Origin of the sequence: Alteromonas sp. McT4-15, from assembly GCF_020515205.1 — a bacterium.
Lineage (GTDB): Bacteria > Pseudomonadota > Gammaproteobacteria > Enterobacterales > Alteromonadaceae > Alteromonas.
The window spans coordinates 1-57671 of record NZ_JAJALG010000011.1; the positions used below are offsets into that span (position 1 = coordinate 1).

General features: G+C 44.6%; 56 protein-coding genes and 1 tRNA gene (1 of these 57 running past the window's edge). 26 read left to right on the top strand and 31 right to left on the bottom strand.

The genetic code is table 11. The features are described 5' to 3' along the window. The first annotated feature begins 22 nt into the window (after positions 1-22). From LHL20_RS10060 to LHL20_RS10090, 7 genes are all read left to right on the top strand, one after another. Positions 23-98 (top strand) — tRNA-Glu (locus LHL20_RS10060). Between the two features lie 396 nt (positions 99-494). After that, the gene (locus tag LHL20_RS10065; protein ID WP_226433213.1) at positions 495-1400 is read left to right on the top strand and encodes a M14 family metallopeptidase; all 906 of its coding nucleotides are present in this window, start codon (positions 495-497) and stop codon (positions 1398-1400) included. 60 nt (positions 1401-1460) lie between these two features. Then, the gene (locus LHL20_RS10070) at positions 1461-1682 is read left to right on the top strand and encodes a hypothetical protein (protein WP_159627950.1); all 222 of its coding nucleotides are present in this window, start codon (positions 1461-1463) and stop codon (positions 1680-1682) included. Further along, positions 1679-1858 (top strand): DUF1289 domain-containing protein, encoded by a 180-nt coding sequence (locus tag LHL20_RS10075; protein ID WP_226433214.1) that lies wholly within the window; start codon positions 1679-1681, stop codon positions 1856-1858. The genes LHL20_RS10070 and LHL20_RS10075 overlap by 4 nt, the downstream gene beginning before the upstream one ends. A gap of 217 nt (positions 1859-2075) precedes the next feature. Next, the gene (gene dusC / locus LHL20_RS10080; protein ID WP_226433215.1) at positions 2076-3014 is read left to right on the top strand and encodes a tRNA dihydrouridine(16) synthase DusC; all 939 of its coding nucleotides are present in this window, start codon (positions 2076-2078) and stop codon (positions 3012-3014) included. A gap of 125 nt (positions 3015-3139) precedes the next feature. Continuing rightward, complete coding sequence (locus tag LHL20_RS10085) at positions 3140-4567, top strand: amidohydrolase (protein ID WP_413228890.1); 1428 nt, start codon at positions 3140-3142, stop codon at positions 4565-4567. Beyond that, positions 4564-5844 carry an amidohydrolase family protein gene (locus LHL20_RS10090; RefSeq protein ID WP_226433216.1) on the top strand — a complete coding sequence of 427 codons (1281 nt, stop codon included), beginning with the start codon at positions 4564-4566 and terminating at the stop codon, positions 5842-5844. Before LHL20_RS10085 ends, LHL20_RS10090 begins: the two co-directional genes overlap by 4 nt. A gap of 40 nt (positions 5845-5884) precedes the next feature. On the opposite strand, the gene LHL20_RS10095 is transcribed toward LHL20_RS10090, so the two are convergent. From LHL20_RS10095 to LHL20_RS10105, 3 genes are all read right to left on the bottom strand, one after another. Further along, on the bottom strand, positions 5885-6868 hold the full coding sequence (locus LHL20_RS10095; RefSeq protein ID WP_226433217.1) for a transposase: 984 nt from the start codon (positions 6866-6868) through the stop codon (positions 5885-5887). A 265-nt stretch (positions 6869-7133) separates the two neighbouring features. Next, a complete protein-coding gene (locus tag LHL20_RS10100) occupies positions 7134-7319 on the bottom strand; it encodes a hypothetical protein (RefSeq protein ID WP_226433218.1) in 186 nt (61 codons plus the stop codon). Between the two features lie 46 nt (positions 7320-7365). Continuing rightward, positions 7366-8022 carry an arylesterase gene (locus tag LHL20_RS10105; protein ID WP_202264712.1) on the bottom strand — a complete coding sequence of 219 codons (657 nt, stop codon included), beginning with the start codon at positions 8020-8022 and terminating at the stop codon, positions 7366-7368. Positions 8023-8038: 16 nt separating this feature from the next. On the opposite strand from LHL20_RS10105, the gene LHL20_RS10110 reads away from it, so the two are divergent. Together LHL20_RS10110 and LHL20_RS10115 are read left to right on the top strand one after the other, a co-directional pair. Next, positions 8039-8740 (top strand): ABC transporter ATP-binding protein, encoded by a 702-nt coding sequence (locus LHL20_RS10110; RefSeq protein WP_202264714.1) that lies wholly within the window; start codon positions 8039-8041, stop codon positions 8738-8740. Then, complete coding sequence (locus LHL20_RS10115; protein ID WP_226433219.1) at positions 8741-11263, top strand: ABC transporter permease; 2523 nt, start codon at positions 8741-8743, stop codon at positions 11261-11263. Positions 11264-11393: 130 nt separating this feature from the next. Here the strand turns inward: LHL20_RS10115 and LHL20_RS10120 are convergent, their stop codons facing one another. Together LHL20_RS10120 and folX are read right to left on the bottom strand one after the other, a co-directional pair. Continuing rightward, the gene (locus LHL20_RS10120) at positions 11394-12287 is read right to left on the bottom strand and encodes a TIGR01777 family oxidoreductase (protein WP_226433220.1); all 894 of its coding nucleotides are present in this window, start codon (positions 12285-12287) and stop codon (positions 11394-11396) included. A gap of 11 nt (positions 12288-12298) precedes the next feature. Further along, positions 12299-12667, bottom strand: a complete 369-nt coding sequence (gene folX / locus LHL20_RS10125; protein WP_159627972.1) for a dihydroneopterin triphosphate 2'-epimerase — start codon at positions 12665-12667, stop codon at positions 12299-12301. 73 nt (positions 12668-12740) lie between these two features. On the opposite strand from folX, the gene LHL20_RS10130 reads away from it, so the two are divergent. Next, positions 12741-13781, top strand: a complete 1041-nt coding sequence (locus tag LHL20_RS10130) for an AI-2E family transporter (protein WP_226433221.1) — start codon at positions 12741-12743, stop codon at positions 13779-13781. A 140-nt stretch (positions 13782-13921) separates the two neighbouring features. Here LHL20_RS10130 and LHL20_RS10135 read toward each other — a convergent pair whose 3' ends face one another. The 10 genes from LHL20_RS10135 to LHL20_RS10180 all read right to left on the bottom strand — a co-directional run bounded on the left by LHL20_RS10135 (position 13922) and on the right by LHL20_RS10180 (position 23640). Beyond that, positions 13922-15262 (bottom strand): ATP-binding protein, encoded by a 1341-nt coding sequence (locus LHL20_RS10135; RefSeq protein ID WP_226433222.1) that lies wholly within the window; start codon positions 15260-15262, stop codon positions 13922-13924. Next, positions 15259-15933 (bottom strand): response regulator transcription factor, encoded by a 675-nt coding sequence (locus tag LHL20_RS10140; RefSeq protein WP_159627979.1) that lies wholly within the window; start codon positions 15931-15933, stop codon positions 15259-15261. Before LHL20_RS10140 ends, LHL20_RS10135 begins: the two co-directional genes overlap by 4 nt. A gap of 1 nt (position 15934) precedes the next feature. Continuing rightward, positions 15935-16204: a PepSY domain-containing protein gene (locus tag LHL20_RS10145; RefSeq protein ID WP_226433223.1), complete on the bottom strand. Its 270-nt coding sequence runs from the start codon at positions 16202-16204 to the stop codon at positions 15935-15937. A 410-nt stretch (positions 16205-16614) separates the two neighbouring features. Continuing rightward, positions 16615-16914 carry a YciI family protein gene (locus tag LHL20_RS10150; protein WP_159627983.1) on the bottom strand — a complete coding sequence of 100 codons (300 nt, stop codon included), beginning with the start codon at positions 16912-16914 and terminating at the stop codon, positions 16615-16617. A 6-nt stretch (positions 16915-16920) separates the two neighbouring features. After that, a complete protein-coding gene (gene trpA, locus LHL20_RS10155; protein ID WP_226433224.1) occupies positions 16921-17730 on the bottom strand; it encodes a tryptophan synthase subunit alpha in 810 nt (269 codons plus the stop codon). Next, a complete protein-coding gene (gene trpB, locus LHL20_RS10160) occupies positions 17730-18911 on the bottom strand; it encodes a tryptophan synthase subunit beta (RefSeq protein ID WP_159627987.1) in 1182 nt (393 codons plus the stop codon). The genes trpA and trpB overlap by 1 nt, the downstream gene beginning before the upstream one ends. Before the next feature lie 21 nt (positions 18912-18932). Continuing rightward, a complete protein-coding gene (gene trpCF, locus LHL20_RS10165) occupies positions 18933-20342 on the bottom strand; it encodes a bifunctional indole-3-glycerol-phosphate synthase TrpC/phosphoribosylanthranilate isomerase TrpF (RefSeq protein WP_226433225.1) in 1410 nt (469 codons plus the stop codon). Further along, the gene (gene trpD / locus LHL20_RS10170; protein WP_226433226.1) at positions 20335-21366 is read right to left on the bottom strand and encodes an anthranilate phosphoribosyltransferase; all 1032 of its coding nucleotides are present in this window, start codon (positions 21364-21366) and stop codon (positions 20335-20337) included. The genes trpCF and trpD overlap by 8 nt, the downstream gene beginning before the upstream one ends. Continuing rightward, positions 21359-21991: an aminodeoxychorismate/anthranilate synthase component II gene (locus LHL20_RS10175; protein WP_226433227.1), complete on the bottom strand. Its 633-nt coding sequence runs from the start codon at positions 21989-21991 to the stop codon at positions 21359-21361. The genes trpD and LHL20_RS10175 overlap by 8 nt, the downstream gene beginning before the upstream one ends. Next, entirely contained in the window at positions 21988-23640 is a 1653-nt protein-coding gene (locus LHL20_RS10180; protein WP_226433228.1) for an anthranilate synthase component 1, read from the bottom strand. Before LHL20_RS10180 ends, LHL20_RS10175 begins: the two co-directional genes overlap by 4 nt. Before the next feature lie 278 nt (positions 23641-23918). On the opposite strand from LHL20_RS10180, the gene LHL20_RS10185 reads away from it, so the two are divergent. From LHL20_RS10185 to rluB, 5 genes are all read left to right on the top strand, one after another. Next, entirely contained in the window at positions 23919-24776 is an 858-nt protein-coding gene (locus tag LHL20_RS10185) for a PHP domain-containing protein (RefSeq protein ID WP_226433229.1), read from the top strand. Between the two features lie 85 nt (positions 24777-24861). Then, a complete protein-coding gene (locus tag LHL20_RS10190; RefSeq protein ID WP_159627999.1) occupies positions 24862-25482 on the top strand; it encodes an L-threonylcarbamoyladenylate synthase in 621 nt (206 codons plus the stop codon). A gap of 216 nt (positions 25483-25698) precedes the next feature. Continuing rightward, complete coding sequence (locus tag LHL20_RS10195; RefSeq protein ID WP_226433288.1) at positions 25699-26544, top strand: segregation and condensation protein A; 846 nt, start codon at positions 25699-25701, stop codon at positions 26542-26544. Further along, positions 26531-27124 carry an SMC-Scp complex subunit ScpB gene (gene scpB / locus LHL20_RS10200; protein WP_159628001.1) on the top strand — a complete coding sequence of 198 codons (594 nt, stop codon included), beginning with the start codon at positions 26531-26533 and terminating at the stop codon, positions 27122-27124. The genes LHL20_RS10195 and scpB overlap by 14 nt, the downstream gene beginning before the upstream one ends. A gap of 38 nt (positions 27125-27162) precedes the next feature. Beyond that, entirely contained in the window at positions 27163-28059 is an 897-nt protein-coding gene (rluB, locus tag LHL20_RS10205) for a 23S rRNA pseudouridine(2605) synthase RluB (protein WP_159628003.1), read from the top strand. A 101-nt stretch (positions 28060-28160) separates the two neighbouring features. Here the strand turns inward: rluB and LHL20_RS10210 are convergent, their stop codons facing one another. Further along, positions 28161-28904: a hypothetical protein gene (locus LHL20_RS10210; RefSeq protein ID WP_226433230.1), complete on the bottom strand. Its 744-nt coding sequence runs from the start codon at positions 28902-28904 to the stop codon at positions 28161-28163. Between the two features lie 233 nt (positions 28905-29137). Here LHL20_RS10210 and dkgB point away from each other — a divergent pair, with 233 nt between their 5' ends. The 6 genes from dkgB to LHL20_RS10240 all read left to right on the top strand — a co-directional run bounded on the left by dkgB (position 29138) and on the right by LHL20_RS10240 (position 35522). Further along, the gene (gene dkgB, locus LHL20_RS10215; protein ID WP_226433231.1) at positions 29138-29941 is read left to right on the top strand and encodes a 2,5-didehydrogluconate reductase DkgB; all 804 of its coding nucleotides are present in this window, start codon (positions 29138-29140) and stop codon (positions 29939-29941) included. A gap of 166 nt (positions 29942-30107) precedes the next feature. Next, positions 30108-30536 (top strand): GntR family transcriptional regulator, encoded by a 429-nt coding sequence (locus tag LHL20_RS10220; RefSeq protein WP_226433232.1) that lies wholly within the window; start codon positions 30108-30110, stop codon positions 30534-30536. Between the two features lies 1 nt (position 30537). Beyond that, the gene (locus tag LHL20_RS10225) at positions 30538-31452 is read left to right on the top strand and encodes an ABC transporter ATP-binding protein (RefSeq protein WP_226433233.1); all 915 of its coding nucleotides are present in this window, start codon (positions 30538-30540) and stop codon (positions 31450-31452) included. Beyond that, positions 31452-31691: a hypothetical protein gene (locus tag LHL20_RS10230; RefSeq protein ID WP_226433234.1), complete on the top strand. Its 240-nt coding sequence runs from the start codon at positions 31452-31454 to the stop codon at positions 31689-31691. The genes LHL20_RS10225 and LHL20_RS10230 overlap by 1 nt, the downstream gene beginning before the upstream one ends. Then, on the top strand, positions 31646-33274 hold the full coding sequence (locus LHL20_RS10235; RefSeq protein ID WP_226433235.1) for a hypothetical protein: 1629 nt from the start codon (positions 31646-31648) through the stop codon (positions 33272-33274). Before LHL20_RS10230 ends, LHL20_RS10235 begins: the two co-directional genes overlap by 46 nt. Before the next feature lie 136 nt (positions 33275-33410). Beyond that, entirely contained in the window at positions 33411-35522 is a 2112-nt protein-coding gene (locus LHL20_RS10240; RefSeq protein WP_226433236.1) for an alpha/beta hydrolase family protein, read from the top strand. A gap of 5 nt (positions 35523-35527) precedes the next feature. On the opposite strand, the gene LHL20_RS10245 is transcribed toward LHL20_RS10240, so the two are convergent. Continuing rightward, on the bottom strand, positions 35528-36109 hold the full coding sequence (locus LHL20_RS10245; protein WP_226433237.1) for a sugar O-acetyltransferase: 582 nt from the start codon (positions 36107-36109) through the stop codon (positions 35528-35530). A 33-nt stretch (positions 36110-36142) separates the two neighbouring features. Beyond that, a complete protein-coding gene (locus LHL20_RS10250) occupies positions 36143-36814 on the bottom strand; it encodes a hypothetical protein (RefSeq protein WP_226433238.1) in 672 nt (223 codons plus the stop codon). A 595-nt stretch (positions 36815-37409) separates the two neighbouring features. On the opposite strand from LHL20_RS10250, the gene LHL20_RS10255 reads away from it, so the two are divergent. Then, positions 37410-38696 (top strand): DUF445 domain-containing protein, encoded by a 1287-nt coding sequence (locus LHL20_RS10255; RefSeq protein ID WP_226433239.1) that lies wholly within the window; start codon positions 37410-37412, stop codon positions 38694-38696. A gap of 8 nt (positions 38697-38704) precedes the next feature. On the opposite strand, the gene LHL20_RS10260 is transcribed toward LHL20_RS10255, so the two are convergent. From LHL20_RS10260 to LHL20_RS10300, 9 genes are all read right to left on the bottom strand, one after another. Further along, positions 38705-39307, bottom strand: coding sequence for a DUF998 domain-containing protein (locus LHL20_RS10260; protein WP_226433240.1), 603 nt, complete (start codon positions 39305-39307; stop codon positions 38705-38707). Positions 39308-39396: 89 nt separating this feature from the next. Continuing rightward, positions 39397-39942: a TlpA family protein disulfide reductase gene (locus tag LHL20_RS10265; protein ID WP_226433241.1), complete on the bottom strand. Its 546-nt coding sequence runs from the start codon at positions 39940-39942 to the stop codon at positions 39397-39399. Between the two features lie 121 nt (positions 39943-40063). Beyond that, positions 40064-40414, bottom strand: coding sequence for a hypothetical protein (locus LHL20_RS10270; protein ID WP_226433242.1), 351 nt, complete (start codon positions 40412-40414; stop codon positions 40064-40066). A 123-nt stretch (positions 40415-40537) separates the two neighbouring features. Beyond that, entirely contained in the window at positions 40538-41191 is a 654-nt protein-coding gene (gene tmpT / locus LHL20_RS10275) for a thiopurine S-methyltransferase (protein WP_226433243.1), read from the bottom strand. 104 nt (positions 41192-41295) lie between these two features. Further along, positions 41296-41652 carry an outer membrane protein assembly factor BamE gene (locus LHL20_RS10280; RefSeq protein ID WP_202264764.1) on the bottom strand — a complete coding sequence of 119 codons (357 nt, stop codon included), beginning with the start codon at positions 41650-41652 and terminating at the stop codon, positions 41296-41298. A 120-nt stretch (positions 41653-41772) separates the two neighbouring features. Then, on the bottom strand, positions 41773-43458 hold the full coding sequence (recN, locus tag LHL20_RS10285; protein WP_226433244.1) for a DNA repair protein RecN: 1686 nt from the start codon (positions 43456-43458) through the stop codon (positions 41773-41775). 235 nt (positions 43459-43693) lie between these two features. Then, positions 43694-44200, bottom strand: a complete 507-nt coding sequence (dps, locus tag LHL20_RS10290; RefSeq protein WP_202264768.1) for a DNA starvation/stationary phase protection protein Dps — start codon at positions 44198-44200, stop codon at positions 43694-43696. A gap of 244 nt (positions 44201-44444) precedes the next feature. Continuing rightward, positions 44445-45320 (bottom strand): NAD(+) kinase, encoded by an 876-nt coding sequence (nadK, locus tag LHL20_RS10295; RefSeq protein WP_226433245.1) that lies wholly within the window; start codon positions 45318-45320, stop codon positions 44445-44447. Between the two features lie 102 nt (positions 45321-45422). Continuing rightward, on the bottom strand, positions 45423-47789 hold the full coding sequence (locus tag LHL20_RS10300) for a fatty acid cis/trans isomerase (RefSeq protein WP_226433246.1): 2367 nt from the start codon (positions 47787-47789) through the stop codon (positions 45423-45425). A 181-nt stretch (positions 47790-47970) separates the two neighbouring features. On the opposite strand from LHL20_RS10300, the gene LHL20_RS10305 reads away from it, so the two are divergent. After that, positions 47971-49131, top strand: a complete 1161-nt coding sequence (locus LHL20_RS10305) for an iron-containing alcohol dehydrogenase (RefSeq protein ID WP_226433247.1) — start codon at positions 47971-47973, stop codon at positions 49129-49131. 24 nt (positions 49132-49155) lie between these two features. Here LHL20_RS10305 and LHL20_RS10310 read toward each other — a convergent pair whose 3' ends face one another. From LHL20_RS10310 to LHL20_RS10325, 4 genes are all read right to left on the bottom strand, one after another. Next, on the bottom strand, positions 49156-49935 hold the full coding sequence (locus tag LHL20_RS10310; RefSeq protein WP_226433248.1) for a 3-hydroxybutyrate dehydrogenase: 780 nt from the start codon (positions 49933-49935) through the stop codon (positions 49156-49158). Continuing rightward, positions 49928-50995 carry an extracellular catalytic domain type 2 short-chain-length polyhydroxyalkanoate depolymerase gene (locus tag LHL20_RS10315; RefSeq protein WP_413228893.1) on the bottom strand — a complete coding sequence of 356 codons (1068 nt, stop codon included), beginning with the start codon at positions 50993-50995 and terminating at the stop codon, positions 49928-49930. Before LHL20_RS10315 ends, LHL20_RS10310 begins: the two co-directional genes overlap by 8 nt. Beyond that, positions 50992-52182: an E22 family MetX-like putative esterase gene (locus tag LHL20_RS10320; RefSeq protein WP_226433289.1), complete on the bottom strand. Its 1191-nt coding sequence runs from the start codon at positions 52180-52182 to the stop codon at positions 50992-50994. Before LHL20_RS10320 ends, LHL20_RS10315 begins: the two co-directional genes overlap by 4 nt. An 81-nt stretch (positions 52183-52263) precedes the next feature. Next, on the bottom strand, positions 52264-53559 hold the full coding sequence (locus tag LHL20_RS10325) for a GntP family permease (protein ID WP_159628046.1): 1296 nt from the start codon (positions 53557-53559) through the stop codon (positions 52264-52266). Between the two features lie 282 nt (positions 53560-53841). On the opposite strand from LHL20_RS10325, the gene LHL20_RS10330 reads away from it, so the two are divergent. The 3 genes from LHL20_RS10330 to LHL20_RS10340 form a co-directional block, all read left to right on the top strand. Beyond that, positions 53842-56187 carry a TonB-dependent receptor gene (locus LHL20_RS10330; protein WP_226433250.1) on the top strand — a complete coding sequence of 782 codons (2346 nt, stop codon included), beginning with the start codon at positions 53842-53844 and terminating at the stop codon, positions 56185-56187. A 138-nt stretch (positions 56188-56325) separates the two neighbouring features. Then, entirely contained in the window at positions 56326-56955 is a 630-nt protein-coding gene (locus LHL20_RS10335; RefSeq protein WP_226433251.1) for a response regulator, read from the top strand. A 110-nt stretch (positions 56956-57065) separates the two neighbouring features. Next, positions 57066-57671 carry the 5' end (the start) of an ATP-binding protein gene (locus LHL20_RS10340; protein ID WP_226433252.1) on the top strand. 1128 nt of this gene lie beyond the right edge of the window, so only the first 606 of its 1734 coding nucleotides appear in the window; its start codon is at positions 57066-57068; its stop codon lies beyond the right edge, outside the window.

Sequence of the window (57671 nt, forward strand, 5' to 3'; positions counted from 1 at the left end):
TTGCTTCACTAGCAAAATTTCTGTCCCCTTCGTCTAGAGGCCTAGGACACCGCCCTTTCACGGCGGTAACAGGGGTTCGAATCCCCTAGGGGACGCCATATCGAAAAAACCAGCCATACTGCTGGTTTTTTTGTTTTTACCTCTCTCAAATCGCGTTTCTTCAAGTCACCAAACCAAAGCGCTTTAAAAGTATGATGAAAGTGGACAGTCACTTTTTATTTGAATCAAAAGTGGACACACACTTATTCTCTGTTGCTGGTAAAGTTCACCGCAAATTCTAAAGCAACGAGGTTAGACGAATGCGCAAAGTGGACAGTCACTTTCTAAGTCGAGTTGGTTGAACAAATCTTTGCGTGTTTCAAAATCACTCGTCGCCTTAATGGTGTAATTGCACCTATACACCTACGGCGTTGAAAAATACGAGTTTAGAGTTATCAGCACATACTATGGATTAAATGACTGTTATTATTACTTTCCAAACTACGAGGTGTTATATGCAGAATTATCCAATAGGAACCCCGGGTAAGCCGTGGGGAGACGAAGAAAAAGCACAATGGAAAGCACAGCAACGTATTCAGCGAAGCTACAAAGAAGAAGTGCTTGATAAGCTAAATAATATTATTCCTGACGGGTTTTCACTTAAGCAATATGGTGCACTACCGTACGATGAAGTTCGTTACCCGCTGTTTGCCGTACTCCCTACAAGTTTTGATCCAAATAAGCCTTCAGCACTAGTAACAGGCGGTGTTCATGGTTACGAAACCAGTGGCGTCCAGGGAGCGCTTCAATTTATTGCAACTAAACTCTCTAAGTATTCAAAAGATTGCAACATTGTGGTGGTGCCATGTGTAAGCCCTTGGGGATATGAGACAATAAATCGCTGGAATCCTCTTGCGCTAGATCCGAATCGTTCATTTTTTGAAAACTCGCCAGCGCCTGAAGCGGCGCAACTGATGACGTTAATAGATGAATTAAACATACCGCTTTCACTTCACATAGACCTGCACGAAACCACTGACACAGACAACTCTGAGTTTAGGCCCGCCCTTGCTGCAAGAGACGGCACTACGCATGATAATTGGAATATCCCAGATGGATTTTACACTGTAGCAAATACGCCGAACCCACAAATAGCCTTTCAAGAGTCGGTGATTAACGCGGTCAAGCAAGTTACTCATATCGCACCGCCTGATGAGAATGGGAAAATTATTGGCGCAGATGTAGTGAGCGATGGGGTTATTTGCTACGACAAGAAAGCACTGTTTCTATGTGGTGGAATGACTGACGCAGAATTTGTTACTACTACAGAGGTTTACCCCGATAGTGCCAACGCTACACCTCAGAACTGCAATGACGCACAAGTGGCAGCAATTTGCGCAGCATTAGAATTTATTAAATAGACGCTTGAACGTTTAGACGTCTAGATGTATATTTGGGCCTTCAATGAAGGGGGCTCAATTGTGTTTATCTATTCGGCAGTAATTTACGACGGCAACAAACAAAATCTTATTCGTCACGAATGTAGGACAGACACTGAGTTTTCCGCATTCTTGGAAGATAAGTTTGGTTGCTTTGTTTGCCTGTGGTCGAATAAAGAGTTGTCAGAGAGCACACTTAACGCCATTGCGGCTTCTCGTGTTTCTCACCAATCGCAAGAAGAAATAGGTAACATTTCACTATGAATCTCGCTTCACCGTGCGTGGCATTATGTAAGCTTGACGAACAAGATATTTGTATTGGCTGTCAGCGCACAATCGATGAAATTACGAACTGGCAACATTACACTGAGTCGCAAAAACAAGTTGTGTTCGAGCGGCTTTTTAAAAAATCGGACACACACTCAAGTTCGATTAAGTAATATCAAGTTCTAAACTCAAGGTGGACATACACTTTATTTAAATAAGTGTCTGTCCATTTGAGCCCTCATATTTCACTCATCAAGTGTCTGTCCATTTCCATACTTTTTTTGCAAAGTTAATTCTTTAGCAATCCATGTTTATTCCATAGCGACCTCTAATGCTTTTTGATAAAATCTCGCGCCGTTTTTTAATATAGCTTGAAAGAGACTTTACCTGATGAAAGTAATGCTAGCCCCGATGGAAGGGGTTGTTGACCACTTAATGAGAGACATGTTGACTCGTGTGGGCGGTTTCGACCAATGCGTTACAGAATTCGTCAGGGTAGTCGACCAAAAGTTGCCGAAAAAATCCTTCTATCGTCTCTGCCCTGAACTTCACAATGGTGGCAAAACTCCAGCAGGCGTTCCCGTGCGTGTCCAATTGCTTGGCCAACATCCTCAATGGCTGGCTGAGAATGCAGAAACCGCTATTGAGCTAGGCTCTCCAGGTGTAGATCTCAACTTTGGATGCCCAGCAAAAACGGTTAACAAAAGCAAAGGCGGTGCTGTGTTGCTTAAAGAAACACAAACGCTATACGATATTGTAAAAGCAGTTAGAGAGGCTGTTCCTAGTCACATTCCTGTTTCTGCGAAAATTCGACTGGGTTTTGAAGATAAGTCTTTAGCAATCGATAACGCTATAGCTATTACCGAAGCAGGCGCTTCAGAGCTTGTGGTGCACGCAAGAACTAAAACGGAAGGGTACAAGCCACCTGCTTATTGGGATTGGATTGCAAAAATTAAACAGCATACACAAATTCCTTTGGTTGCTAATGGCGAGATTTGGAGTAGTGGGGATGCCAAGCGCTGCCAACAGCAATCTGATTGTGAAAATCTAATGATAGGACGAGGTGCGTTAGCCCTTCCAAACTTAGCGCTGTGTATCAAAAATGGTGAGGACCCCATGCCATGGCCTGAACTAGCATCGCTTTTGATACAGTACTCAGGTTATGAAATATTCGGGGATAAGGGCAAATACTATCCGAACAGAATTAAGCAGTGGTGTGGGTATTTAAAAAGACAGTATCCAGAAGCTGAAATTTTATTCAATGATATTAGGCGCTTGACCAATTCTCAAGATATCGTTGATGTGCTAGCTCGCCAGTCCTCGCATTAATATAACGCTTTACCCCAGTGCAACTTGGCAAGTGCACATTCCTTAGCTAGGCTATTTTGTACTGGGGCAAACTGAATCAATAACCCCCAGTATCCACAAATAATAAGAATAGCTCTGGGGAACACATGAAAATTATACCTTCGAAGCTGGCACTATCGATGGCTTGCATCGCATCATTTTGTTTGATGGGATGTGGCCAAGATGCCACCGTTGATAGCACACAAGCACCTAAAGTATCGATAAATCCTGATCCTTATCCAAGTACGTACAAACCAATCCTAGGTGAACCTACCCTCATTACGAACGTAACCATTTTTGATGGCATTGGCGGCAAAATTGAAAACGGTAGTGTTTATTTCGCTGAAGGAGAGATTCAAGCTGTTGCCAAAAGTGGACAGTCACTCGATACCGCGAACAACACAACAATAATCGACGGCACTGGTAAGTGGGTAACACCAGGTATTATCGATAACCATAGTCACTTAGGCGTGTATCCGTCACCGTCTACTCGTTCCCATTCCGATGGCAATGAAATGACCAATCCAGTTACTGCACAGGTTTGGGCCGAGCACTCTGTTTGGCCGCAAGACCCTGGTTTTGGACGTGCTTTAGCCGGCGGGGTGACAACGCTACAAATTTTACCAGGCTCGGCTAATTTATTTGGTGGCCGCTCGGTGGTGCTTAAAAATGTGCCTAGTCGTACTATGCAGGATATGAAGTTTCCACAAGCTCCTTATGGCATGAAAATGGCTTGTGGTGAGAACCCGAAACGCGTCTACGGTGAAAAAGGTGGGCCAATGACAAGGATGGGTAACGTAGCGGGCTATCGTCAAGCATGGTCAGATGCTCAAGATTACCTTCGAAAATGGGAAGCCTACGAACGTGATTATGAGGCCGGTAAAAATGCAACACCACCTAAAAGAGATTTGAAGCTAGAGACGCTTGCAGGCGTTTTGAAAGGTGATATTCGCGTTCATATGCATTGTTATCGAGCGGATGAAATGACCGTGATGATGGATGTGATGAAAGAGTTCGACTATCAAATTGGCACTTTTCATCACGCGGTTGAAGCATACAAAATTGCTGACAAGCTGAAAGAAAACAATGTGTGTTCAGCGATGTGGGCAGATTGGTGGGGCTTCAAGATGGAAGCTTATGATGGCATTCGTGAAAACATTCCTGCGGTTCATGCTGCCGGTGCTTGTGCCATAGTACATTCTGATAGCGACCTTGGGATACAGCGCTTAAATCAAGAAGCGGCCAAAGCGTGGTCTGATGGTAAGCGTGCTGGTATTGATATTCCTATGGAAGACGCTTGGATTTGGCTCTCGGCTAATCCAGCGAAGTCACTCGGTATTTTTGATAAAACGGGGTCTCTCGAGGCCGGTAAACAAGCTGACATCGTAGTGTGGAATGGAAATCCATTTTCAACTTACACGAAAGTAGAGCAGGTATATATTGATGGCGGTTTAGCCTACTCCTTAACGGATACGTCGTCATGGCCAGTGAGTGATTTCGAGCTAGGCCAAGTGGGTGAAGGAGATTCTAAATGAGAAAATTAGCGGTATTACTGGCTACAATGTCGATAGTGACATCCACATTTGCCGATAACTACGCCATTGTCGGTGGAAAGATACACACCATGGGCTCACAGGGCATTATTGATCAAGGAACCATTCTTGTTAAAGGTGGCCGAATTGAGTCGGTACAGAGTGGTGAAAGCGTACCTGAAGGTTACGAACGTATAGATGCTAGTGGAAAGGTAGTTACGCCAGGCTTTATCGGTGCACTCACTTCTTTAGGTTTAGTTGAAGTGTCATCGTCATCAGGCGTGGTAGATTCAAGTATTGAAATGACGCCAATTTCAAACACAGGTGCAGCATTAGATGTTCAGTACGCTGTTAACCCTGACAGCTCACTGCTTGCAATTACGCGCCTAGAGGGCATGACATCCGCGGCTACAGCCATTAATGGCAGTAAATACTTATTTGGTGGGCTTGGCGCAATCATCCAGTTAAGTGGACAGTCACCCGTTTTAAAATCAGCTGCTTTCATGACAATAGACGTGGGTAGCGAAGGTGCTGAGCACACTGGTGGTTCACGAGCTGCACTTTGGGTAATGCTGGATAAAGTATTTGAGGAAGCTTCGAATGCGTCGGGCGACTTGTCAGCAGAGAAACCATGGTATGGACTGAACACTCGCTCTGATGTAAAAGCATTAAAGCGCGTTATACAAGGTGAAGTACCGTTATTGATGCGAGCTGATCGCGCTGCGGATATCCGCCAAGTTATCGCCTTTAAGGACAGACACCCTTCTGTGAAAGTGGTTTTGGTTCATGGCGTAGAAGCTTGGCGCGTTGCAAGTGAGCTTGCGCAATCAAATATTCCTGTGATTATCGATCCAGAGTACAACTTGCCAGGTGGATTTGACCAAATGGGCGCTACCCTAAGCAACGCCGCACGTCTTCATCAAGCAGGCGTCAGCGTAGCTATTGGAATGGACACACACAACATTCGACTAGCTGCACAACATGCAGGTAATGCCGTAGCAAATGGTTTACCACATGAGGTTGGCTTAGAAAGTTTAACGCGTGTACCAGCGTCAATATTTGGGCTTGATACCGAAGTGGGTCGCCTTGAGGTTGGCCTTCAAGCAGATATTGTCATTTGGTCGGGCGATCCGTTGGAAGTAACCGAAGCTGCTGAGTCAGTGTTCATCAATGGACTGCCAATTAAAATGGAGTCTCGACAAACAAAACTTCGAGATAGGTATTTATCACTCGGCACTGGTAATAGCAAAATGCCCTCACAGTATCAGCGCAGTGAATAAAGAGGTTTAATTGTTGAAGGCTTTCATTAGAAAGCCTTTTTTATGAGAGATATCTTGTGGCGTTTGTCACATTAGGCCGGCAGCTTCTGCCACAAAACTTCGCAAAATCTGTCATCGCGTCCGGGCAACCAACCGGACCGGAGAATAATGTTTCAAAATTATTTGTTACTAGTTGCCAGTTGTGCGATGTCATACCAAGGCGTTTGAGTAGACTGTTCGTCAGCTTTGGAAAGGGGGCTGCAACTTTCGTTGTCTGTCGCGCCAACGTATTTTTCAATAGTGCAACATAGTCATTTAGCTTGAACGGAATATGAGATTTTTTGCCTTGTTGAATACAATCTTCAAATGGCATCAAAAATTTGGGTGATTTATTCACTCGTTGTGCATTTAATCGGTACTGAATACTAGTGAAATTTGATGTAGTGAGAGAGTTTGCAATTTTGGCTCGAATTGGATTTAAGTCGACGTATGCCATAACCGCAGCCAGTGCTTTTTCATCTAATATAGCTTGAGACCGAAAACGTCTTTCCCAAAAATAGCCTTTACAATCATCCTCTTTATTCGCTTTTCTAGCGATGTATTCGTTGAGCATCCGCATGAACCAGCTAATTGATTGAAGCCGGCTTCGGTATAGTGATGAAAGCCTTTGTAACTCAGCGCACTCTTCGGGGGATAATTCACTCTCCGACTCTCCTTCTAAGTAACGTTGCACAAGCGGTGGACATTTATAGAACATTCGCCAGCGAAGAAGGACCTCATCCATTGACCAACCCTCTGCTCTTCCTTTAGCGACATGGAGCACAACATGAATATGATTGTGCATAACAGCATAAGCACAAAGATCAATAGCGAAAGCTTGTGAGAGCTTATGCAGTCTGTCTTGGATCCACTTTCTGCGATGTTCATAGTTTATCCCTGTATTATTATCCCTACCGCAAAGGTACGACTGACGTACGCATCGTGAAATACAATGATAATAAGGGGTGACATCCGTATTGATTTGTTTGTAGCGAGGTAAAGGCATTTCCATATCCCTAATGTTTTTACGCATTATGAGAAATTCACACTTCTTTTTAAGTGTCTATGAGGCCAGTTTTGGTACAGTTTTTTGAGATGAATGGTTTGGAACTAGATTGAACAGTGAATTAAAGTGGACAGTCACTTAAGTGCTCTGATGGACTGTAGTGAATGGTTTAGTAACTGCAAACAAGTGGGTGTCCACTTTGGCTGGCTTTATTCGGCGAATTTACTAATACATCGTGTGGGTGTCCAGTCTATCAAACAAAGCCTTATACAAACACATCCACGCGTGAGCCTACTCGACCGTCTGAACCGCTAGATGTCTGCTGTGTAGGCTGAGTCTGATTGGCTTGATTTTCTTGCTCGTTGCGTTGCTCTACTTGCTGCTGGGGCGCACGCTGAGGTGTTTCAAGTACGGTTGATACTGGGCCTGAATTAACTGATGAAACATCCATACTAGACTCCGAATTTTGTGAATCACTCTTTTATAAAATAGCACATTTATTCATCATTGAGGATTAACTTTCTTAAGTGTCTGTCCATTAATTCTGCAATCATCGGTTGCGCCGTCGCATTAGGATGAATCCCGTCACTTTGCATTAGCTCACTTTTCAATGCTATTTCCTCTAGGAAAAAAGGAATTTTCGTCACGCTTTGTGCGTCAGCCACTTGCGAAAAGCTCTTGGTAAACATTTGTGTATATCGCTTTCCATAATTTGAAGGAATTTGCATTTCTTGAAGAAAAACTTGCGCTTCGCTGCTTTTCGCTGTTTCAACTAATGACGTTAAATTGTCTCTAATTTTTTTAATGTTGTGGCCTTGTAAGCCGTCATTACCACCCAGTTCAATTAAAACATGCGTAGGATTGTGTTGCTCTAGAAGACGAGGGAACCTTGCTAGTCCGCCATCGGTCGTTTCTCCGCTCACCGCAGCATTTACAATTTCAATCGGAATATTGTCGTCTTGCCACATTTTTTGTAACAAACTAACCCAACCCTCGCGTTGCTGTAATCCGTAAGCTGCGGATAGACTGTCACCTAATATAAGTAGGACAGCATTTTCGCTCTTCTCCTGGTTATCAGCTTGATCTGATAGCGCGTGAGAGGGTATTAAAAGAATGACTAAAAATACGAACAAATTACGAAATCTAACAAACACGAATAGATGACCCCTTATGATAAAAGCAAACTCTGTAACAAAAGTAGTTGATACGAGTGAAGGTTCACTGCAGATCCTTCGTCCAATTTCCTTCGAAGTCAAGTCTGGTGAGTCCGTTGCCATTATTGGTGCGTCCGGCTCAGGTAAATCAACATTGTTAGGCTTGTTGGCGGGCTTGGACCAAGTTACAGAAGGTGAGATTTTTTTGGATGGTGAAGGGCTGCACAATATGGATGAGGAGCAGCGAGCTGTTCTACGCGGTAATAAGGTGGGTTTCATATTTCAAAGCTTCATGTTGGTTCAAAGCCTAACTGCACTTGAAAATGTCATGTTGCCTGCTGAAATAGCGGGGTTAGATAATCCCAAAGCGCTGGCCAATGAAATCTTAGAACAAGTTGGTTTGCAACACAGAGCGCACCACTTTCCAAACCAGTTATCTGGTGGTGAGCAACAACGTGTAGCGATTGCGAGAGCGTTTATTACATCGCCTAAAATTTTGTTTGCTGACGAGCCAACAGGCAACCTTGATGCTAAGAACAGTGAAAAAATAGAGTCACTTTTGTTTAAAATGAATAGAGAAAAAGGCACTACTTTAGTACTTGTTACACATGATAATACGTTGGCAGAGCATTGCGACAGACAGCTAACAATGAGTGCGGGCGAACTCGTTGAAACTACCGCTGCTAAAGAGCAAAACGATGCGAAAGAGGCGGTATAAATGTCAACTTCGTTCAATTTAGCGTGGCGATTGTTTCGCCATGAAGCCAGACGCGGCGAGCTCACAATCATACTACTTGCTATTGTATTGTCTGTAGCGGCAGTTCTCTCGTTATCGTTGTTTAGCGAACGACTTCAAGGAGCCCTGAAATCGCGCTCAGCCGCCTTTATTGCCGCTGATGCACAGTTGCGCTCGGATGATCCTATAGACGAATCTTGGTTGCTACAAGCGCAAGAGGAGGGGTTAACAACAGCTAAACAAGTGACTACGCGTTCGATGGTATTTAGCGGTGACGAAATGTCACTTGTCGATCTTCGAGCCGTGAATGACGGCTACCCTCTAAAAGGGGCGGTAAGCGTTACCGATAAACCTTTTGGTGAAAAGCAGGAAATCAATGCTTTACCCCAGCCTGGTGAAGCTTGGGTGCAATCTAGGTTGTTTCAAACGCTAGGAATCACGGTGGGTGATGAGATAGAGATTGGCGAAGGTGTCTTCACGGTGACGCGCGTTTTGGTAGATATTCCAGATGCTGGGTTTAGCATTTTTAACACTGACCCTATTGTGCTAATGAATCTAAGTGACCTCGATAAAACGGCTGTTACAGGCCCTGGCAGTAGGGTTCGTTATGTGGGGTACTTTGCTGGCGAGCCGAGTCAATTGGAGAGTTTCAGCGACTGGCTATTGCCCAATCTTAATGACGACTTGCATTCTTGGCGAACTGTTGCAGATGATGAGTCTGCAATTGGACGCTCTGTGGCAAGCGCTGAACGTTATTTTCTGCTCGCAAGCCTATTAGCAATTGTACTTGCAGCAGTGTCGATAGCTGTCGCGGCACAGCGTTATGCACAACGACATTTCGATCCAGTGGCCATTATGAAAACCTTGGGTGCTACCAGCAGAACGATTCGTAAAATTTACCTCATTCAAATTTTGTTAATCACAGCACTGGCGATTTTTATTGGTCTTATTGTCGGGTTTATTGGCCAACAAGTAGTGGTGATGTTTGTTGCTGATAAAGTAGATGTATCTCTTAATGTTTGGCATTGGCGCCCGGTGATTATATCCGTTGCTACTGGGGCGACGTGCGCACTGCTGTTTTCTCTGTATCCATTACTTCAGTTATTCTCGGTACCCCCGCTTCGGGTACTAAGAAAAGACATTAGTGCCAATCTGCGTTCTCGTAGCATTCAGTTTATTGCTTCTGGCGGAGCGATTTTCTCGTTAATGTGGATGTATAGTCAGGACCTTAAGATAAGTGCAATTTTGTTCTTATCGGGCACTGTGCTTGTTGCAAGCTTATTACTGGCTACTTATGGGTTAATTGCTATTGGCCGACGTTTAGGTAGTGGCAGAATGGGTCCTTGGCAGCTAGCGTGGGCGCGGATCAAGCGAAGAGCAATGGACAATAGTGTACAGCTCATTAGCTTCTCGATAACAATCATGCTGTTGTTGGTAGTGCTCGTTATGCGCAATGATATGGTGTCGCAGTGGCGTTCACAGTTGCCTGAAGGGACACCCAACTACTTTCTAATCAACATAACACCAGATATTCAACCCGAATTGGACAGACACTTTGAAGAGAATGGCATTCAAATAGAAGAGTTCTACCCTGTAGTTAGAGGTCGGTTTGTAGCTGTTAACGAGGAAGGCGTAAACACAGAGGTATCAAAGGAAGATGAACCTAACAGAGAAGGTCGTCGCGGACTAGGTAGAGAAGCGAATTTAACGTGGAGTAACACGTTACAAAAAGAAAATAAGGTTGTGGAAGGCACTTGGCATGGTAATGCGGTTTCGAGTATCGATGATGACGTTTATCCTGTATCAGTTGAGCAAGAAGTGGCGATGCGTTTAGACATCAAAATGGGTGATAAGTTAACTTTTAATGTAGGAAGTGAAATAGTCGAAACCCAAGTGACCAGTATCAGGGAAGTAAACTGGCAGACGATGCAGCCTAACTTTTTCTTTGTCATCCATCCTGATGCAATGGCTTCGTTCCGACCTACTTATATCACCAGTTTTTATCTACCCACCGAGAGAAAATCACAACTCACTGAGCTATTAAAGCCCTTTGCTTCAATAACGATGTTTGATGTGGATGCTCGCATAAATCAGCTGCGCGAGATCGTCGATCAAGTATCAGTAGCGGTTGAGTTTATATTGGTGTTAGTACTGATGGCTGGGAGCTTAGTATTGATCGCTCAAGTGCAAGCCAGTATGGATGAGCGTAGGCAGGAAATTGCAATATTAAGGACATTGGGCGCGAAAGGCAGCCTTATCCGTAAAAGTGTAATTTTTGAATTCGTAATTATAGGGACAGTCGCGGGATTCATGGCGGCATTGGCTAATGAGTTAAGTCTTTACTTGCTTCAAACATCAGTTTTTCAAATGGATGGCAGTCTGCATTTCGAATATTGGGCTGTTGCGCCTACAGTAGGAGCTGTTGTAGTTGGCATTCTTGGGGCCTTTGGTTGCTGGCGCTTGCTAACGCTAAATACGAGCCAAATGTTGAGAAAAATAGTGTGATTTAGAGCTAAAGAAAGTGGACAGACACTCATATAAAAAGTGTCTGTCCATTAACGGCATTAACGGCATTAACGGCATTAACGGATTAACGAATGCATTAGAACTTTGCAGCTAACGAAATCTACTCAGCTCATCGATTGATGTCGATAAGTGCCATTTCTAAAGTAGGGTATTCAAAAGTAAACCCAGCGTTAGTTAAATTTTGAGGTATAACGCGTTGACCTTCCATAATCATTGTTGATGATTCTCCCATTGCGATTTTCATAATGAAGGCAGGGACAGTGAATAAGCATGGGCGATTAAGCGATGCTGCGAGTTGCTTAGAGAATGTAATATTTGAAACTGGCTGTGGTGCAGTTACATTAAACGGGCCACTACAATTCTTGTTTTCAAGCAAGAATGCGATGGCCTTTATCATATCTTGAAGGTGGATCCATGACAGATATTGATCTCCTGAGCCCAGTTTTCCGCCCACTCCCAATTTGAAAGGTAGCGCCATTTTACTTAAGGCCCCACCGTTTCTAGAGAGTACAACACCGGTGCGCAATAAAACGACGCGAGTTGATTCACTTATCGCGCCTTGAGCAATTGACTCCCATTTATTGCATAGTTGATGGGTGAATTCATCGTGAGGGATGGAGTCTTCAGTCACCACTTTATCATTTTGATTCCCATAAAAACCAATCGCTGACCCCGAAATAAAGATTTTTGGAGGCTGCTTAGCATCGTTGATTTTAGCGACGAGTTGTGAAGTGATTGACCATCGACTTTCGCAAATTACTTTCTTTTGAGTGTCTGTCCATCGTTTGTCGGCTATTGGTTCACCCGCCAAATTAATAACCGCATCAAACGCCGAAATATCCTCAATTTTTGAAACAGCGTTTACTACAGCAATGTCTTCTCCCAACTTTGCCTTTGCTTTACTTGTGTCTCGCGATACAACTGTAAACGTATGCTGGTTTCGATATTGGCTGATGAATTCACTGCCTACAAGGCCTGTTCCACCGGTAATGAGAATATTCATGGAGCTCTCCGCTACGCTGACTTGTTACATGAAAGCGTAAGTGATACCGAGTCAGAGAATCTGAGCGCGTGGGGTTTGTCTACTTCTACTTCTGCATAGCGCACCGACGAATGCTCTGCGGCAATGCTAAGTACATCGGCGGTGAGTTTTTCTAGCAAAGAGAATCGATTATCCTCGACTAATTTTATAATCGCCTTGGTGATCGTTTTGTAGTTTAGTGCATCACTCATATCGTCAGTATTAGTCGCTTTCTCAGCGTCGTAGTCGATTTTTACGTTAACCACTACATCTTGTTTGTTTTTGATTTCATCTTCGTTAATGCCGATATACGTTCGAAGTCTGAGGTTTTTAATTTTTATTGTAGCGAGATTAAAGTTCATTCCAGTCTCTTGTTTGTAGTTAGTTATAAGTCGTTGTAAAGTATTGTCGTTTCAGTCAGGAATGTAGCACAAAATGTCAGTGGAACTACGATCACCAACCGCAAAAATTCTTATTGTACTTGCTTGCCTCGTGGTTGTAATGGCAGGCATTAAGGCAGCCAGTACGATTATGGTGCCTTTCTTTCTATCTATATTTATCGCTATAGCGTGCAGTCCAATTATTCACTGGACTTCTAGATTTGGCGTGCCCAAATGGTTATCTATCACCTTTGTTATACTGATAATTGTTGTGTTCGGATTTCTTTTGGCCGGTCTCGTTGGCCAGTCAATGACAGAGTTTAGAGAAAATTTGCCTCAATACAGAAGTAAATTGGATTCTGAGTTTGCATGGGTTGTGTCTAAACTGGCTGAATACAATATTCATATAAACCGCGAGTTGATCGCTTCTCACCTAGATCCTGCTACGGCAATGTCGGTTGCTACCAATTTCATAAGCGGTATGGGCGGTGTGTTGTCTAATCTATTCTTGATTCTTCTAACCGTTATCTTCATGCTTTTTGAAGCGGATAGTATTCCTCGCAGATTGCATATTGCGTTGGCTGACCCTGGTATGAAGCTAAAACACATCGACCGATTCATCCGCTCCGTTAACAGTTATCTCGCAATAAAAACAGTGGTGAGTCTAGGTACTGGACTTATTATCGGCTTGTGGCTTTACATAATGGGGGTGGACCATTTTATGCTGTGGGCTGTACTTGCTTTTATGCTTAATTTTATTCCGAATATTGGTTCTATTATTGCCGCAGTACCTGCCGTGCTAATCGCCTTTGTTCAGCTTGGTCCAGCGCAGGCAGGGTTTGCTGCTTTGGGCTTTGTATTAGTGAACACCATCATGGGTAATATGGTCGAACCTCGGTTGATGGGAAAAGGAATGGGGCTATCTACGCTTGTCGTGTTCCTATCTTTGATCTTTTGGGGATGGCTGCTGGGTACTGTTGGAATGCTTCTTTCTGTCCCTTTAACTATGGTTGTAAAAATAGCCTTAGAATCGAGAGAAGAGAGTAAATGGCTTGCAGTGTTGCTATCAAGTGAAGGTGATAAGAAGGTGGCATAACTCGTTTTTTATGGGTGTTGGTGAAAACGGACACACACTTAATGCTACCTGTAGCAAAACACCTTTTTGAGAAAATAATAATGGACAGTCACAATAAAAATCACGAAAAAGTGTCTGTCCACTTTATTAGTAGTCGAGAACTAATTCTCGACTTCGTGATAGGGAAAGCTGAGAGTAATGCTTGCGCCACCTAAGTGACTGTCCTCTATCTTCATTCGGCCTTCATATATCGATACCAAATCTGCTACTAAAGCCATACCTATGCCATGACCTTCAGTGTATGTATCAAGCCGCATCCCTCGCTCTAACAGCACCGATTTTTTATCATCTGGGATACCGGGGCCATCATCATCGAATTTTACCGTTAACCAATTATCGTTAATCTGCGCATAAACTGTAATTTGGGTGTTGGCTGCTTTACAGGCGTTATCAAGAATGTTGCCAAACAGCTCCATTAAATCAGTTTCGTCGCCCTTAAACTGCGCCTTTTCGTCGACATCAAATTCGATAGTCAGTGCTTTATCTTGATAAACTTTATCCATCGCATCTGCGAGTTTATGCAGAACAGGTTCTATTCGAATTGCATTCTGCCACCCTGTTTTTCCAGCACTCGCTCTTTTTAATTGTCGTTGAATTATCCTATCGATTTGAGACAGCGATTCTTTAACTTCTGCAGGAAGGCTCTTGTGCCCTGAAGCAACTGCAAGCGGTGTTTTTAGACTATGCGCCAAATCACCCAAACTGTTTTTATAGCGTGTTCTTTGTTTAGCTTCAGTGTGTAACAAGTCGTTGATGGAGCGTTTTAGTGAGTCAAATTCCACGGGGTATCGTTCATCAAGTTTCGGTTTTTTGCCACTTGAAGTCAGTGAAATTTCGTCGATGAGTTTTCTTACAGGCGAGAGTACTAAGCTAATGCCCACCACAATAAACACAAGCAAAACAAAGCACAACGTGAATATCCACTGCCATGTAGTCGTTAAAAAAGTGTCACGTTCCTGCTCAAACAATACTTTGTCATTAAAAATGTAAAAGCGTACGGGCTCAAAATCTCTACTAGAAGCAAATTCCGCAGTAAATGCATAGACGAAAAAAGGGGACTCGCTAGCAAATTTTGGATTGTGATTGTCGATAAAGAGCTCGTTTCCAACCGCAACATCAATATCAGGGGGGGTAAAAGTATATTCTAAAGCAGATGCTGATTGCCAAATGACTTCGTCTCGAAAAACAATAATGCCCAAATACCCCGAGCCAGGCAGGTTGAGTTGCTCCTCATACAAAATTTCTGGCATATAGGGTAAATCGCCATCTAATTCAAACGCGGAAAGCAAGCCTAAGTTCATTAGGCGCAACTCACTCATTTTTGCTTGAGTTAAACTTTCTGTATAAGCGTCGTCTAGAATAATGACGGTAAAAGGCGCAAATAGGGCTAATAGCCCTATTGCTAATAAGATACTTCTTAGTCGAAGCGACAGTTGCCTCATAGATTGCGATTTATCCGGTAACCCCTTCCACGCAGGGTTTCTATCGGTTTTAACTCGCCTGTCGGATCGAGCTTTTTGCGTAATCTACCCACGAAGACCTCAATGACGTTACTGTCTAAATCGAAATCTTGATCATAGATATGTTCAGTTAACTCAGTCTTTGAAATTACTTTTTGTGGATTCAACATCAAGTATTCCATTACTTTGTACTCGTAAGCGGTTAAGTCGAGCGCTTCTCCGTTGAGTGAAAGTTCTTCACTGACAGTATCAAGTGCTATTGGACCGAACTGAATTGTTGGGTTAGCTTGACCTGAAGCCCGACGAATCAATGCTTTCGTTCTAGCGAGTAACTCTTCGTTGTGAAATGGTTTGGTAAGGTAATCGTCGGCTCCTGCATCAAGGCCTTCTACCTTTTCTTGCCATCTGTCGCGCGCTGTCAGTATTAATATAGGGCAGGAAATGTCAGCTTGTCGCGCTTTTCGGATAACTTCAAAGCCATCTAGCTTTGGCATACCGATGTCGATAATTGCCAAATCATAACTGTATTCTTTTATGAGAAATAATGCATGCTCGCCATTGTCAGCTAAATCAACACTGTATCCATTTTGTTGAAGTAGCGTGTCTAGTTGGGTTAGCAGCCTGCTGTCGTCCTCGGCTATTAGGATACGCATATCAATCCTTATCTTTGGATGTTTTCACTTTGCCTGAGCGTTTATCTACATCCACCGTTACTACTCGTCCTGATTTTTTCAGTACTTTTACACGATATTTTTTGGAAGTCTGCTCAACTTTTAATACGCGACCATTTTCTGCATTTCTCGCGCGTTCAGCTGCTTCACTTTTGGAAATACTGGCGTTAGCGCTTTGCTGGGCAATAGCCGGGCTTGTGCAAGACAAAGCTAACACAACACATACTATTGCAACTCGAAGCGATAACGTCATACAACCTCACCATAAAAATCTCGCCCAGACCAAACTAACGCCAAGTATACGTTACCAATCTGAACAAATACTGAATTGAAATAAGTCTACCCTGCTTATGGAAAAGTGTACATAAGCCGTAAGTGGCTATTCCTAACTTAGCAACCAAATAAGGGACAGACACTTTCTTGTAGACATCGCTTAACTTTTATAAAAGGAGGCAAATCAGGGGGAAGTTCCTTTTTAAAAGTGTCTGTCCTTTATTTTCTTTATTTTATTCATTGGTTGCACTCAAAGAAAAAGTGTCTGTCCGTTTTTTAATGTGTTGCGAAATTGAGTGTCTGTCCTTTATTTCCTCCTTTATTTCTCGCAGAAACAAAAAAGCCTAGCGGGTGCTAGGCTTTTTGAAGGGGGTCTATTCTTTCAGTCTTTTACGGCAAAACCTTTTTGTACGGTTTTACTATTACGCTCTCGTAGACGCCTGCTTCAATATATGGATCGGCATCGGCCCATGCTTGCGCATCTTCTAGCGAGTCGAATTCAGCCACCACCAATGAGCCGGTGAAACCCGCAGGGCCGGGATCTGGGCTATCAACGGCAGGGAAGGGGCCTGCCATTATTAGCCGACCTTCTGCTTTTAACGCATTCAAGCGCTCTAAGTGTGCAGGGCGTGCTGCAAGGCGTTTATCTAAGCTATTTGCAACGTCTGTTGCACAAATCATATATAGCATGGCTTTTTACCCTTTGTTAGTTGCAGCTTTCATACCTTCAACAAAGCTACCAAGCTCACTTAGCATCTTGTCGTTGTCATCAAGATTCGCAGCTATAATATTCACTGTGGCAGAACCAGATATTGCGCCAGCGGCACCCGCATCAATTGCTGACTTAACTTGCTCTGGCGTCGAAATACCAAAGCCTAAAAGGGCTGGCGCAGCATTATGTTTATTTAATCGTGCTATCAAATCTGCTGCAGGCACATTGGCGGCTGTTTCTGCGCCAGTCACGCCTGCACGTCCAAGCAGATATGTGTACCCTTTCGAATACTCGCCAATTTTTTCCATTGTTTCGTCAGTTGCATTAGGCGGTGCAATTAGAATTTGCGAAATACCCGTTGCTTCTGCGGCTTTTTGAAAAGGTGCTGCTTCTCGGATAGGTACATCGGCTACCAATATTGAGTCCACGCCAGCTTCCTGCGCTTTGCTGTAGAAGGTTTCAATGCCCTTCGCCATCACTAAGTTGCTGTATAGCAGTAAGCCAATTGGCACGTTAGGGTATTTTGCGCGAACGCGAGAAATGACGCCCATGCAATCAGCAACGGTAACTTTGTTGTTCAAAGCGCGAATAGCCGATGCTTGAATTGTTGGACCATCTGCAATTGGGTCTGAATAAGGAATACCTAACTCAAGTGCATCAGCACCACTTTCAATTAGCTGGCAAATAATCGCTTCAGATTGCGCAAGGTCAGGGTCGCCGACCATGACAAAAGGAACAAATGCGCCTTGGTTCTTTTCATCCAATTGCGCAAACATTTGTGCATATCGTTCCATTATAAATCATCCCCTAAAATGTTAATTACGTGCGCAAGATCTTTATCACCGCGACCCGATAAGTTCACAACAATAATTGTTTCTTCTTCGGCTTCATCGGCCATATTAAGCGCATGTGCCAAGGCATGTGATGATTCTAGTGCGGGTATAATACCCTCTTTGCGTGCCAGTAGCTGAAAGGCATTCAAAGCTTCTTCATCTGTTGCTGCAACATATTCAGCGCGGCCAATGTCGTGCAGATACGCGTGCTGAGGGCCCACTGCTGGGTAATCTAGCCCCGCTGAAACTGAATAACTTTCTTCAATTTGGCCTTCTTTGTCTTGCATGATAAAGGTGTAAGCACCATGTAAAATACCCTTAGTACCAGTAACGATAGTGGCACCGTGCTCCTTGGTGTGAACCCCTTTACCAGCAGGCTCTACACCTACTAAGCGCACTGATGGCTCATCGATAAAGTCTGCAAACATACCGATGGCGTTTGAACCACCACCCACGCACGCCACCACGGCATCAGGTAGACGACCTTCTTTCTCCATAATTTGTGCGCGAGTTTCTTCGCCAATCATGCGGTGATATTCACGTACGATAGTAGGGAAGGGGTGCGGACCTGCTGCAGTGCCCAATAGGTAGTGGGCTGTTTCATAGTTGGCAGACCAGTCGCGCATCGCTTCGTTAACGGCATCTTTAAGCGTACCAGAACCCGCATTTACTGGTATAACTTCAGCGCCCATTAGCTTCATACGGAATACATTAGGTGCTTGACGTTCTACGTCTTTTGCACCCATATAAATACGTGCTTTTAGGCCCAAAAGCGCGCAAGCTAATGCTGTTGCAACACCGTGCTGACCCGCGCCTGTTTCGGCGATAACCTCAGTTTTACCCATGCGTTTAGTAAGCAGTGCCTGTCCCAATACCTGATTGGTTTTGTGTGCACCGCCGTGCAATAGGTCTTCACGTTTAAGGTACAATTTTACTTTCGGGTTGCTAACTAAGTTACGGGTTAGCGTCATCGACGTTGGACGACCCGCGTAGTCTTTCAGCAGCGATAGAAATTCTTCGTTAAACGTGGGATCGTCTTTGGCATCCAAAAACGCTTTTTCCAGCTGATCAAGGGCGGGAATAAGCAATTCGGGCACGTACATGCCACCAAATTCGCCAAATTTTGTATCTAGTTGGTTCATTACGTTGTCCTGTTTCTTGAATTAATATTGGCGGCACACTGCAAACAGTGCGCTCAATTTGTCAGCCGATTTGATGCCAGGCGCATCTTCTACCCCTGAATTCACATCAATGATGCCGCAACCTGCGGCGATAGCGCCTTCTACGTTCTGCGGGTTTATGCCGCCTGCAAGAACGAGCTTATGCTTTTGCTCGGCGCCATCTAACAGTTGCCAGTTGAATGATTCCCCCGTGCCACCTTTGGCGTCGCCTACTTGGCAATCCAGAAGCACGCGGCTAATTAATGGGTTATTTAAGTGTCTGTCCACTATTTCAGGTAGCGAGTTTGTTGTATCAGCTTTCACGCCTTGTGCAACCCAAATCTCGCAACCCTCAGGCAGTTTTTCTGAAAGTGTGGCCACATAATGTTCATCTTCACTACCGTGTAATTGCACGGCAAATAAACTAAGCGATGCCGCCAGTGACGCAACTTGGTCTACGTCACTATTCACAAATACACCGACAAAAGCGCCGTTAACTTGTTGAGTAATAGTTTGCGCCATATCGTGAGTAACATAGCGAGGCGATTTATCAGCAAAGATCAGTCCGCCAAAACTGGCGCCTTGGTCAAATGCCATCTGCGCTTGCTCTGGGGTGGTTAACCCGCATACTTTTACTGCACCATTGACCAAGGTTTTAACCGCACGAGGCAGATCGTCTTGTGCCATCAGTGCACTGCCTACCAAGAACCCATCTGATACGGCGGCTAGGCGCAACACGTCATCATGGGTATAAATGCCAGATTCGGAAATGACCACAAAGTCGTGGGTCGCAGCTTCTAACATGGGCACTAGGCGTTCTGTGGTAGCAAGGTCGGTAGATAAGTCGCGCAGGTTACGGTTGTTGATACCGATAATATTTGCTTCTAACGCTATAGCGCGCCGCATTTCTTCTTCGTTACTTACTTCAGTAAGAATGTCTAAGTGTAGGCTGTCAGCAACAGCGGCTAACTCGCGATACTCGTCGTCGCTTAATACGCTAAGCATAAGCAATACGGCGTCGGCGTTATAATGGCGCGCCAGATACACTTGATAGGTTTCAACAAAGAAGTCTTTGTTTAGCACAGGCTGCGCAACGCGCTCGGTCACATAGGCAAGGTATTCGAATTTGCCTTGAAAGTACTTTTCGTCAGTCAGTACAGAAATACCGGCAGCATAGGGGGTATATGCGGCCAAAATTTCATCTAAATTAAAATTATCGCGAATAAGGCCTTTTGAAGGCGACGCTTTTTTACATTCAAAAATGAAGCCGGCGTTAGGCTCACTAAGTGCCGCAAACAAACTTTTTTGAGACGGCACTAGCGCGTTTTTAAAGCTTTCTAACGGCAGAGCCGTTTCTCTAGCCGCAATTTCTTCGCGCTTGTCTGCAACAATTTTCTCAAGCACATTAGCCATTCGTGCTTACCTCCTGAGTAATTTTGGCTACCTTTGAAAGTAACTGCATGGGTAACCCCTTGGACATGGCGTCCATCGCCATTTCGGCGCCGTCTTTGAAGCTATCAGCTTTGCCCGTCACTTTTAACAATGCGCCACAGTTCATAGCAATGGCCGCACGATGCGCTTCTTTGCCTTCGCCATTCAGTGCAGCTTCAACAAATTGTCGGTTCTCTTCCGGTTCACCGCCTTCGATAGCCGATAACGGATAGCGCGGTAAACCGAAATCATCTGATGTAACGGTTAGTTTGCGAATATCGCCGTGCTCTAAGTCGTAAATCATCGACTCGCCGTGCAGCGCCAGCTCATCAAGGCCATCGCCGTGCACTATCATGGCGCGATGTTGGCCAAGCAGCATAAGGGTTTTTGCATACGGTTCAAGCAGTTCGGGAGAGTATACGCCGAATACACCATGAGTTGGACCCGCAGGGTTTGCCAGTGGACCCAAGATGTTAAACAAGGTTCTGGTCTTCATCGCAGCGCGCACGGGGGCTGCGTGGCGCATACCGGCGTGATAAACGGGAGCAAAAAGAAATGTGAAATTTGCTTCATCTAAGCATTTTCGCGATAACTCGGGGCTAATTTCTAAATTTAACCCGAATTGACGAAACAAATCGGCTGAACCTGATTTGCTCGACACACTTCGATTACCGTGCTTGGCTACTTTTACACCGCACGCAGCCGCTACCACACCGGCTGCACTTGAGATATTAATCGTGTTGTGGCCGTCACCACCTGTCCCCACAATGTCGGCAAACTCATAGCTCGGCGTTGGAAAGGGAAGGGCATTGGCAACCATTGCACTGGCTGCACCTGCAATTTCGCTTGGCGATTCTTTCTTCATTTTAAGCGCGGTAAGCACCGCTGCTATCATCACCTCGCTTTGTTCACCGTGCATAATACTGTTAAACAAGCTGTAGGCTTCGGTTTGCGAGAGCGACTCACGCAACATCAATTGTTCAAGAAGTGGGCCTGCGTTAAGCATGATAGGCTCCCTGTAACGTTAAATAGTCAATACTTTGCTTAAGTAGCAAACTGCCTTGGGCGGTTAAAATAGATTCAGGGTGAAACTGAAAGCCCAACATGCGATCGCCTTCGCTATATACTGCCATCACTGCTTCGCTGCCATCGTCATTCACTGTCGATGCGCATACCGTCAGTGCATCAGGTAATTCATGTGCAACCAAAGAGTGATAACGCGCCACGTGTAAGGGTTGTTGTAACCCTTCAAACATTGCCTTTTCAGTGTGAGTAATTGCCGATGATTTACCGTGCATGACTTGGCTTGCCCGTCCAACTGTACCACCGTAGTGTTCTACAATGGCTTGGTGGCCTAAGCAAATACCAATTACTGGGAAAACGCCTCGCACTTTGTTCAGTAGTGCTGGCATGCAGCCTGCTTCACTGGGAGCGCCGGGCCCTGGCGATAGCATTAATATTACTGGGCCTTTTGTTGCTTGTTCTTGCATGCGTTCAAACAACATGTCGGCCGAAACGGTATTTCGATAAACCTTAATGTCTAAGTCTAGCGTGCGCAGTTCATCAACCAAGTTGTAGGTGAATGAGTCTACATTATCCAGTAAAAAGAGGGTGGTCACCTGTTGGTTCATGCGTTGCCCTCCTTACTGGGTACATATTCTTCTTTAAGTGCCGCTTTAACAGCCCCAATAACCGCTTGCGCTTTGGCGCGCGTTTCATCAGCTTCGGCTTGTGGGATTGAGTCGTGAACGACGCCAGCACCCGCTTGAATATACGCGGTGTTGTTTTTGACAAATGCCGAGCGAATAACAATGCAGGTGTCCATGTCACCCTGTCCGTTCAGATAACCAACCGCGCCGCCGTAACTGCCGCGACGTTTTTGTTCTACTTCACGAATAAGCGTGGCAGCACTTACTTTCGGCGCACCTACTAATGTGCCCATGTTCATACACGCTTGATAGGCATGCAGCGCATCTAAATCGTCTCTCAGCTGGCCTACCACGCGCGATACAAGATGCATTACATGAGAGTAGCGGTCTACTTTTAATAGGTCTTTCACGTAGCGGGTACCAGGGCGACTTACTTTAGCAACGTCATTTCGCGCAAGGTCAACAAGCATAATGTGCTCTGATTTTTCCTTAGTGTCTTCGCGAAGGTTTAGTTCAATGCGACTGTCCAAATCTCTATCAATCGAGCCGTCGGCGCGTTTTCCGCGTGGTCGAGTGCCGGCAATGGGATATATTTCAACCTGGTTGCTTTCGCTATCGTATTTAAGAGCAGATTCAGGCGAAGCGCCGAAAATACTGAATGCTTCATCCTGCATGTAAAACATATACGGACTTGGATTAGATTCTTTTAGCTTTGCATAAGCAAGGAGTGGCGATGGGCAGGGGAGAGAAAATGTGCGTGATGGCACAACCTGAAATATGTCGCCAGCCAAAATATGCTGCTTTAAGTCGAGTACGTGGTTGCAAAATTGCTCGTCGGTGATGTCCACAGAAGCATCGTGGTTATCTGTTAAAGTGAGTGACTGTCCACTTTTTTCGAGTGACTGTCCACTTTGCCCTTTTAGGACAGGCTCCGCCGGCATGTCGTGAAGCTGTTGGTGGATAGCTTCTAGGCGCTGGGCGATGGTGAAGTATTGCTGAGCGACATCTTGCCCGCTAAATACGCTACCAATGATATGTGTTTCGCGCGTTTGATGGTCTACGGTAATGAGCGTCTCGGCAAGGTAAAACACAAAGTCCGGACAGTCATTTTCGCCTTCTGCAACATCGGGTAGTTTTTCGAAACCGGCCAGCATGTCATAGGCAAATACACCACCTAGAAATACAGCATGGGGGTGCTGACGTATGGGGGTAACCTTATTGACAACAATACGCAGTGTATCCATAACACTTGCGGCTTTTAAACGACTGTCTTCGTCTAAATCTGCATCGGCGTCATCACACTCTAGAGTAACCGTTGTTGCTGTACTGTCTACTACATTTAGGCCGTCAGGGCTTTGCGTAGTGAAAAGTGGAAGTACAGACGCGCCATTGCCAGTAAGTGCGGTAATTTCAACGCGATTACCTCTGCATTCCATACGAAGTGCAGCGTCAACCATCAGCAAGCTTTGTAAGTCATCTTTCGAGTCAATCTCTGCCGATTCTAGTAATAACGCGTTGCTCGTATTCTCACACAAGTGAGCAAAGGCCGCGAGTGGGTCGTCAATGTAGTGACCTACTTGTTCTATTGTCTCAACCTTGCCTGGGGAAGTGCCCAGTTCCGCTAAACTCATTTTTGCTTCTCTCCAACTGCAAAAAGATAAAAAAAAGGCCCGTATAAACGGGCCTTTATGTGTTTTCATTCACGCACTACAGTGCACACCGCCCGTTAAGTTAGGGAGTGCCACCACCAAGTTGCAACTGTCATTGCTGTAGATGTTTTTTGCGTGTGCATGAATTACTCGTTGTTTGTTTAAACTTCAATAGGATTTGAAGCCGTTAGTACGTATACTTTGTGTATATAGAAGAAAACAAATTGCCTTTTGTGTCAACCATAAATTTGCATAAGACATTGAAAATAGATCTACATAGTCATACAAAATTCTCTGATGGGCATTTAACCCCTGAAGAACTTGTCCTTCGCGCGCACACCATGCAGGTGAATGTGCTGGCGATTACTGATCACGATACCGTGGCTGGATTAGACGAAGCGCACAGCGTTCAAGCAAAGCAGAAACGGCCGCTTACACTGATTGACGGGGTGGAAATATCCACGTTGTGGCACGGTTTCGACATCCACGTTGTGGGATTAAATGTTAACCGCCAGTGCCCAGAATTTTTAGCGCGCTTAGACGGGCAAGCACAAGTGCGCGAAGCGCGTGCAGAGAAAATTGCTGAAAAATTAGAAAAGTGCGGCTTTGAAGGCGTGCTACCCAGAGCCAAGGCACTTGCCGGAGTCGGTCAAGTAACCCGTGCACACTTTGCAAGAGTGTTGGTGAATAATTACGGCGTACCTACCATGGAAGCGGCGTTTAAGAAATACCTTGGCAAAGGCAAGCGGGCGGCGGTTAAAGCTGAATGGCCCAGTATTGAAACGGCGATAACCTGGATTCAAGATGCTGGCGGTCAAGCTGTGCTTGCACATCCAGCCCACTACGATATGACCGCAAAATGGCTACGCCGTCTTGTGGCGCTTTTTGAGCAAGCCGGTGGTGATGCCATCGAGACCGCATTTCCGGGCATTAATAAAACCAAGCAAGAATTGATTAATGAACTTGCGCAAACCCATAGTTTACTAGCGTCAGCAGGGTCAGATTTTCATTTCCCTTCACGATGGACAGAGCTAGGCAAAAACTTAGGTATTAGCAGCAAACTTACGCCAGTTTGGCACAATTGGACGCAGTTTGACGCACTAGGGGCAAATAGCTAAGCGTGTGCAAATAGCAAGGCATGCCCAAACCAACAAGAGCAAGGCTTGCGTGCTAGAGCAAGCAAGTTGAGACAAGAGAGGCGTTATGAGTCAGTTTTTTTATGTACACCCAGACAATCCGCAGAAGCGTTTAATAACGCAAGCGTGTGAATTGATTCGCGAAGGTGCAGTTGTGGTTTACCCCACTGATTCTGGGTATGCCATTGGTTGTCAGATGGAAGATAAAAGAGCGCTTGAACAGCTCTGCCGTATTCGACAAATAGACAAAGAGCATAACTTTACGCTTATGTGTCGTGATATGTCGGAACTGTCGATTTATGCGAAGGTAGATAATACTGCCTTTCGTCAAATCAAAAACAACACGCCAGGGCATTACACTTTTGTGCTAAAAGCCACGCGAGAAGTGCCTAAACGGCTGCAAAACCCCAAGCGGAAAACCATTGGTATTCGCGTGCCTGATAACGCCATTGCGCTAGCTCTGCTTGAAGAGTTAGGTGAGCCATTGATGTCTACGTCGCTGATTTTGCCGGGAAATACAATGGCGGAATCTGACCCTGATGTTATTCGCGATAATCTTGAAAAACAGGTTGGGCTTATTATTCACGGCGGGTATATTGGTGAGCAGCCTACAACGGTTGTGGATCTTTCAGAAGATACGCCTGTTATTGTGCGTCATGGTACGGGCGACCCATCACCGTTTGAATAAAGTACCGTTTGAATAAAGTATCGTTTGAATAAAGTATCGTTTGAATAAGGTACCGTGCTAGGCATATTGTGTGTTGGCGCCATGCGCAAATGCATTGGCAACACACTACGCACTGCATAACATAAACGACAAATAACAATAAGCGTGTAAAACGCATAACAAGAACGAAGAATTGTGCCGGAATCAAAAAAAAACAGCACTCAGAGCGACGCTGTTGTGACTGCGCCAGATAACGAAGTAGCACTGCAAAATACCGCGGCAACGCCGGTACAGCAGCCATTGCCGCTTGCGTTTATTAATGGCGAAGCCGTCATAGAAAAGCCTGAAGATCTTTTTATTCCGCCTGATGCGCTAGAAGTTATTTTAGAAACCTTTGAAGGCCCCCTTGATTTACTGCTGTATTTAATCAGAAAGCAAAAATTTGACATCACTACGCTGCCTATTGCCGATGTGACCAAGCAATACATGGAATACGTTGATGCAATGATGTCGTTGAAGCTTGAACTGGCCGCTGAATACCTGTTGATGGCCGCTATTCTTGCCGAAATAAAGTCAAGGTTATTGTTGCCAAAACGCAGCGATGAGTCGGACGAAGAAGAAGACCCACGGGCTGAGCTAATTCGCCGGTTGAAAGAATATGAGTTGGTGAAGCAGGCCGCAGAAGACTTAGATTTGCAGCCTCGCCTTGAGCGTGACATTTACAACGTTAATGTAGAGACAAGCGATAACGTAGCACCTATACGCATTGAGCCTGATGTTACCCTTGCTGAAATTGTGCTTGCCTTTAGCGCGGCAATGAAGCGGGCTGAGGCCTTTGAGCATCACACCATTGAACGGGAAGCGCTTAGCACCAGAGAGCGCATGTCGTTGATATTGTCTGTGCTAAATAATACCGAATATACGCCTCTTGAGCGCCTTTTTACGGTAGAAGAAGGTAAGGCCGGCGTTGTGGTTTGTTTCCTCGCCATTTTAGAATTAGTAAAAGAACAGCTTATTTTGTGCATTCAGGCAGGTCCTTATGCCAAAATTCATGTAAAATTAGGTGCTCATGAAGAAAATTAACACGGCGCAGCTTAAGCAGTTGGTAGAGGCAGCTATTTTTGTTGCTGATAAACCTATTTCAAGACAACAGCTTAAAGAGACTGTACTGAATGAATTTAGCGTGGCAGATAGAACCTTGAGTAAGGTGCTAAACGAGCTAACGTTAGATTATCAACCTCGCGGTATTCAGTTAGTAGAAGTTGCAAGCGGCTTTCGATTTCAGTCGTTAGATGCGCTTAGCCCGTGGTTAAGTAAATTATGGCAAGAAAATGCGCCCAAATATTCACGAGCGATGCTCGAAACATTGGCGCTTATTGCCTACCGTCAGCCCATCACGCGCGGAGAAATTGAACAAGTGCGTGGTGTAGCGGTAAGCAGCAATATTATAAAGACACTCACAGAACGAGATTGGATAAAGGTAGTGGGTCACAAAGAGGTGCCGGGGCGACCTGCACTGTACGCTACCACAAAAGGCTTTTTAGACTATTTTTCGATGACGTCGTTAGGTGATTTACCTAACGCTGAAGCGTTTGAAAATATGGCTGAAAGCATTGCGTCTGACTCGCCGCTTAAGGTGTTAAATGAGGCACCGTCTGAATAGACCGTGCGACCGTAAACAAGCAATTAAAGAGTGAAACCATGACTGAAAAGTTGCAAAAAGTACTGGCTAACCAAGGGCTAGGCTCGCGACGAGAAATGGAACGTTGGATAGAAGAAGGACGTGTATCTGTAAATGGTGCCGTTGCTACTCTCGGCGATAGAGTTGATCACACCGCGCAAATACGTGTAGACGGGCATTTATTGTCTCGTCAAACCGAGCAACCAATATGCCGTGTATTGATGTACAACAAACCCGAAGGCGAGTTGTGCAGCCGTCACGACCCTGAAGGCCGAGACACCGTGTTCGACAGATTACCTGCCATTCGCTTAGGTAGGTGGATCACTGTTGGTCGTCTTGATATGAACACCAGCGGTTTATTGCTCTTCACTAACGACGGTGAATTAGCGAATCGTTTGATGCACCCTAAATGCGAAGTTGAACGCGAGTATGCGGTGCGTGTATTTGGTGAGGTAACGGGCAAAACCCTCAATACCTTGCAAAAAGGGGTTGAGCTGGAAGACGGTGAAGCAAAATTCCTGACAATTACAGGTACGCCAACGCCACAGCACGCCGAAGAAGAAAGCATGAACCGCTGGTTTAACGTAACCCTGAAAGAAGGGCGTAATCGTGAGGTTCGTCGTTTGTGGGAGTCGCAAGGCGTACAAGTGAGCCGACTTATCCGCGTTAAATACGGGCCAATTGAACTGCAAAAACGTTTACCACAAGGCGCTTGGGTAGAGCTAGGGCTTGAAGATGTCAATGCACTTCGCAGCCATGTTCAACTGCCAGATGAAACACAAACTATGGTGAACGTGCGACAAGGTAAACTTGATCATGCCAGACTTAGCCGCATGCGCCGTTCTGTGAAAAAGCACAAGGTGCGTAAGCAGCAGGGGTTAAACAAGCGAGCAGGGCGTCCAAGTAAACGCAAGTAGCACTGTCCAACACCCAAAATTGTGATGCAGAGAAGCCGCTAAATAGCGGCTTTTTTTGTGCTTAAATTATTGTTACGTTCAATGAAACTCTTTCGACTGAATCAATTTGAACGAAAACGATCGCATTGGGGCGCTATGGCGATGCCATTGTCATTTGCCCACGTTTCAATTTTTTCTTTGTTGTCAGTAACGAAGCTATTGAAGCTATCAATTACTTCGGTGTGATGTTTTGTTGAAATTTGGTACTTCACTGGATCGGCATTTACGCTACTAGAAACCGACACAAGAGCAGGAGATTTGCCTAAATGCTTGAGCTCATTTTGGATTATAGCAATGTTTACATCAATGCCATCAATCATTTCATTAACCAACATTTGTGCGAGTACCCTTAAGGAGGTATCTCTTACTATCTCCAATTTGCCCGTCTCAATTGCATCTTTCCATTTGCTTGATGGCGTAAACCCTATTGGTAAGCTTAATCGCATGAAGGCGTTTGGTGGCATGTCTCTATTTTTGTCGAGTACTACAGTAGTATCACACACGGTGATCATCGGCGCACTGTAACGAATGTTATTCGTTGAGCTCAGCTTCCAACGCGCGTTATCAGGCAGTCGGATATCAATGGCATTTTCATCGAACCAGAAAGGAAAGCGATTCAATGGTAGAGGAATAAATGATAACTCAATGTCATTTTGTAGAGCGAATTCATGAAGAATTTGATACAGGAGGCCGTCGTGTTTACCTTCAGTAAAATTCATTACTGGCGCATAGTTGATATCTTCTACACCAATTCGCAAGGTTTTCGGCAGCGTTTGACTTTCTGTGGCAAGTGAATACGGGCTCACAAAACATATTGTAGCAGCGAGGGCGCATATAAGGTGTTTAAACACGTTTATCTTCAACACTATATCAAAAGCCTGTCTAGATACTTTGCCATAATTCACATCAACGGCAGATTAGCACAAGAAAAAATATAACGGGAGCAATACATTACATTTGCTACTTAAGTATAAAGGCGATCTTCCTCAGCATGTTAGCCGTAGGTATTGGTATTCATTAATGTTGACAAGGAGATGCTATGAAAGACATGCCGCAGTTAGGAATAGGCACATTTCGACTCGAAGGTGACGTGGCGCGAGATGCTGTCACCAATGCGTTAGATGTGGGTTTTAGACATATTGATACAGCACAAATATATGGAAATGAGGCGCAAGTTGGCGATGCAATTCAAACTAGCGGTATCGCACGCTCAGATTTATTTGTCACCACAAAAGTATGGTATGAGTCGCTTGGTGACGATCATTTCATCCCTAGCGTTCACGAGAGTTTGGCAAAGCTTAAGCTTGAGTATGTCGACTTGTTGCTTGTTCATTGGCCTTACCCTGGGACAGACATTGCGCTTGAAGCTTACTTAACTCAGCTCGCTGAAGCGAAGAAGCTAGGCCTGGCAAGGCACATAGGTGTGTCTAACTTCACCATAGATCTGATGGACAAAGCAGAGGCAATTCTAGGTAAAGGTGAGTTGTATACCAATCAGATTGAACTGCATCCGTTTATGCAAAATCAGCAGGTGGTGAAAGCGTGTCGCGATAAGGGGATCCGAGTTACCGCCTATATGCCGTTTGCCGTTGGCGATGTCATGAAAGACGACACGTTAAAGCAAATCGCAGATGCACATGGTGCCACCCCTGCGCAGGTCGTTCTTTCGTGGATGGAAAAGCGCCATTATTACGCCATACCTTCTTCAACAAGTAGACAGCACCTTTCAGAAAACCTAGCCTATGGTGGTGTCCAATTGTCAGATGAAGAATTACTGCGAATAGACGGTTTAGATAACGGCAAGCGAATTGTTAACCCTGATTTCGCGCCGCAGTGGGACTGATTAGCCGATAGATTAAGTTAGCAGGTATACCGCACAAAAACGGTGAGGCGAGCGATAGCGCGCCCCACCGTTTTTTTTGTGTCTGTCCCTTTTTTTTAAAAAAATGTTTGCACAAATAATGATCACTGCATACTGTATTAATACAGATGGTACAGTTGGGTGTGACATGCAAAATATAGAAATAGTGAAACCGTTAAGTATTCAGGTCTCCACTGGAGATGCTCGCCCTATTTTCAAGCAGATTGTCGACCAGGTTCGTATGCTGGTGGCGCGCAATGAGCTTGAGGTAGGGGCCAGACTTCCAAGCGTACGAGGGCTTGCTACGCAACTGCTGGTTAATGCCAATACAGTGGCAAAAGCCTACAACGAGCTTACCTCACAAGGTGTGCTTGAATCGCATCAAGGCAAAGGACTATTTGTGGCGCAGCAGCGCCAAATGTTGAGCCAAGAAGCTCAGCAGCAGAAATTAGACAGTGCTGTTGAAGTCTTTGTTAATGAAGTGGCCTATCTAGATTACAGTCAAGCGACGTTACTCAGTACCGTAGCTGACGCACTGGAAAGCGTCCGCCCTCGTAAAGCGTCAAACGGTGAATAACATGTCTGAAGCGTGTATTGAAACGGATTTGTTAACCCGTCAATTTGGTAATAAAACGGCGTTGGATGGTTTCACGCTGACGGTACCGTGTAGCGGTATTCATACCATTGTGGGCAGTAATGGGGCGGGTAAGTCTACGCTATTTAGGTTGCTGCTTGGCATTGATACGCCAACGTCAGGAAGCTGCCATGTTTTAGGAAGACCTTCTCAACACCTAACGTCCAAAGACCGCGCTCAAATAGGCTATGTAAACGAAGAGCATACATTGCCTGAGTGGATGTCTGTGTCCAGCGTAATGAAATTGCAGCGCAGCTTTTACCCACAATGGGAACAAGATGTTTTTAACCGAACTATTAGCTACTTCGATATCGATCCAAAACAGAAGGTATCGGGGCTATCAAGAGGGGAAAGGGCAGGCTATAGCTTGTCTTTAGCACTGGCGCAGCAGCCTAAACTGTTGATTCTAGATGAGCCCACTCTTGGGTTAGATGTGGTGGCTAAGCAAAGTTTTTTAGAGTCATTGATGCTGATAGGCACTGAGCAAGATGGGGCCATTATTTACTGTTCACATCAAATGGAAGAAATAGAGCGCTTGGCTGATAACCTCATCCTTATGGAAAAGGGAAGGCTCATCAATAATTGCACGCCCGATGAGTTTCTCTCTAAAGTCACTGCGTGGACGGTAGATTTCGACGGTAGGGCTTTTGAGCCAGAAAACATTCCGGGCTTTTTAAGCTACAAAATTATCGAGGGGATACATCACATTGTAGTGGCCGACCAAGTGAGCGATACAAACTTTACATCCCTGCTAAAGCTTATGGGGGCCAAATTTGTGCAATCCATGTCAGTGAACCTTGAAAGCGCGGTTAACGCTTACCTCACTAGAAACCATAACAAGCCTGTGGAGCTTTCGTAATGTTTGCACTTTATAAAAGCGAATTTCAACGCTTTGCGTTACTCGCCTCAACGGCGCTAGCCCTACTTCTTGCAGTATATTTGATGCTGCCGAAAATGGGCTTGTGGGATATTTTGCATCGCAATATGGGCTTTTTACTCACGGTGGGCAGCATTATTGTCTCGCTCGTTTTTGGTATTGTGCATGCTCTATTATGGAAGAAGAAAAACTTTTGGGTTTTTCTTATACACCGCCCCTAGATAGCAGTAAAATCTACCTAAGTCTTATGCTGGCAGGTATTACCGTTCTTATAAGTACGATTTCCTTGTCGTTACTTATCACTACGCTGGGGTACGACAACTTCACCAATAAAGTAGTCGATTGGCGTCACTACCAGTTTATCGGCTATCTGACTTTACTTAATACGTCGTGCTATATGGTTGGAACGCTCTCAGTGTTGCACCGTTCCCGGTTTGCTATTTTGGTGTTTTACGCATTATTTATTGCTTTTTTCCCAGAGCCCAAAAACACCCTGGCGCAATATGTACCTTTGGTGTTTATGCTTTGCGCCTTATTCTATTTAAACATTAAAAGCTTTAAGCCAGATTTGAACAAACCACTGGATACTCCCTTGGGCACAGGCTTGTTGGCAACGGGCGTGAGTTATAGTGTGGTTATTGTGCTCATACTTGCCACCACCGTATTTTATCACTTGCCGATGATGGCCATAGGTAAACACCCTGATATGAACCCGGTTGATGGGACACGAAAATTAATCTGGGAAAATAACTTTGAAAACGCGGTAGGCTACATTTTAGAGGGCAGCGGTCATGCGCAAGCCGCGCACTATGCAAATCAAGCCAAGCTTGCGGACGTTATGTCGTTACCGGTGACACCTTGGCAGTCGGCGCGAAAAAATCAGCTGCACCGATTTGATAATCAAGACGCTATTGTCGACCCCGATACGCGCAATGTGTGGAAGTTTTCACATGACGAAATGCTGCTTATAGGCGTTGATGGTTACTCCGGGAAGTCGTTAGGTGCGATTGGGCGCGATGGCTTTCTGGCGTCGGTTAATGATGCGAAAAGCAGTGACCGTTTTGAGTTTGTGCCTCATTTAAGCCAAGGCAAGTTTTTATCGACGCCAGATGGCCTATACAGCATCGACTTTGAAACAAAGTCCTTGCTTGTCAAACACCGTCCTAACGCTGGGGAGCGCTATACCAGTGCGTTATGGTTGTCAGAGCAGGTAGGCAGAATTTCCACCTCTACACAGCTTTTGATGTTTAATCGCAATACGCTATACGATGACTTTGCCGAGCTTGTGGTGGATTACCAGTTTGTTTATCCAGCAAGCGTTGGTGGAGCCGATACCGCATACGGCTTAAAAGTGGCCGATGGATATTTACTTATCTTTACCGGCGAACATTACTTCGGGTTTGATCGCCCAGGCGCAGAAGTGTTTATTACTCGCCTTGATGGCAGTAGCGAAAAACTGGGTGAGCGCGAGTTTTATTTACACAGTTTACCTGGTTGGGTACGACACTATAACTTTATTGTAGCGCCGTTTATCTTTGTGTCGGAAGAGCTGCTTGCCCATTTCATTGACCCGTTTGAAAGCCGTTACATGAGCCTTGAAGACATAAAAAATCAACACTATCCGCTTTACATTTGGGTGGTTGCCGCGCTGCTTCAATTCGCCTCGGTGCTAGTGTTGTGGCGCCTTACCAAAGAGCTTGTCGACAAGGCGAGTCTTCGCCTTACGTGGCGTGTATTGGGCATGGTGTTGGGGCTTCCCGCGTTACTCAGTTTTGTATTGCTTCAGCCGCTAAGGCGAAGTTAATACGTAGAAATACTTACCAAAGAGTTAACTACCAAACGGCAATCACGTAAGGCACAAAACGTGGTTGCCGCTAGCAAACACATGGCGATGGTTGTATTTGCAACCTCAATCCGTTTTTAAATTTTAAAGGAATGCTATGAATACCAGATGGCAGCTATCCGTGTATCTATGGTTATGTGTGTCGTGGGCGGGTATTGCAATGAATGCATCCTATGCCGCGCATGAAAATAATGAATATGTACCCATTGAGCGAGCAAAGCAGGTGGCGCTTTCTAAACCGAAGTCTGCGTTAATCAGTAGGGCTGTGTTTAATAAAGAGCAGCCCGTCGAAAGCGTATTGCTATCGCCTGATGGCCTTAAAATAAGCTATGTCATTAAGGAGAATAAGCGCAAGCAACTTTGGGTTTATGACGTTGCGTCGGATAACCATGTAAAGCTTATCACTGCGCACAACCTTGAAAACCTAAGTTGGACAGCAGACAGCAATCGCCTTGTTTATGTGGATGCAAAACGAGTTGTATTTGTTGGACTGTCTAAACAACAGCTTGCGCAAACGCGCTATCGCTTGAAAGATGCCAACACCTTGTTTGTCAAAACAGACAGACATAACCCCGATGCATTTTGGTTGCTTAAATATAATGTTAGCCAAAGCATGTACTCTCTAATAAAAGTGGACAGTCACTCAAATCTAAAAAAGGACAGTCACTCAGATGAGCAATCGGACAGTCACTCACACTCAAAATCGGACAGTCACACAAACGAATCTATTCAGTACCGCTCGCCACTTCCAATAATGAATTTTTGGGCAGATGACAGGGCGGTAAGGTTTGTCTCACTAATGGATAACGATTATCAAAGTATTGTTCAACTGCTTGTTGATGGAGAACGAGAAATCATAAAGTGTGAGGTGTTCGATGCGTGTAAAATACAACACTGGTCTGCGCAAACACACACATTGCTGCTCTCTGGTCAAATTGACAATGACACCGCGACGCTTCACGCGATAAACACGAGAACCGGAATCAAGGAGGCCATCACGAATCAAAACAGTCCACCGTTTGATGCTTCACAGTTTTTTATATCTCCAGATGGCAAACCGTTTCTTTTGGGTTATGAAACTCAGTATGTTCACTACGAAGCGTTAACGCCAAATGCCGAGGCGTTACTTAATAGGCTGACGAGCAAAATAAGTAATAATATTTATCGTTTTACCCCTGATAAGTCGTTAACAAACTGGCTGGTTGCCGAAGAAGATCAGCAAAGTGGTAACGTGCATTTTAGGCTTTATTTGGCCGAGTCTGATACCTGGATAAGCCCTTTATCGCACATAGAGCCCTCGCAAACATACGCAATATGGTCAGCGCTTAGAGTGCCAATTCAGTACCAAGCCAGTGATGGTATGCCGTTGTTTGGTTACCTGACATTACCTAATGGTTATAAGGCCAGCGAGGTTCCCTTGGTTGTTTTTCCTCATGGAGGACCGTGGAATAGAAGTCATGGCTCCTACAATCGTATTAGCCAGTTTATGGCGAACCGAGGTTATGCGGTGTTCGAGCCCAATTTTCGGGGTTCAACAGGTATGGGGCAGGCATATATGACAAGCGCTCAGCGCGATTTTGGTAACGGACGTGTTCAGCAGGATATTATCGACGGTGTTGATTACTTGCTTGAAAATGGTGTGGGTCGTGCAGATCGTTTAGCTATTGTTGGGCATTCTTTTGGCGGTTTTAGCGCAATTAATGCATTGGCGTTTACACCCGATAAATTTAGCGTTGCTTTTGCCGCCGCCGCTCCCAACAATATGTCTGATACCATCAGGCATTACAAATCATCTATTCTAGCGGTCTTCTTGCCAATGCGTTTACCTCGCTTTTCGGCTTTGATGAGCGATATAACCAATCGTCAAGACGTGTTGTACCTTTATGAACAGTCACCCGATAAGCACTGGCAGAACATTGATAAACCTCTGTATATGTGGGCAGGTGCGCAAGATGATAGAGTAGCGGTTGAAGATGTGCGAGAATTTGCGTTAAGGCTACAGGCTGATGGCAAGGCCATTAGTTTAGTGAGTGATGCCCGAGAAGGGCACAGCCCAAACAGTACACTTGCAAAAGACGGTTACCTTTACTTGCTTGAGCGTGCGCTGTTTACACACCTCCATGGGAGAATGGAGACCAAAATGACCCCATCGCTCACACGCTATTTCGATAAATTTATGACTATCGATACCAATAGTGTGAGTAACTAAAGCGTTTAAGGGTTAACTAGCGGGTTTTCGCCTGGCTCAATGTGTTTTATCACTTTGGCAGGGTTGCCCGCTAGTACCACATTGTCGCCAAACGACTTTGTCACCACAGCACCAGAGGCAACAACAACGTTATTGCCAAGCGTTACGCCTGGGTTTATAACCGCCATTCCGCCAATCCAACAGTTATCGCCAAGCGTAATAGGCTTGGCAAACTCAATGCCGGTGGCTCTTTGTATTGGGTCAATTGGGTGAGTAGCGGTATATAGCCCTACCTGAGGGGCGAGCATACAATTGTCGCCTATCGTTACACGAGCAGCATCTAAAATAACGCAGTTGAAATTAGCGTAAAAGTTTTCGCCAACATGAATATTCTCGCCATAGTCGCACTTAAATGTCGATTCGATATAAAGCCGCTTACCGGTGCTTCCAAACAAGGTTTTTAAGAGTTGGGTGCGCTTCTTATGCTCGGTCTGGCAGGTAGCATTTAAAAGGTCGAGCTGTTGACGGCACTGCTTTCGCAGCGTGGTGAGTAATTTGTCAGACGGGTAATACAACTCGCCTGACAACATTTTTTCCTGTTCGGTCATAGGTAGGTGCTAGCACTTAAAAAAAGCGCTACGTTACTGCGCTCCGCTGTAACTGACAACCACTTTTTTATCAAATGCGTCATTGTCGAATGCTAAATTAACAGGGCGCTCTAAGATAATAGTACCATCAATCACAACGTCGCTTTCGATAGTCAGTGTCGGTCTGTTGTCCGAGCGTTCGCCCCATGAGCTTTCGCTATCGCGATAAATAATGTTACCGATAATATGCGTATTGCCTTTAAGTGTAATGTCACCGTTAAGTGTTTCAACATCATCTTCTATTACGGTATCAGTGGCAGTGATATCCCCATTTACCGTTTCTACATGACCGCCTATGGTGCTTTGTTTCGGTAGAGTAATATTACCATTTACTGATTCAACATTACCTAACACACTAAGGTGTGATGTTGCTGAAATATCGCCATTAACGATGTCGATACTGCGAACCGTAACATGGCTTTCCATTTCTAGATTACCATTCACAATGCTGACATCGTCTGCACCAGCATGGTCGCTAATCTCAACATTACCATTAACAGATGAAATGTCTCCCGCGTGTTTGCCTTCAGCGATATCAATGTTGCCCAATATCGAACTAAAATCGCTACCGTCCATTGCGCTGGCGTTGCCTACATGGATAACACAGCCAGGCAACATTGAAGCAGAGGCAAGTAATACAGCACCAGCAATCATAGACTTTTTCATTTTCTTATTTCCTTTTTGAACAGCAGATGAGCGAGGGGATTGACGCTCAATGTAACGCAAAACGTTGTTATTAAATGTAAATAATCGTAACTAGCAATAACCAGTTTTACTTTATTGGCAATCATATTATGTGCCACTATTATTTATCTATTAATAACAGTGAGTTACATGCTTTTAGGGTGAAAAGTAGAAAGCCAGAAAGTTTGACTGACTTAAAGTTGGCGTAACTCACTATTTTATAGGGAATTTGAACATTGTTTTGTGAGCGAGAATTCTACAAATTGGCGTTGGGTAAAAAACAAATGTCAAAACTGGACACCCACTTGTTTAGCGTGAAAAAAGTGTCTGTCCTAAATAGTGCTAAATAGTGGAAAGTGCTAAAAAGATGGCTGTCTAAATCAACGCAAGTTTAGATGCTGTAAAGTGGTTTAACATTAAAGTGGAAGGCTTAACGTTGTTTAACAAAGGCCTATTGCTTGCATGTGCTTGCATAATCTCACGGTGTGGTAAGAGAAAGTTTTAAACGCTATTTCGCCAGCGTGCTCTTTATTGGTGACGGTATACGGCAAGATTGAAGATTGTAAATGGAGATTTCATGCAGGATAAATACACGCAGTTAGCGCAGGCCAAGCGACTGGCATTGGGGTGTTTAATCTTTGCCGCTAGTGTTTTTATGATTACCACAGCAGCACCTAAATTTATGCCTGAGTTAGCTACCGCTTGGTGGCTTGGTCTTATTAAAATGGCCAGTGAAGCTGCGTTAGTCGGAGGGCTCGCGGACTGGTTCGCGGTGACTGCGCTGTTTAAACCTATACCAGCAAAATATCCCATACCTCATACCAACATAGTTGCGAATAACAAAAGTGTTATTGCGAATAACCTTTCACTATTTGTGAAAGAGAAATTTTTTCACCCAGAAGCGATAGAGAAATTAATCAGCAGCAGCGATCCTGCCAAGGGCGCGGGGCGATGGCTAGTTGTCGATGCTAATGCTACTCGGTTAAGTCGCTTTACTTGTGATGCTCTTGCAGGCGTGCTGCGAGTGCTGGATGACGAACCCGTTAAGGCGTTTATTGCCCGTACGGCTGAAAAAGGCATTAAACAACTCGACTTGCGCCAGCTTATGGCGACATCGCTTAACGCTGTCACGCGGGAGCGGCAACATCAGGTTGTGCTTGATCGCGTGTTAGGCAAATTGGCAAATTTAATGGCGCAGCCAGATACACAAATTTATATCGCAGATACGCTAGTGGTGTGGCTTAAAACTGAATACAGCCGATTAGAGAAAATTTTGCCGTCAAGCTGGTTAAGTGAACAGGGGGCGCTAATCGCGGTTAAAGCGGTGTCGAGCATACTGGAAGATATCTATCACGATGAAGAGCATCCAATTCGCCATGCTTTTGATGAGCAAGTTCATGAATTTTTGTACGAATTACAGCATAGCCCGTTAATGGAAAAGAAAGTGAATGGCTATCGAGAGAAGATTGTGAATGATCCTGCGCTCAAAAATTACGTGCATCAGTCATGGGGCCGCTTTCATACTTGGTTGCTAGCAACGCTTGATGAGAAAGAGGGGAAAGCTGAAACTAAGGTTGCGTCTTTGCTTAAAGATATTGGTACAAACCTCACAAGTGATAGTGAGTTGTCACGAGCTTTCAATAAGCACATAGGCGAAGCCGCGAAATATATGGCACCGGAACTTGCTGAATTCTTAACTCGTCATATCAGAGATACCATTAACAGTTGGGACGAGCGTGAAATGGCGCAACAGGTAGAACTTAATATTGGACGTGATCTGCAAAAAGTGCGTATAAACGGCACAATAGTTGGCGGGCTTATTGGCGCAATCCTGTTTGGCATTGAAGCACTCGTTGGTCTGTGAAAACGGCTTCAGTACATCGCTACGACATAGAGAGAATAAACGAACAACCATAGTATTTGAAAGCCATAACTAAGCCTTTGATATAGGCCGGGAACGGTTCGTTGCTCAAGTGCTTTTGCCAGTTTGAAAGAATAGTAAAAGCAGCCCGTGATACACAACACTGATATAAGCCGAAGCGATGTTGGATAGACACTAGAAAAAGCCACAATGGCGGGTGCAATGATAAATGAAATCAGCATTATTAGGCCTGACCACGTGTGAATTTTAGAGCTCTTCGAAGGTGTTGTTGTATATGGATCAGCATCCATAGGATAGATGCCACATATCCAAGTTCCGATTCCATGAACAATGATCATCAAGCCAATAAATAGGGTGGGCACGTGTATATGAAAACGATAGCTTACGTAAGCTCCGTAAAGCACGAACAAAATGCCCAATGGATAATTATTGATAGCCGGTGATAACGTTTGAGTGGGGCTGCCAAAAGCGCCAAGTTCACTACAGAATTGCCTTGAATGACTATAGTTTGGATAAAATCGCGATGCGATATAAATACCCAGCACAATCCAAATTGATGCGAGGATGCCTGCAAAAGATAAAAAAGTGACCACTGTCAATTGCCCCGTAAATATTGGAAAATAAAATCAGTTCTTTGGGTTAAATGCGTATATTCTTCGCGTTCAGAAGCTATCAGTTTGTACTATTTTAGCTCAGCGTCTTCTAGTGATACTTCATTACTTAACGTTGCTTTCCACTGTGGCTCGGTTTTGATTGAGTAACTCGACTCTGTGAGCACGCCATCTGCACTTATTTTAATGGTGTAAGGAATTGAGCCTGCATAGTTTCCAAACATTTTTTTAATCAGAACATCGCTGTCAGCTTCAGATTTCCACACTGTGCCAGTGTATCCCGTTTTCTCAAGCATTGTATTTAGCTCGTCCCAGTCATCATCAAGCGAAATAGCAACGACATTAACCGATTGTGGATGTTCGCTTTGAACTGCTTGTAAGTTTTTCAAGGAGCTGTAACAAGGGGCACACCATGATGCAAAGAAGTAGGCAACAGTAGGTTTACCTTCTAAAGAGGGGAAGGACACTTCATTACCCGATGAAGTTAAAAACGTAGGTGTCTGAACCTGTTGTCCAACTAACGCTTTTGACAGCGCAACTTTTTCTTCGTACGTGCTTGCGTTACAAACCGCACTGTAACAACTAAAAAGAAATAATAGGTGTATTGCTTTCAACATGACCTCCGAATTGTCATATATCAGTCCTTTAGAACGATTTCACGGTCTTTATACTAGCCTAACAGCGTGTTTTATTGCCAATTCAATATGAATGATGTAGCTAAACTCGATACGCGCTAAGCTAAAACCACAATTCGTATAAATAGAATAAGAAATTAAACGCAACTGGAATGCAGGTTGCCACTATAACGCCCAAACAAAAAGCCTTGTTTACTCGACCCTTAATGTATTTTTCAGTTCGCGTTTGTTCAATTGACTTTATGATGTCATCTAACGGTTCTGAGTTTTCAGCTTGCCTATTAATCTTGAATTTATAGTTGTCGATAGAAGCGCAGTATTGCTTGTGCTGCTTTAAGAATGCTCGAAGATAGTCTTGGCTAATGCCAGTTTCAAGCGAGAGTGAAATCAACCCACAACCATTTTCACCATGAGAGGCGAGGGTAGTTACTATTGTCCGAGTTTTAGTTTCCATCCAATTCCTTCCATGTAATTCCCTTCACCACTGATTGTGTTCAATTCACTAACCAAGCTTCAAAATAGTCGCTTTGCAAATTAGCAGTCAACTGCATAAAGGCTGTTTATTTTGACGTGTACTTTATTTCTGTTTCGCAACTAAGTGAAAAACCAAATTGTCTGCGTCGACTTTGCCTTTTAGGCCTCCAATTAATTCAGAGCGCTCTAAGCGAGTAACATGGTATTTATCAGCATAAAGTGTATCGACCATACGTTCATTAACACTAAACGGTGGGCCCGCCATTACACTCTGGTCGTATTCAAACGAGATAATTAGTTGCGTGGCATTATTTGTGATTTGGGCTAAATGAGAGGCATATTGCGCTCTTAGGGTATCAGGAAGGGCTACTAGGGCGGCTCTATCGTATATGGCAGATACATCGCCGATGTCTTGTGAATTGAGTTTAAAAATATCACCAACGAATACAGTTAGGGTATCTTTCGAATAAATCTTACCCTTGGGTGTAGCAGTGATATTCGGTGACACACCCAGTTCTTCAAAAAGCTGTTCAATCGCTAATTCACTCAATTCGGCGCCGACTACCTCAGCACCTTGAGACAACAGCCAACTGATATCCCTAGTTTTGCCACATAACGGTACAAATATTCGCGGTATTTTTGAAGTGTCCGGCTCTAGTAACTTTTCTGCATATTTAACGAGTAGCGCATTGCCTTTGGGCTCGTGAAATCCAATTTCATTTTTTTGCCATTTGCTGTGCCAAAAACTATGTTCCATATGTGCCTCTTAGAAAGTAGGTTTTAATGCAGAATATAAAGTCTTTTAAAGTGAGAGCAAAAGAAAAAGGTAGCAAAAACAATCCGCTACCTTTGAGATTTTTCTTAGTTATCGAGTGGGGTATTAAAGTCTTCAGACAGTTCAAAATCACCTTCTACCGTGGTGACTTTGTTATCAACAAAGTTGATGATCATCTGTTTTTGAAAATCTTCGCCGCGCTTTTTCATGCCGCGCTTCATATCGTAAACGTAATACCATGTATCGTCGTCAAACGAGTCTTGAACAACCGGGTTGCCTAAAACGTAAATAACCTGTTCTTTTGTCATGCCAACGCGCAGTTTCTCTACATCCCTTTGATCAAGGAAGTTACCCTGAGGTACGTCAATTCGATAAATCCAATTAGAGCAAGCGGTTGTGGTAAGAGTGATGCTAAGAATTACTAATAGGTGTTGCAACTTCATGCGTTATTGTGTCCAGTATTGCCTTTGTTCGTGCCTGTCCTTAATAAAGTTAAAAACAGGCTGTTTTATTGCAAGCGCGAAAGCATGCTACATTGACAACTATGACCAATCAACTGCATTTTAGTTCGATGCAGCGCTTTTAAGCAGTTCTTTTGCATTAGCAAGTGCAGATTTGGTTATTTTATCACCTGCTAGTAAGCGTGCTAACTCATCAATTCTGTCTTGTTTGGTAAGTGCAAGCATTTGTGTTTCAGTACTTTCCCCATCGGTGAGTTTGGTGACAAAAAGCTGATTATGCGCCTGCGCTGCAACTTGAGGTAAATGAGTAACACACATAACTTGAGATTGCTTACCTAATTTGCGCAGTAGGCCACCAACAATTGATGCCGTCGGCCCACTAATACCCGTATCTACTTCATCGAATATCATAGTTGGAGTGGCATCATTATCGCTAGCAATTACCTGGATAGCTAAGCCGATACGAGATAACTCTCCACCTGACACCACTTTCTCAAGCTTATCAGCGTCTTGGCCTGGATTTGTCGACACCCTAAATTCAACGGTATCTAATCCAGTGCTGATTGGCTTTCTAAGTTCATCATAATTAACGTCTATGCATACCCTGGCGTGGGGCATGTTCATTTGCTGTATTTGATCTTCAATGTCACTAGATAGCTTAGCTGCGGCAGCAATTCGACTTTCTGATAGATGTTTAGTCGTAGTTAAATATGCTTTTCTTGCATCTTCCACCTCAGACTCTAACGTGCCAAGCAGTGACTCTTGCTCACCAAGTAAACGGAATTCGCCCGCTAACTCTTGGTGGTGTCTGTATAAGTCTTCAGGCATTACTGAATGCTTTCTGGCAAGTTCCATCGCCTTTGCATAACGGGCTTCGACGTGTTGTAAACGCAATGGATCAATCTCTAATTGGTCACAATAACTGCGAAGTTCACCCGCCGCTTCTTCTACTTGAATGGCTGCATCGTTTAGCATCGCGATAATGGGGGTTAACGTTGCATCATGTGCTTCGAGTTCGCCTAAACGCTCAATGCTGTTTTGGATCACCGAAAGCGCGTTGCCCTCATCACTTTCATACAAGTTGTAAACACTCGTTTGTGCTTGCTCTAGCAAGCTCTGTCCATTACTTAGGCGTTTGTGCTCTACTTCTAACTCTTCAAACTCACCGTCTTCTATTGCGAATTCGTCAAGCTCTTGAACTTGATACGTGAGTAGTTGCAGGCGATCCTCACGTTGCTGCGCTTGGGCCTGTAAGTCACTTAGTGTTTTCTGTTTATCACGCCATAAATTATAGGCACGTTTTACGGCTTCAAGTAGAGTAGGGTGCCTAGCGTAGCTATCAATTAAATGGCGCTGGTGATCTTCTTTTAGTAGCTGTAGGTGCGTATTTTGTCCGTGAATGGCTAACAGATACTGTCCCAACCCCTTCAGTTGTTGTAGCGAAGCAGGCACGCCATTGATAAAGGCTTTGGAACGCCCTTCTTTTGAAATTACACGTCGAATAAAGCATGCGTTGTCGTCTTCATCAGACGTGAGTTCATGTTCATCTAAAAAGGCTTTCGCTTTTACATTATTATCTAGTGAAAAGTGCGCAATGATCTCTGCTTTTGCCGTACCTTTTCTTACCGCGTTGGCATCAGCACGTTCGCCTAAGCACAGGCTCAGTGCATCAATTGCAATAGACTTACCCGCACCTGTTTCACCAGTAATAGCGGTAAGTCCATTTTCTAACTGAACCGATAATTGTTTAACAACTGCAAAATTTGAAATAGAAAGATGCGCTAACATAACCACACTCGAAAAAGTTGAACATGATGATTTATACAGTACTTGTAAATATATACAGTATTTTTTCTGTGTAAAGAGAAGAGTGAGTATGAAGACGTTGGCAAAGGCTAAGTTTATGATTATAAAGTATTTATTTTTCTCATAGAGATATAAGTATGATGACTCAAATCACTGTACATCAATCGTAAAAAAAAAGAGAGGCAAAGCCTCTCTTCATTACCATTAGTCGAAATAGTTACTGCAGCTCGCCGCTGCCTGATTCGATGTGCGCGCGTACGAACCACTGAAATTGCTCAAGGTCAGCTAATTGGCCTGTGATCATATCTTCTGATACTGCATCGAGGTCACCGAGTGTTTCAATCGCACTGCGGTGGTCGCCATTAACACCAGCATAAACCGCATCGAGTGCTTTTAGGTGATCCATTACTAAGCCTTTACCAATGTTATAGTCGTCCCAAGTACGACCTTCAACAATGGCCTTAGGCGTTCCTTTAGGTACGCCACCTAGAGTTGCGATACGCTCTGCAATGGTATCTGTCATGTCACGCACGGCGTCAACCTGAGGGTCTAACATCTCGTGTACGCCAATAAAGTTTGGGCCAACGACATTCCAGTGAATATGTTTTAGTGTTAGTTGTAGGTCGAGTAAGGCCACTAAACGCTTCTCCAATACCTCAATGGTTTTTGCAGCGGCGTCGTTATCCATTCCGGGTGCCGTAAATTTGATATTGGTCGTGCTCATGATATCTCCTGATTATCTAGTGCAAAAAAATAGATGCTTTCTAGCGCATCTTGAAAAACGTAATAAGAGTGGTGCAACGGCCATGCCGAACTCAGGAGAAACGGTAAGCGCTAGATTTATATGAGAAAAAATGAAATTATTAAAAAATCTTTATTTTTCATAAGGCTAACATTAAGAAAAACCTACACACACGTGTAATAAGTGCAGGAATTATTGAACGAGGTAATCAGGTAACGAGGCACGCTTAGTAAAGCTTACTGCCCCAACCTAACTTTTTACGTAGTACGTTAAAATAGCTGTAGCCTTTTGGATGGACCAAATGTAGCTTGTCAGCGCTTTTGTTTATTCGAATTTCATCACCGGGTAGTACGGGTAAAACGATATGGCTATCGCAGCTTACCTGAAGTGAATCGCTGTTAACCTTAGAGACTTTCATCGACACTTGGCTATCGGCATCCACCACAATAGGGCGGCTACTCAATGTATGAGGAAACATAGGTACTAATGTTAATGCGTCGAGTTTGGGCATAATGATAGGCCCTCCGGCAGACAGGGAATAGGCAGTCGACCCCGTAGGCGTGGCAACGATAAGTCCATCGCTTCGCTGGCTGAACACAAACTGGTCATCAATGTATATCTCAAACTCCATCATGTGCGCTACTTTGCCATGGTGAAGGACGACTTCGTTTACTGCCGAATTATTGCTTTTGAGCTTTTCGTGACGGTAGACCTCTACCTCAAGTAAAAAGCGCTCCTCGACCACGCACTCGCCGGTAAATAGTAATTCGAGTTGCTGTGTGATTTCATCAGGATGAATATCTGTTAAAAAACCAAGGTTACCGCGATTTACCCCCACAACGTGAATATCAAATCGCGCTAATACACGCGCTGCGCCAAGCATACTGCCATCACCGCCAACAACGACCGCTAAATCAGCTTCTTTGCCGATGGTAACAAGATTGCAGCTTCGAAAATTATCGGTTTCTAACTCTTCAGCAATACTTTCTTCAACTAGCAATTCACAGCCTTTGGCCAGTAAATAGTCAGCAAGAATATTCAAGCTATCGTGAGTAGCAGCGTGTTGAGGTTTTCCAATTAAAGCAACGGTTTGATAGGCCATGGAACGCTAATGTCCTTTCATTTCCAATGAGTTGGACATTAGCACAGGTATTTTGCAAAAGGAAAGCGTTAAAGTGTTATTGGGTCACCTAAAGTAACTTGTTTAACGATCTTCTAAGCGGTTGTAATCTAACAAGCCACCCTCTATGGGGTAGTGGCGTTCTGACCACTGCAAAAGTGTATCGCTAAATGCCCAAAAATTTGGATTAGTGCGACGCATGCCCACTTTATCTAGCAATGCTTCGTAGTCTTCTTCGCTTTCCATTTGACGCAGTAGTGTGAGTGTTTGCTCAACCTCAGAGGCATTCAGTTGCCAAAATGCATCTGGATAGCTTCCCAAAAAACCATGCACTAATGTTAAGGAGTCGTTTGCTACATCTCGATTTTCCTCTTCTTCAAACAAACTATTGACGTTAAAGTGGGCGCTGTTTCGCAAAATAGTATACACGTCAATATTGTCCGGTTTTTCGTCGTCTCTTATCATCAAAATAGTGGTTTCAGGCAATATCGTGGCCTGCTTGGCAGGCAAGTCGTTAATTGATGAAAGAATATTGCGTTGTTGTTGGTTCAACACGGCAGCTACTAAGCGTTCTGGTTGCGGCTGTACGTGTGCTAAATGCTCTGCGAGCATAGTGTAGAGTTCTTTTTGCGGTGTTGATGAAGAGTAGGTAATACCGCTTTGTTGGTCAAAGCTATTAATGTCACCTTCGAGGTAGTCTGTAAGCTCTTTGCTCGAATTTTGATACCACTTGGCCAACAGCGTCTTACGAGTATCTGGGGGGAGTAAGTTCAAGAAATTTGACTCGCCTTCCATACGAAGAAAATCCATATAAAGCCGTGTCATTAATTGATGGCCGTAGTTGCCGTAAACATCAAAGCCCGCTACCAGCAAATAGTGAATTCGCTCAAGAAGTGCATAGTCAATCACCCATGCAGTCTTAGGAGTTGCCCCAACCATGCCTTTTACAACAGTAGCATTGTCAAAATGCCTAAATACCGTGAGCGTCGCATTCGTGTTATCGCCATCGCCTGCCCAAATACTGTCGATATTTAAGTGTTCACCTTGCTTAAATGTATTGCTAAGGAATTTATTTCGCGCCCGCATGTAATCACCTTGGCGCTCTGCATATTTTACCCAATTAACCGCCAATGCAGTGCTGTCTTTCTCTGCCGGTAAATGCAAGTTGTGTTGTTGCGAAGAATAAAACGCATTGACGTCATCGGCGGCTGCTACATCTGGCTCGACAAAAAACACCCAAAATCGGTCATTGATTACGTTTAATGCGACTTGTCCTCGGCACACTGGCCCTTTGATGTAACCCATAATGGTATTTTGAGCGCGCTCAAGCATAAAACGGTAGCGGCTTTTAACGGGTAAATCAGTAAAAGCGGTAAGCGGGTTCGCTGCTACCTCTGGCTTATACGAAGGAAGCGCAGGCACATCAAAGTCGGCATCTACAAACCACGCGTTCCATTTCTCCATAAGGTCATTGTTTATGGCGTAGGGTTGATGCGTTTTACTAACGATAGTGGAGTACACACCTTGTAAACGGTAATACACACGTTCAACGCCAGGTTCATCAAATGGGCGTCTTGTTGCAATTACGTCAATAGCACTGCCTGGCGGTGTCCGCGAACGCACCAAATTAAAAAACTGTGGTGTTTCGCTTGAATGGTTATTTGAAGCATTTTCAAAGTAAAGATGAGACGTAAACAAATGTTCATAAATATAACGAGCAGAAAGTTGCGCTTTGTTGCCCTCTGCATTTATCCATCGTTCAAATTCGGCCACAGATTTGCGCTGCGCCTCGTTTAGGTTTGGTTGTTTCGGCATTGGCGCGCCATGATGCAACCACTGTAATAAGGTTGTATGTTCCTTATCACTTAGCCCAGGTAATGCGTAAGGCATACCGCCCATAGGCTGCTTGGCAATATAGCTGTCCATTTCATCTATAGTAGGGCATTGTTGAGCACGATTGAGACTAATATCAAATCCTTCGCCCAAATGCGTTGAAGTGGGTTGTGGATGCTGACGCTTAAGTAACAACATTTGCGCTAGTACCGACGTTTGTGAGGGGGCGGAAGTATCATCATTTGCTGGTAAAACATCAAAAAAGTCGCGCTCACGCCACGCTTCGATAGTGTGCGCGTCTAAAAAGAGTCGATTGGGCGTTGCCGCAGTCAGCCGTGTGCCTTCATATACTTTTTCTTTATTGGCTCCCCGTGACACGCCTTCCGGTGAGGTCATTTTTAGCTGACAGGGCGCGTCATAACATGCATGGCAAACTACACAGCGTTTGGTAAGTACAGGGTTTACTTGTTGGGTAAAGAAGTGTTCGGGAAGTGGCTGTGAAAATGACGTATTTTGCGCCGGGCTGAGCAGTTGGGCATCGGGCTTATTCCATTGCCAAATCAAAACCGCCACTGCCAGTACCGTAAGTACAACTACGGTTTTTACCAAATTACTCATCAAACGTTTCCTTACTTAAATCTTACTTCACACTATCACTATGTTTTAGTGATAGCGTGAATAAATTGTTGTTATTGTACTTGTTACGGTAGCCAGTCGGTTTTCGATTTGTATTTAGCGTATGCATTATTACGGTTTGTATGGACTACACTAAATGACCTAATAGGCACAAGGAGCAATCATGTCATACCAAATTATCTTGCCAAGGTTTATGCACATAGGGAAGGGGGCCAGTGAGCGTATTGTAGATACACTTACTAGCCTACAATGCAGCAAGCCATTACTGGTTACTGACCACGTCATGGTTGAATTGGGGTACGCTGCCGAGATGGCCGCTTATCTGGCAGAACGCGATATTCACATGGATATTTTTTCAGACACGGTGCCAGAGCCTACGGTTTCATCTATTCGCGCCGGCGTGGATATTGTGCGCGAGGGGGATTACGATTGTATTGTCGCGCTTGGTGGTGGCAGCCCAATTGATAGTGCTAAAGCCATTGCTATATTGGGTAAATTCGGCGGACAAATGCGCGATTACAAGTTTCCCAAGGTTACTGATGATGCTGGGTTACCGATTATTGCCGTACCTACCACAGCGGGTACCGGCTCCGAAGTTACCCGCTTTACCATAATTACAGATGATGAGACCAGTGAGAAAATGTTATGCGTAGGGCGCGGCTTTATGCCAACAGCGGCCTTGGTTGATTATTGCTTAACCCTAAGCTTGCCCCAGCGCGTAACCGCCGATACTGGCATTGATGCGTTAACCCATGCCATTGAGGCTTATGTCAGTCGAAAGGCAAATTTATACAGCGATGCGCAAGCATTGTCAGCAATGGCGTTAATCGCACCTAATTTGCGTATGGTGTTTGCCGACCCTAGCAATGAGCGTGCACGAGAATCGATGATGTTAGGATCAACCTTGGCGGGTATCGCATTTTCTAACGCGTCGGTTGCTTTAGTGCACGGTATGAGCCGACCAATTGGTGCCGCATTTCATGTGCCTCACGGTCTATCCAATGCCATGTTACTGCCCTCTGTCACGGCTTTTTCTATTCCTAGTGCAAAAGTGCGATACGCACAATGTGCTCGCGCCATGGGGGTAGCAACGCAGTCTGACAGTGATGAATTGGCTAATGACAAGTTGCTTAATGAATTGCGGGCATTGAATCTAGATCTGCAGGTGCCAACACCTGCTGATTTTGGCATTGATAAAGCCTCGTTTATGGCGATGACTACCACCATGGCAGAACAAGCATTGGCTTCGGGATCGCCGGGTAATAACCCGAGAATTCCAACTATCGATGAGATGGTAGAGCTTTATGGTGCACTGTGGGAGTAAGTACACCGTAAAACTTAGAATTAACTATCGTGCAGTCCAGCCGCCATCTAATATCATGGTTTGACCCGTTATATTACGCGCACTGTTTGACATTAAAAATAATGCGGTATCGGCCAACTCCTCAAGGCTAATAAACTGCTTCTTAGGCATTGGCTCCAGCATTATTTTGTTGATAACTTCGTCTTCCGTTAGGTTATTTTCTTTGGCTTGCGCAGCAATTTGTTGCTCAACCAAAGGTGTTTTGACATAGGCAGGGCACAGTGTGTTTATGGTGACATCACAATCGCCAGTTTCAAGCGCAACGGTTTTAGCAAATCCTAGCAAACCGTGCTTTGCTGCGACGTAAGCCGATTTATAGGGCGAAGCAACAACCGAATGGATAGAGCCAACATTAATGATGCGACCGAAGTTTTGAGCTCGCATGCTAGGCAAGAACGCCTGCGTGAGTAATGCGGGGCCAACAAGCATGATATTAATGAGTTGTTGCCATTTGTCAGCAGGGAAATCTTCAAGACGAGACACATGCTGAATGCCCGCGTTGTTAATAAGCACATCTACTGAGAGCTTTCCAAGTACCTCCGGTAATGATGAGACCTGTTGCGCATTACACACGTCCACCGCCACTGCACTTGCAGAGCCGCCTTGATGACCCGAATCGTGGGCAAGTTTTGCAGCGGCTTCTTGGGCTGCCTGCTCATTAATGTCTGCGATAATGACGTGATGCCCTTGTTGCACCATAGCGTTTGCCATACCAAAACCGATGCCACTCGCTCCACCAGTGATAAATACCGTACGCTTAGTCATTGGCTACTCCATCTGTATTAGTCTGATTTACAGATGCTGAAAGTGATTGCAGCATTTGCGTTACCGCTTTTATTTGCGCCCCTTCTTTGTTGGCATAATCGGAAGAAGAGTAACCCCACCAGTCCCAGCAACCTTGCGGGTTTAATGGCATAAAGAGTGATTTTTTAGTTTGCGGATAAAGCACAACAATATTGTTGTCATCCGCCCATTCGTTGATGCCCGTTTGTGTTGTGTATGCGTCGCCTACCGCATCGGCATACTGGTTGCAGCCGTGAAAGCTGATGTGCGCGCGACATGCTTGCCCCTTTGCGCAGCTTTCTGGAACATAGACAAAGCCTTCGCTTGCTAGTGTCTTAGCGTTGCTGCCAGCAATTTTTTGCTGATCGATAGTGTGCAATTTACCGCTAAGCGCCTTATCTGGCACGTTAAGTCCGCCTATTAAGTGATTAAGCATGTCGCCAGCGGCATCGTAATCGCAATTACCAATAAAAGGGCTTTCTGCTTTCATACAGTTAACGCCTGTTGATACGGTAGGAAATACGTGAGCCATAGGCTTATCGTTAATGTATTTGATATTTGAAGTGTCTGTCCACGATGCGTATTGCTGATGCAGTAAGTTGCTGACCTCAGCGATCACTCTGGTGTCTTGCGTACCGTGAAACAGCCATACTTTGGCGTTTTTGAGATGACTCAGTGAATCAATTTTGCCTGCCGATTCATACTGCAAAGCAGTCTCACTTAGCGCACTTAAATCAATATTGCCTTCAACCTTATTGACGCATTGTGCGAGGGCTGTAGTTATATCGCCTTTTGCACAGAAGTAAGGGCCAGCGGCAAGAACCCCCACACCTTTTACCCAACTGCTATGAGCCAAATGAAATTGTGTCGCCATATAGCCCCCTGATGAGAGCCCTGACACTGTGACATTGCTCACATCCAGCGATAAAGCAGGTACAGGATCGGTGCTTTTTATTTCTTGTGCCCACGTACAGGTGGAAACAAATAGCCCAAGCGCACTGACGCTAGCGGTTAGCATTTTGAACCTTGTTGTCATGGTTATTCCTTTTCTAAAAATGATTTTATTGCGTCGGCCTGCGCTGCGATGTTTGCTACACCTTCCAGGTGTCCTAAATTGCCACCTAACGTGCGATAGGTACTGCTGTGTTCCATTTGTGTTAATTGCTGATACGCGTTGTCAGCTAAATATGGCATTAGGAGCAAGTCAGACGTTGATGGAATAAATAGTGTTTTCGCTTTTATTGTTTTTAAGCCTTCTTGAAGCGATTGTTGATGACCTGCTACAAACAGCTGGCAGGCCCTTACTAAATATAAAAGGTGATTCGCGTCCATGTTTTTACTTCTATCGTAAGCACGTTCTCGAAGCCACTTGACGATAGAATGGTCGTCGGTAATGTCGTTCAGCGGGTTTTGTTCAATATTGTAAAAATCTATTGCATTGCCTTGTTGATTAAAAAAGTCTGGTGTCAGCGCGTTTTGCGTAATGAGCATCAACGATGCTGCAAGGCCGTCGCGAGGCGGGGTATTACCGTAATAGTTACCGTTGTTAAAGTGTCTGTCCAACTTTATCGGGGTAGCCCAATGTTCAAGAAATGCGGTTGTCCAAGCGTCACTCTCGCCCGCGCCAATGACTGAAATCATTCTATCAACCCAATCAGGATAGGCACTTGCCCAGTCGATGGCTTGCATTGAGCCCATAGAAGGTCCAACGACAGCGTGAAGCTTGCTAACGCCAATGCTCTCGAGCAATGCCTTTTGAATGTTTACAAAATCTCTGATAGTCACTACCGGAAACGAAAGGCCATAGGGTTTGCCTGTCTCTGGGTTAATACTCGCAGGGCCAGTAGTAACCACATTGCTGTCGAATGCATTCAAATTAGCAAGGGTATCAACGCTCACCACATAGAACTTGTTGGTATCAATTGCTTTGCCTGGCCCTATAATAGAGTCCCAGTAGCCCGGTGCGCTATCATGCGGGCTGTATTTACCCGCAGCGTGTGAGCTCCCTGAGAAATAGTGGGTAATCAGAATCACATTATCTTTGTTTTTCGATAATTTCCCATACGCTTCCCAGCCTACTTTTACTTGCTTGATTTCCTTTTTACCGAAGGTCGTGAAGCTATCTAGTGTGAAAACCTGCTTTTCAACCAGCATATGGCCATTACGGCTTGCTACTGTTGGGTTGTCCGCAGTTGATGCCTGCGCGAACTGAACACAAAAGCCAAACATTACGAACACACAGAAAACATTTACTGAAAACCGTAATTCTGTTGTGTTGCAAAAACGCATTATCATGTCGATGTTCATCCTTTAAAGAAAGCTAAACAGGCCAATCGCCATCGCAAGACCAATAAGTGGCACTACAACAGTAAGTGCGCCAACTGCCCAGTAAGCTGCTTGATGGGTCTCGTGACAAATTGCTCGTATGGTTGTCACTACGTAGCCATTGTGGGGCAGGGAATCTAATGCACCTGATGAAATTGATACAATACGGTGTAACTGGTCTGGTTCAACGCCTTGGTCCAAATAGTGCGGAGCTACAAGCGGTAAGGCAATGGCCTGCCCACCAGATGCACTGCCAGTAAGACCGGCAATTACGCTTACCGCAATTGCAGCACCGATTAACTCGTTACCGGGAATAGCCGTCATTAACTCAACGGTATTTTGAAAGGCATCGGTGTTTTTGGCGATAGAGCCAAAACCTACCACTGCAGCAGTATTACCAATTGCAATTAGCGCACCTGTCGTACCTGCATTTATGGCAGAAGACAAACTATGAAAGTGTGAATAATTAATGGCGAGCAAACACAGTACGCCGCCTCCCAAAGCCAAAATAAGCGCCAGTTGTGCTAGAGACTCATGAAACAAAAATGAAATCACTAACACGACAATAAGCGGAATTATGCCTGTTAGCGGATGAGGTAGGGCACGTGTGCGTACTTCTGGATCGCTTTCACGGGCTTCAAAAACTTCACCGTCATTTACCGCTTTTCTGATCATTTTGGCTAACCACCAATACCCAAATACGGCCATAAACAGTGCTACCACCAAGCTTACTTCCCACGCGGCAAAGGGCGACGTGCCCAAGTATTTTATGGGTATCCAGTTTTGGATTTCAGGCGAACCTGCCGATGTCATGGTAAATGTCACTGAGCCAAACGCCATTGCAGCAGGAATGAATCGTCGCGGCAAGTTGGCATCTTTAAACAGGCTCACGGCCATTGGATACACCGAGAATGCGACGACAAAAACACTTACGCCACCATAGGTTAAAATAGCGCATGCCAACACAACGGCCAACACCGCGCGTTTGTAACCTATTTTAGTGATAATCCATCGAGATACTGCGTCGGCAGCGCCCGTATCTTCCATAAACTTACCGAACAACGCACCAAGTAAGAACATGAAAAACCACGACGCAATAAACCCTGAAAATCCGCTCATATAGGTTTCAACAAAGTTTACGTCGCCGGTAAACACGGCAATGTTGTTGGTTAGTGCAACGACTAACGCACATAAAGGGGCTGCAATAAACAGATTCATTCCGCGTATTGTTAATACAATAAGCAGCAACAATCCGCCTACCAAGCCAATCATACTTAACATAGTTATTTCCTTTAAAAATCTGTGACCGCAGATGATCCGGAACAGTTAAGTCGATACGAGTTTTGTATAGCGCGACGTCGTTCAAAATAGAAAGACACCGTATAAATGCGATACAAATCAATTAAAAGCATAAAATTCAGTTTCAAAGTTTGACGTTACTTTTGTGAAAATCCCATAGTACGATGGTACTACATACTGTTAACAAATAATTAACTAAAGTGAGTTGGACCGTAGGCAATACATCCGGCAGTGAACAAAACTTAAAAGAAAAAAGGACTCACTATGTCACCATCTACACACACAACATCTGTCGCTTCTACACGTATAAGCGATGACACAAACTCACCACGCATGCGTCGTAGCATCTGCGCTGTTGCTGTGGCGGCAGGGCTATTGTCATTGCCTGCGTTGGCGCAAGATGCAGAAAATGCAGCGGCGGAAAATGAGAAAGGAAAGTTAGAACGTATTGAAGTGACAGCGCGTAAAACCGTAGAGTCATTGCAAGAAACACCTGTTGCCATTACGTCAGTTGGAGCAGCTGAATTGGGTGAAAAGGGGATTAGTGTTCTAACCGAGATACAACAGTTTTCGCCTAATACAACACTACAAACCAGTCGTGGTACCAACTCTACATTAACCGCTTTTATTCGCGGTTTAGGTCAGCAGGACCCACTATGGGGCTACGAGCCGGGTGTCGGTATTTACGTAGATGATGTCTATATTGCACGTCCTCAAGGGGCGGTGCTTGATTTACTGGATGTTCAGCGTATTGAAGTATTACGTGGTCCACAAGGCACACTCTATGGTAAGAATACTATTGGTGGCGCGGTTAAATACGTGACCAAAGAAATGTCTGGCGAAACTCAAATGAACGTAGAGGCGACGGTAGGTAGCTACAGCCAACGAGATGTGCGTGTTACTGGGCAATTTCCATTAGTTGAAGATACCGTTTACTTAGGTGTTGGCTATGCGAATCTCAATCGAGATGGTTTTGGCGAATACCTGCTTAGCGCCTTGCCTAATCAAGATAAAGAGAACTACAACAAAGATTTATGGGCAGCGCGAGTCACTTTAGAAATTCATCCAAGTGACGACCTATTTTTTAGAATCGGATGGGACAAAACGGAAGATACATCAAATGCGAAAGGCGGCTATCGTCTGTTACCCAGTATTTTAACCGATGCACCTGTACCTGACTCAGTATATGACTCTTATACCAGCCTACCTACGTGGAACAAGGTTGAGTTAGAAGGTTACAGCTGGTTGGCGCGCTACAATGTCAGTGAAAATTTAGAGCTTAAATATATCGGTTCGCATCGCGAGAGCTACTCGCCAACCAATATCGATTTTGACAATACGCCGCTTCCTATCTTTGATGTGCCTGCCGAATATGATGACAGTAATGATACCCATGAACTGCAAGCAAATTATGCAGGTACAAACTTTAGCTTAGTGTCTGGCTTGTATTTTTACGACGGTGAAAGCTGCGGTAATTTCGATGCAATACTAGGGGTACTTGGTGTGGCGCTTGGCGCACCTGGGTTGACCCGAGAAGTCACAGGCTGTAACAACTCTGAGAGTTGGGCTGCGTACGCACAACTTAACTATGACATTAGTGACAAAGTTTCATTGTCATTAGGTGCCCGTTATACAGATGAAGAAAAGTCGGCAGTGGTAAACAATGGTCTTATTTTTGCCAACGTTTATCCGTATACCGATTGGATCGATGGCTATGTCCGTCCTGATGGCCAGTTAGTGCCGCAAGTTCTGGGGTCTGATAGCGATGGTGACGGTGTACTTGATGCACCAGCGGTGCAAAGTTGGTCTCGCTTTACGCCAAGAGTCGGCATTGAGTATCAAATGAACCGCGATACCATGTTTTTCGCGAGCTATTCACAAGGCTTCAAGTCAGGCACGTTTAACCCTCGCGCCCAAGTTAACGAGCCAGGTGTAGAACCTGAAGTTGTAGATAGCTTTGAATTAGGTGTGAAAAGCGATTTAACTGACGCACTTCGTATGAACGTTACCTTGTTTTCCTATGACCACAAAGATAGACAATACATCGGTGTAGAGGGCGACCTTTCTGATCCGACTGCACTTGATCAGCGTCTAAGAAATGCGGCTGAAACTGCGGCCAAAGGTGCTGAACTTGAAATGACATGGGTAGCTACAGATAACCTACAATTCGATGTAGCCTATGGGTACATTGATTTTGAAATTAAGAAAAACAATGCAACGCCACCGCTTATCGGCCTAGCGAGTACGCCTGAAAATACGTTTAACTTTAACGCGAACTATTTATTTGAAACCGATTTCGGTGATATCTCGTTTAACGCCAATTACTACTATCGCGACGATTACTTAATTTTCGAAACCAGTGATCTTATTCAGCAAGATGCTTATGGCATGGTAAATCTAAGTGCGCGTTGGGAGAGTGTTGAAGGCGATTGGTACGCAGGGTTACATGTTAAGAACTTAACGGACGAAGAATACCTCGTAGGCGGTTACGACTTTGTAACCCGTGATGAGCAAGGCAACTTTGGACCTGGGCTAGGCGGTGATACAACGCTTATTGGTTACTATGGCGATCCTCGTACAGTACACCTCACAGTGGGCTACCGCTTTTAAGTCTATGCATTTTAATTAGCAACGAATTTGCGTAATGCTATGTCACGCGTCGGGTCAAAATGAGTGTTCGAACACTACTTATTTTGGCTCGGCGTGATAGTATATAAATTAACAAAGTTGTTACACGTTGATTGCCTCATGCCTGTAAAAATATTGATTGCTGACGACCATCCCTTATTTCGTGCAGCGATGTGCCATGCACTAAGTACCATGGCTGATACGGCGCTAGTTGAAGCGTCAACGTTTCCTGAAACCCTCTCTTGCCTTGAAGAAGATGATGCCATTGAACTTGTTTTCCTAGACTTAACTATGCCAGGCAATGAAGGCCTACATGGCTTATCAAGTATTCAAGCCCAGTTCCCAGATGTTCTGGTTGTTATTGTCACCGCTCAGGAGTCAGCTTCATTGGTACAAAAAGCGTTGGCACTTGGCGCCAGTGGGTTTATTCCAAAATCCGCGTCAATAGAGACTATTGTTGAAGCTGTAGAGCAAGTCCTCGATGGTGAAACATGGGCGCCATCTGATTTACAGCAAGAACAGTTTGTAGATGAAATTGATGACTTTCCCAACAAATTGCGTCAATTAACTCCGCATCAACTCAAAGTACTTCGTATGGTATCAGACGGTTTGCTTAACAAGCAGATTGCGTATGAGCTTGCCATCTCTGAATCTACGGTTAAACAGCATGTGTCGGCTGTGCTGAAAAAACTTGGTGTGATTAATAGAACCAAAGCGGGAATTGCGTTTAAAAATGCTATGCAGGTATAGGAAACGGTAATAGAAAACGGCATTCCCTTCATACTTTAGGGTAACAATACATACATTTGCCATTATCTCTACTACGCTTTTTAAAAAACGTGAGAATATAGGAAGCAAAATTGGACAACAACGAAGTTACGCTCGAGGAAAAAGGAGAGCCGCGAGCGTTGTTAACGCAGTTGTTAAAGCCAATGGCTGCTGCTTTTTTTATTCTTTATGCAATGCTGTCGTTAAGTCATTGGTTGTTGCTTACTGATGACTTCAAATGGATCTTGATTGTCACTGCTATCACAACCACCCTGTATAGTTTTATATTAATGCTTATTGCGACACGAATAGACGCAACAAAACAGCGTCTAGGTATTCTATCGCTTCTTGTACTCGGTGCGCTTAACAGTTTTCTTCACTTTTGGCTATCTCAGTCTCCTGAGCAAGCGACCAATATTGTTTTAGTTATCCTTGCTTCAGGCATCGTTTTGTCAAATAGGCGCGATTGGTCAACAGTGATAGCGCTCAACTGGATTGGCTGGCTTTTTGTAAACCTGTCTGTCGACATGCCCATGATGATGCATTTTCTTTTTGCGTTAATCATGGCAACCTTTTTAAGCTGGTTTGCTCACCTTGCAAGACAAAAGTTGATCATCAAGCAGGTTGAATTAGGACGAGAAAGAGATAATGCAATAGCGCATGAATTAAAAGCAAAAGCGGCGAGCGAAGCTAAAAGT

Bases quoted from the DNA above. Each gene is read 5' to 3' on its own strand.
- LHL20_RS10065 (WP_226433213.1), top strand. From the start codon at position 495: ATGCAGAATTATCCAATAGGAACCCCGGGTAAGCCGTGGGGAGACGAA.
- LHL20_RS10075 (WP_226433214.1), top strand. From the start codon at position 1,679: ATGAATCTCGCTTCACCGTGCGTGGCATTATGTAAGCTTGACGAACAA.
- dusC (WP_226433215.1), top strand. From the start codon at position 2,076: ATGAAAGTAATGCTAGCCCCGATGGAAGGGGTTGTTGACCACTTAATG.
- LHL20_RS10085 (WP_413228890.1), top strand. From the start codon at position 3,140: ATGAAAATTATACCTTCGAAGCTGGCACTATCGATGGCTTGCATCGCA.
- LHL20_RS10090 (WP_226433216.1), top strand. From the start codon at position 4,564: ATGAGAAAATTAGCGGTATTACTGGCTACAATGTCGATAGTGACATCC.
- LHL20_RS10095 (WP_226433217.1), bottom strand. From the start codon at position 6,868: ATGCCTTTACCTCGCTACAAACAAATCAATACGGATGTCACCCCTTAT.
- LHL20_RS10100 (WP_226433218.1), bottom strand. From the start codon at position 7,319: ATGGATGTTTCATCAGTTAATTCAGGCCCAGTATCAACCGTACTTGAA.
- LHL20_RS10110 (WP_202264714.1), top strand. From the start codon at position 8,039: ATGATAAAAGCAAACTCTGTAACAAAAGTAGTTGATACGAGTGAAGGT.
- LHL20_RS10115 (WP_226433219.1), top strand. From the start codon at position 8,741: ATGTCAACTTCGTTCAATTTAGCGTGGCGATTGTTTCGCCATGAAGCC.
- LHL20_RS10120 (WP_226433220.1), bottom strand. From the start codon at position 12,287: ATGAATATTCTCATTACCGGTGGAACAGGCCTTGTAGGCAGTGAATTC.
- folX (WP_159627972.1), bottom strand. From the start codon at position 12,667: ATGAACTTTAATCTCGCTACAATAAAAATTAAAAACCTCAGACTTCGA.
- LHL20_RS10130 (WP_226433221.1), top strand. From the start codon at position 12,741: ATGTCAGTGGAACTACGATCACCAACCGCAAAAATTCTTATTGTACTT.
- LHL20_RS10135 (WP_226433222.1), bottom strand. From the start codon at position 15,262: ATGAGGCAACTGTCGCTTCGACTAAGAAGTATCTTATTAGCAATAGGG.
- LHL20_RS10140 (WP_159627979.1), bottom strand. From the start codon at position 15,933: ATGCGTATCCTAATAGCCGAGGACGACAGCAGGCTGCTAACCCAACTA.
- LHL20_RS10145 (WP_226433223.1), bottom strand. From the start codon at position 16,204: ATGACGTTATCGCTTCGAGTTGCAATAGTATGTGTTGTGTTAGCTTTG.
- LHL20_RS10150 (WP_159627983.1), bottom strand. From the start codon at position 16,914: ATGCTATATATGATTTGTGCAACAGACGTTGCAAATAGCTTAGATAAA.
- trpA (WP_226433224.1), bottom strand. From the start codon at position 17,730: ATGGAACGATATGCACAAATGTTTGCGCAATTGGATGAAAAGAACCAA.
- trpB (WP_159627987.1), bottom strand. From the start codon at position 18,911: ATGAACCAACTAGATACAAAATTTGGCGAATTTGGTGGCATGTACGTG.
- trpCF (WP_226433225.1), bottom strand. From the start codon at position 20,342: ATGGCTAATGTGCTTGAGAAAATTGTTGCAGACAAGCGCGAAGAAATT.
- trpD (WP_226433226.1), bottom strand. From the start codon at position 21,366: ATGCTTAACGCAGGCCCACTTCTTGAACAATTGATGTTGCGTGAGTCG.
- LHL20_RS10175 (WP_226433227.1), bottom strand. From the start codon at position 21,991: ATGAACCAACAGGTGACCACCCTCTTTTTACTGGATAATGTAGACTCA.
- LHL20_RS10180 (WP_226433228.1), bottom strand. From the start codon at position 23,640: ATGAGTTTAGCGGAACTGGGCACTTCCCCAGGCAAGGTTGAGACAATA.
- LHL20_RS10190 (WP_159627999.1), top strand. From the start codon at position 24,862: ATGAGTCAGTTTTTTTATGTACACCCAGACAATCCGCAGAAGCGTTTA.
- scpB (WP_159628001.1), top strand. From the start codon at position 26,531: ATGAAGAAAATTAACACGGCGCAGCTTAAGCAGTTGGTAGAGGCAGCT.
- rluB (WP_159628003.1), top strand. From the start codon at position 27,163: ATGACTGAAAAGTTGCAAAAAGTACTGGCTAACCAAGGGCTAGGCTCG.
- dkgB (WP_226433231.1), top strand. From the start codon at position 29,138: ATGAAAGACATGCCGCAGTTAGGAATAGGCACATTTCGACTCGAAGGT.
- LHL20_RS10220 (WP_226433232.1), top strand. From the start codon at position 30,108: ATGCAAAATATAGAAATAGTGAAACCGTTAAGTATTCAGGTCTCCACT.
- LHL20_RS10225 (WP_226433233.1), top strand. From the start codon at position 30,538: ATGTCTGAAGCGTGTATTGAAACGGATTTGTTAACCCGTCAATTTGGT.
- LHL20_RS10230 (WP_226433234.1), top strand. From the start codon at position 31,452: ATGTTTGCACTTTATAAAAGCGAATTTCAACGCTTTGCGTTACTCGCC.
- LHL20_RS10235 (WP_226433235.1), top strand. From the start codon at position 31,646: ATGGAAGAAGAAAAACTTTTGGGTTTTTCTTATACACCGCCCCTAGAT.
- LHL20_RS10240 (WP_226433236.1), top strand. From the start codon at position 33,411: ATGAATACCAGATGGCAGCTATCCGTGTATCTATGGTTATGTGTGTCG.
- LHL20_RS10245 (WP_226433237.1), bottom strand. From the start codon at position 36,109: ATGACCGAACAGGAAAAAATGTTGTCAGGCGAGTTGTATTACCCGTCT.
- LHL20_RS10250 (WP_226433238.1), bottom strand. From the start codon at position 36,814: ATGAAAAAGTCTATGATTGCTGGTGCTGTATTACTTGCCTCTGCTTCA.
- LHL20_RS10255 (WP_226433239.1), top strand. From the start codon at position 37,410: ATGCAGGATAAATACACGCAGTTAGCGCAGGCCAAGCGACTGGCATTG.
- LHL20_RS10265 (WP_226433241.1), bottom strand. From the start codon at position 39,942: ATGTTGAAAGCAATACACCTATTATTTCTTTTTAGTTGTTACAGTGCG.
- LHL20_RS10270 (WP_226433242.1), bottom strand. From the start codon at position 40,414: ATGGAAACTAAAACTCGGACAATAGTAACTACCCTCGCCTCTCATGGT.
- tmpT (WP_226433243.1), bottom strand. From the start codon at position 41,191: ATGGAACATAGTTTTTGGCACAGCAAATGGCAAAAAAATGAAATTGGA.
- LHL20_RS10280 (WP_202264764.1), bottom strand. From the start codon at position 41,652: ATGAAGTTGCAACACCTATTAGTAATTCTTAGCATCACTCTTACCACA.
- recN (WP_226433244.1), bottom strand. From the start codon at position 43,458: ATGTTAGCGCATCTTTCTATTTCAAATTTTGCAGTTGTTAAACAATTA.
- dps (WP_202264768.1), bottom strand. From the start codon at position 44,200: ATGAGCACGACCAATATCAAATTTACGGCACCCGGAATGGATAACGAC.
- nadK (WP_226433245.1), bottom strand. From the start codon at position 45,320: ATGGCCTATCAAACCGTTGCTTTAATTGGAAAACCTCAACACGCTGCT.
- LHL20_RS10300 (WP_226433246.1), bottom strand. From the start codon at position 47,789: ATGAGTAATTTGGTAAAAACCGTAGTTGTACTTACGGTACTGGCAGTG.
- LHL20_RS10305 (WP_226433247.1), top strand. From the start codon at position 47,971: ATGTCATACCAAATTATCTTGCCAAGGTTTATGCACATAGGGAAGGGG.
- LHL20_RS10310 (WP_226433248.1), bottom strand. From the start codon at position 49,935: ATGACTAAGCGTACGGTATTTATCACTGGTGGAGCGAGTGGCATCGGT.
- LHL20_RS10320 (WP_226433289.1), bottom strand. From the start codon at position 52,182: ATGTTTGGCTTTTGTGTTCAGTTCGCGCAGGCATCAACTGCGGACAAC.
- LHL20_RS10325 (WP_159628046.1), bottom strand. From the start codon at position 53,559: ATGTTAAGTATGATTGGCTTGGTAGGCGGATTGTTGCTGCTTATTGTA.
- LHL20_RS10330 (WP_226433250.1), top strand. From the start codon at position 53,842: ATGTCACCATCTACACACACAACATCTGTCGCTTCTACACGTATAAGC.
- LHL20_RS10335 (WP_226433251.1), top strand. From the start codon at position 56,326: ATGCCTGTAAAAATATTGATTGCTGACGACCATCCCTTATTTCGTGCA.